Annotated in this window: 27 protein-coding genes (2 of these 27 cut by a window edge); 11 read left to right on the top strand and 16 right to left on the bottom strand. The window is 72.8% G+C overall.

What is annotated here, in order from left to right:
- On the bottom strand, positions 1–613 hold the 5' portion of the coding sequence (gene trpC / locus A4E84_RS32850; protein WP_079129208.1) for an indole-3-glycerol phosphate synthase TrpC. The gene continues 164 nt to the left of window position 1, outside the view; the window shows 613 of its 777 coding nt (coding positions 1–613); the start codon lies at positions 611–613; the stop codon falls past the left edge of the window.
- A gap of 389 nt (positions 614–1,002) precedes the next feature.
- Between trpC and A4E84_RS43095 the strand changes: the two genes are divergently transcribed.
- The 4 genes from A4E84_RS43095 (at position 1,003) to A4E84_RS32830 (ending at position 7,543) form a co-directional block, all read left to right on the top strand.
- On the top strand, positions 1,003–1,290 hold the full coding sequence (locus tag A4E84_RS43095; RefSeq protein ID WP_063827588.1) for an acyl carrier protein: 288 nt from the start codon (positions 1,003–1,005) through the stop codon (positions 1,288–1,290).
- A gap of 18 nt (positions 1,291–1,308) precedes the next feature.
- Positions 1,309–2,328 (top strand): MupA/Atu3671 family FMN-dependent luciferase-like monooxygenase, encoded by a 1,020-nt coding sequence (locus A4E84_RS32840; RefSeq protein ID WP_062930023.1) that lies wholly within the window; start codon positions 1,309–1,311, stop codon positions 2,326–2,328.
- 222 nt (positions 2,329–2,550) lie between these two features.
- Positions 2,551–4,983 carry an HAD-IC family P-type ATPase gene (locus A4E84_RS32835; RefSeq protein WP_062930022.1) on the top strand — a complete coding sequence of 811 codons (2,433 nt, stop codon included), beginning with the start codon at positions 2,551–2,553 and terminating at the stop codon, positions 4,981–4,983.
- Between the two features lie 670 nt (positions 4,984–5,653).
- Entirely contained in the window at positions 5,654–7,543 is a 1,890-nt protein-coding gene (locus tag A4E84_RS32830) for an AfsR/SARP family transcriptional regulator (protein WP_062930021.1), read from the top strand.
- 145 nt (positions 7,544–7,688) lie between these two features.
- On the opposite strand, the gene A4E84_RS44845 is transcribed toward A4E84_RS32830, so the two are convergent.
- The 6 genes from A4E84_RS44845 to A4E84_RS32810 all read right to left on the bottom strand — a co-directional run bounded on the left by A4E84_RS44845 (position 7,689) and on the right by A4E84_RS32810 (position 12,335).
- The gene (locus A4E84_RS44845) at positions 7,689–7,829 is read right to left on the bottom strand and encodes a hypothetical protein (protein WP_237305029.1); all 141 of its coding nucleotides are present in this window, start codon (positions 7,827–7,829) and stop codon (positions 7,689–7,691) included.
- A gap of 108 nt (positions 7,830–7,937) precedes the next feature.
- Complete coding sequence (locus A4E84_RS44840) at positions 7,938–8,438, bottom strand: aminotransferase class I/II-fold pyridoxal phosphate-dependent enzyme (RefSeq protein ID WP_237305157.1); 501 nt, start codon at positions 8,436–8,438, stop codon at positions 7,938–7,940.
- On the bottom strand, positions 8,393–9,190 hold the full coding sequence (locus A4E84_RS44835; protein ID WP_237305028.1) for an alpha-hydroxy acid oxidase: 798 nt from the start codon (positions 9,188–9,190) through the stop codon (positions 8,393–8,395). The genes A4E84_RS44840 and A4E84_RS44835 overlap by 46 nt, the downstream gene beginning before the upstream one ends.
- Positions 9,187–10,260, bottom strand: a complete 1,074-nt coding sequence (gene hppD, locus A4E84_RS32820) for a 4-hydroxyphenylpyruvate dioxygenase (RefSeq protein WP_062930020.1) — start codon at positions 10,258–10,260, stop codon at positions 9,187–9,189. The genes A4E84_RS44835 and hppD overlap by 4 nt, the downstream gene beginning before the upstream one ends.
- Positions 10,261–10,455: 195 nt before the next feature.
- Positions 10,456–11,103 (bottom strand): response regulator, encoded by a 648-nt coding sequence (locus tag A4E84_RS32815; RefSeq protein ID WP_062930019.1) that lies wholly within the window; start codon positions 11,101–11,103, stop codon positions 10,456–10,458.
- Positions 11,100–12,335 (bottom strand): sensor histidine kinase, encoded by a 1,236-nt coding sequence (locus A4E84_RS32810; RefSeq protein ID WP_213084215.1) that lies wholly within the window; start codon positions 12,333–12,335, stop codon positions 11,100–11,102. The genes A4E84_RS32815 and A4E84_RS32810 overlap by 4 nt, the downstream gene beginning before the upstream one ends.
- Positions 12,336–12,489: 154 nt before the next feature.
- On the opposite strand from A4E84_RS32810, the gene A4E84_RS32805 reads away from it, so the two are divergent.
- Positions 12,490–13,233 (top strand): ABC transporter ATP-binding protein, encoded by a 744-nt coding sequence (locus A4E84_RS32805; RefSeq protein WP_062930018.1) that lies wholly within the window; start codon positions 12,490–12,492, stop codon positions 13,231–13,233.
- Positions 13,233–15,746 (top strand): ABC transporter permease, encoded by a 2,514-nt coding sequence (locus tag A4E84_RS32800; protein WP_062930017.1) that lies wholly within the window; start codon positions 13,233–13,235, stop codon positions 15,744–15,746. The genes A4E84_RS32805 and A4E84_RS32800 overlap by 1 nt, the downstream gene beginning before the upstream one ends.
- A gap of 74 nt (positions 15,747–15,820) precedes the next feature.
- On the opposite strand, the gene A4E84_RS43090 is transcribed toward A4E84_RS32800, so the two are convergent.
- The 3 genes from A4E84_RS43090 to A4E84_RS32785 are packed head-to-tail and all read right to left on the bottom strand — an operon-like array spanning position 15,821 to position 19,596.
- Positions 15,821–17,824: a glycosyl hydrolase family 95 catalytic domain-containing protein gene (locus A4E84_RS43090; protein ID WP_062930016.1), complete on the bottom strand. Its 2,004-nt coding sequence runs from the start codon at positions 17,822–17,824 to the stop codon at positions 15,821–15,823.
- A gap of 24 nt (positions 17,825–17,848) precedes the next feature.
- Positions 17,849–18,739, bottom strand: a complete 891-nt coding sequence (locus tag A4E84_RS32790) for a hypothetical protein (protein ID WP_062930015.1) — start codon at positions 18,737–18,739, stop codon at positions 17,849–17,851.
- Complete coding sequence (locus A4E84_RS32785; RefSeq protein WP_062930014.1) at positions 18,736–19,596, bottom strand: aspartyl/asparaginyl beta-hydroxylase domain-containing protein; 861 nt, start codon at positions 19,594–19,596, stop codon at positions 18,736–18,738. The genes A4E84_RS32790 and A4E84_RS32785 overlap by 4 nt, the downstream gene beginning before the upstream one ends.
- A gap of 274 nt (positions 19,597–19,870) precedes the next feature.
- Between A4E84_RS32785 and A4E84_RS32780 the strand changes: the two genes are divergently transcribed.
- From A4E84_RS32780 to hisC, 5 genes are all read left to right on the top strand, one after another.
- Positions 19,871–20,815, top strand: a complete 945-nt coding sequence (locus A4E84_RS32780) for an ABC transporter ATP-binding protein (protein ID WP_062930013.1) — start codon at positions 19,871–19,873, stop codon at positions 20,813–20,815.
- A complete protein-coding gene (locus tag A4E84_RS32775; protein ID WP_062930012.1) occupies positions 20,812–21,621 on the top strand; it encodes an ABC transporter permease in 810 nt (269 codons plus the stop codon). The genes A4E84_RS32780 and A4E84_RS32775 overlap by 4 nt, the downstream gene beginning before the upstream one ends.
- 275 nt (positions 21,622–21,896) lie before the next feature.
- Positions 21,897–23,114 carry a cytochrome P450 gene (locus tag A4E84_RS32770; RefSeq protein WP_062930011.1) on the top strand — a complete coding sequence of 406 codons (1,218 nt, stop codon included), beginning with the start codon at positions 21,897–21,899 and terminating at the stop codon, positions 23,112–23,114.
- Between the two features lie 23 nt (positions 23,115–23,137).
- Complete coding sequence (locus tag A4E84_RS32765) at positions 23,138–25,888, top strand: ferritin-like domain-containing protein (protein WP_062930010.1); 2,751 nt, start codon at positions 23,138–23,140, stop codon at positions 25,886–25,888.
- Between the two features lie 68 nt (positions 25,889–25,956).
- Positions 25,957–28,074, top strand: a complete 2,118-nt coding sequence (hisC, locus tag A4E84_RS32760) for a histidinol-phosphate transaminase (protein WP_159029644.1) — start codon at positions 25,957–25,959, stop codon at positions 28,072–28,074.
- A gap of 69 nt (positions 28,075–28,143) precedes the next feature.
- On the opposite strand, the gene A4E84_RS32755 is transcribed toward hisC, so the two are convergent.
- The 6 genes from A4E84_RS32755 to A4E84_RS32730 form a co-directional block, all read right to left on the bottom strand.
- On the bottom strand, positions 28,144–28,950 hold the full coding sequence (locus tag A4E84_RS32755; protein ID WP_062930008.1) for an alpha/beta fold hydrolase: 807 nt from the start codon (positions 28,948–28,950) through the stop codon (positions 28,144–28,146).
- Between the two features lie 7 nt (positions 28,951–28,957).
- A complete protein-coding gene (locus A4E84_RS32750) occupies positions 28,958–31,432 on the bottom strand; it encodes a penicillin acylase family protein (RefSeq protein WP_062930007.1) in 2,475 nt (824 codons plus the stop codon).
- A 67-nt stretch (positions 31,433–31,499) separates the two neighbouring features.
- Complete coding sequence (locus A4E84_RS32745) at positions 31,500–31,724, bottom strand: MbtH family protein (RefSeq protein WP_062930006.1); 225 nt, start codon at positions 31,722–31,724, stop codon at positions 31,500–31,502.
- A gap of 28 nt (positions 31,725–31,752) precedes the next feature.
- Positions 31,753–33,000, bottom strand: a complete 1,248-nt coding sequence (locus tag A4E84_RS32740) for a cytochrome P450 (RefSeq protein WP_062930005.1) — start codon at positions 32,998–33,000, stop codon at positions 31,753–31,755.
- 187 nt (positions 33,001–33,187) lie between these two features.
- Entirely contained in the window at positions 33,188–40,399 is a 7,212-nt protein-coding gene (locus tag A4E84_RS32735; protein WP_062930004.1) for an amino acid adenylation domain-containing protein, read from the bottom strand.
- Positions 40,399–57,671: the 3' portion of a non-ribosomal peptide synthetase gene (locus A4E84_RS32730; protein ID WP_062930003.1), read on the bottom strand. It continues 184 nt past the right edge of the window; the window shows 17,273 of its 17,457 coding nt (coding positions 185–17,457); the start codon falls outside the window, past its right edge; it ends in the stop codon at positions 40,399–40,401. Before A4E84_RS32730 ends, A4E84_RS32735 begins: the two co-directional genes overlap by 1 nt.

Genomic DNA, 57,671 nt, shown 5'->3' with positions numbered 1-57,671 from the left:
GCAGCCGGGCGGAGAGAGTCCGGTCGATCGAGAAGTCCCGCAGGTCCCGGTGGTTGACGCCGATGACAACGGCACCCGCCGCCAGAGCGGTGTCCACCTCGCCCTCGTCGTGCACCTCGACCAGCGCCTCCATGCCGTACTCGCGCGTGTACGAGAGGAGTTCGGCCAGCCGCTCGGGGGTCAGTGCGGCGACGATGAGCAACAGGGCGTCCGCACCCAGCGCCCTGGCCTCCACGATCTGGTACTCGTCGACGATGAAGTCCTTGCGCAGGACGGGGACATCGGACGCGTCCCGGGCGACCACGAGGTGGTCGGGGCTGCCCGCGAAGCCGTCCTCGTGGGTGAGGACCGACAGGGCGCAGGCACCGCCGCCCTGATAGGCGCGGGCCAGCTCGGCGGGGCGGTAGTCGTCGGTGAGCGGCCCCTTGGAGGGACTGCGGGGCTTCATCTCGGCGATGACGCCGAGGCCCCGCTGCCGCAGGGCGGCGGCGAAGTCCCGCGGCGGGGGCGCGGCCGCGGCGCGCATGACCAGTTCCGTCTCGGGGTGGACGGCGCGCCGCCGTTCCGTCTGCCGTTCGGCGTCTGCGACGAGGGTCGCCAGAATGTCGCTCACGCGGGAACCTCCAGTTCCATCCGCTACCGGGAGGCGCGGTCGCCGCTGGTCAGGTCGCCGGGGCAGGACCGCGGCAGCCCCTGGCCGGCGGGCGAGTGGCGCGCTTCGACGGGATCGGTGGCCATATCGCCTTCCCCGTCCCGGATCATTCCCCGGCGCCGAGCGGCAGAGAAATCACACGCGGCCGTGAATCCACCGTTCCGCACTTTATGGCTCGACCTTATGACTTCGCTATTGCTGGCATATTCATTGCGCGGCCTCGGAATGCCTTGACGCTACGTCACGCGCGCTGTTACTTTCCGGTGGATCCATCGCATGTGCTCGTCCAGAGTTGCGGCCCGTGTCTCCACCATCTGCCACGCATCAGCAACCGAGGGGACACGGTGGACATGGCGCACGCCCAGCACTCGCCCGAGACCGTCCGGACCTGGCTCATCACCTGTTTCGCCGGTCATGTCGGGCTCCCGGCACAGGAAATCGACCCCGGGCGGCCGTTCTCGGACTACGGCCTGAACTCCGTCGGTTCCGTGGGTCTGGCCGCCGATATCGAGGACCACTGGGGCGTCGTCGTCACAGCCGAGGAAATGTGGGAACACCCGAGCATCGACGCACTCGGCCTCCTCATCGCACGGAAACCGGCGGACAGACCGGCCGACGCCCTGGGCAGCGCGAACTGAGAAGGCGGGCAATCGGCCATGGATTTCAGCCTGTTGTACTTTGCGAACAGGACAGCGGACGACGCTCCGGCAGAGTACGACCTGCTCTTCGACAGCGCGCGCTTCGCCGATCGGAACGGTTTCACCGCGGTGTGGCTGCCCGAGCGGCACTTCCACCCGTTCGGGGGCGCCTACCCCAATCCGGCGCTGGCCGCGGCCGCCCTCGCGGCACAGACCGAACGGGTCCGGCTGCGGGCGGGCAGTGTCGTCGCCCCGCTCCACGACCCGCTGACCGTGGTGGAGGACTGGGCGTTCGTCGACAACCTCTCCCGCGGACGTGTCGACCTGGCCCTGGCCACCGGCTGGAACGCGCACGACTTCGTGCTGGCCCCGGAGCGCTACGCGGCCCGCCGCGCCCACACGCTGGACAGCCTGGCCGAGGTGCGGGACCTGTGGGCGGGCAGGACCGTCGAGCGCACCGACGGCAAGGGACGGCAGGCGCGGGTCACGACCTATCCGCGTCCCGTTCAGCCGGACCTGGACCTGTGGTTGACCTGCTCGTCGCACCCCGCGGGATTCGAGCAGGCCGGCACGCTCGGACTCAATGTGCTGACCGCTCTGCTCTTCCAGCGCGTGGAGGACCTGGTGCCGCGGATCCGCGCCTACCGTGCCGCGCGCGAGCGGGCCGGCCACGACCCGGCCACCGGCCGTGTGACGCTGATGGTGCACACCTTCGTCGGTGAGTCCGACGACGCGGTACGTGAGGTGGTGCGCGCCCCGTTCCTGGAGTACCTGGCGTCGTCCGTGGATCTGTGGCGGGACCGCTGGCCTGAGCTGGCTGCCCACAGCGGCCCTCAGCTCCTCGATCACGCCTTCGAGCGCTACTTCCGTACCTCGGCACTGCTCGGCTCGGTCGAGAAGTGCGTCCGCTTCGTCGAACGGCTGCGGGAGGCCGGTATCCACGAGGTGGCCTCGCTCATCGACTTCGGCGCGCCGGCCCCGGCCACCCTGGAGGCCCTGCACCGACTGGGCCAGGTGCGGCACGCCTTCGTCAACTGATCGGGTGCTGACGGGCCGTTGACCGGCCGGTGTGCGGTGTCGGCGAGACCGAGGAGCTTCCGTTCCCGCGCTGCCGACGGCCGGGGCGCCCCCGTCGAAAGTAAGGGCGAAGAGACACCTTTCGTGCCTGGTGACGACGGGAAGCGGGCTCCTACTGTCAGTGGGCGGAGAGAGATCCGACCGAAGTGCAGCGCGCGGAGCCGAGTCCGGAGGACGTCAGGGATGAAGAAGCAGTTGGACGAGTCCGGCGGCTCCGCCGCCGTGGCCCGGGGCACCGGCGGCACCCCGCCGTCCGGGACGCTCGTCGACGGGCCCGCCGGGCTGACGTCGGCCCAGGTCGCCGAGCGCGTCGCCGCCCGCCGCGTCAATGACGTGCCGACCCGGTCGAGCCGCAGCATCGGCGAGATCGTCCGGAGCAACCTGTTCACTCGCATCAACGCCATCATCGGCGTGCTGTTCGTCATCATCATGATCGTCGGCCCGGTGCAGGACGGCCTGTTCGGCGGCGTCATCCTCGCCAACACACTGATCGGCATCATCCAGGAGGTGCGCGCGAAGCGAACCCTCGACCAGCTCGCGATCGTCGGCGAGAGCCGTCCGCGCGTCTGGCGCGACGGGCGGCGGGTCACGCTCAGGGCCTCCGAGATCGTCATGGACGACGTCATCGAGCTGGGCCAGGGCGACAAGATCGTGGTGGACGGCACGGTCACCACAGCCGAGAACCTGGAAGTCGACGAATCGCTGCTCACGGGCGAGGCGGATCCGGTCGTCAAGCGTCCCGGCGACGCGGTGATGTCCGGCAGCTTCGTGGTGGCCGGGTCCGGTGCCTTCACCGCCACCCGGGTGGGACGGGAGGCGTACGCGTCCCAGCTCGCCGAGGAGGCCCGGCGCTTCAGCCTCGTCAACTCCGAGCTGCGCAACGGCATCGACCGGATCCTGAAGTTCGTCACCTACGCGATCATCCCGGCGGGCATCTCGCTGATCATCACCCAGTTCATGGTGAACGACGACGATCTGCCCGAGGCGATCCGCCGCATGGTGGGCGGCCTCGTACCCATGGTCCCCGAGGGGCTCGTCCTGCTGACCTCGCTCGCCTTCGCAGTCGGCGTGGTCCGGCTCGGCAAGAAGCAGTGCCTGGTCCAGGAGCTTCCCGCCATCGAGGGCCTGGCCCGGGTGGACACCGTGTGCCTGGACAAGACGGGAACCCTCACCGAGGCGTCCATGGACATCGACGAAATCCTTCCGCTGCTGCCGACCGTGCCCGCGGCGGAGGTACTCGGTGCTCTCGGCGCGGCCGACGAACGCCCCAACTCCAGCCTGCAGGCGATCATCGAGGCCTACCCCGCCCCCGAGGGCTGGCAGCGAACCGCGACCGCACCGTTCTCCTCGGCCCGGCGATGGAGCGGCGCCGCGTTCACAGAGCCCTCCGGTGCGGAATCGACCTGGCTGCTCGGCGCGCCCGACACCATGCTGCCGGCCGGGCACTCCGTGCTCACCGCCGCGGACTCGTACGGCGCGCGGGGCCTGCGCGTCCTGCTCTTGGCGCGCAGCTCACGGCCGCTGGAGGAGCTCCTGGACGACCCGGTGACCGTGCCCGACGCGGTCACGCCCGCCGCGCTCGTCGTCATCAAGCAGCGCATCCGGCAGGAGGCGCCCGCCACCCTGCGGTACTTCGCCGACCAGGGCGTCTCGGCCAAGGTGATCTCGGGCGACAACGCGGTGTCCGTCGGAGCCGTCGCCTCGAGCCTGTCCCTGCCCGGCGCGGACAGCCCGGTGGACGCCCGGTTCCTCCCGGAGCACCCGGAGGAACTGGCCGACGCCGTCGAGCAGAACGCCATCTTCGGGCGGGTCGGGCCCCAGCAGAAGCGGGACATGGTGGGCGCCCTGCAGTCCCGGGGCCACACCGTGGCGATGACCGGCGACGGCGTCAACGACGTTCTCGCGCTCAAGGACGCCGACATCGGCGTGGGGATGGGCTCGGGCAGCCCGGCCACCCGGGCCGTGGCGCAGATCGTGCTGCTCAACAACAACTTCGCCGCGCTGCCTTCGGTGGTCGCGGAGGGCCGCAGGGTCATCGGCAACATCGAGCGCGTGGCCAACCTGTTCCTCACCAAGACGGTGTACTCGGTGCTGATGGCCATCGTCATCGTGATCGCCCAGGTGCCGTACCCCTTCCTGCCGCGCCACATCACCCTGGTCGGCTCCCTCACCATCGGTGTCCCCGCGTTCTTCCTGGCGCTGGCCCCCAACTCGGAGCGCGCCAGGTCGAACTTCGTGGGGCGCGTCCTGCGGTTCGCCATTCCCGCCGGCGCCCTCGCGGCGACGGCCACCTCGGTCGCCTATCTGTTCGCCCGGTCCGTGTACGACGACAACCTGGACGCCGAGACCTCGGCGGCGACCCTTGCGCTGTTCCTCACGGCCCTGTGGGCGCTGGCCATCATCGCCCGTCCTTACACCTGGTGGCGGATCCTGCTGGTGCTGACGATGGCGGTGTCGTTCGCCGTCGTGCTGGTGGTGCCGTATCTCCAGGAGTTCTTCCAGCTGAAGCTGGTCGGTGTCGCGGCGCCGTGGACGGCGGTCGCCTGTGCCGCGGTCGCCGGGCTGGTGCTGGAGTTCGTGTGGGCCCGTATGCGTCGGCGGTCGGCCGACGACTGAACCAGCGGAGGCGGTGACATCCCCCGGACCGCCCTCGCGACAGGAAGGGACGCCCGGCCCCGTGCCGGGCGTCCCTTTCGTCTGTGCGCTTCCCGGATGCACATTGCGATTCAGCCAATCCACCGACGTGTCCGATCCGCCCCCGTCGTCCCCTGACCGCCGCGGTTTGAGCGCCCCGCCGGCCCTCGGTCAGGGGGGAGGCCTCCGCCGCCACCAGGGAGGATCATGCTTCGACGGCCGATGAGACGGCACCGCACCGCAGAGCGAGACGGGTCCCCGGCCGGGCGTTCCGGGAATAGAAAGCGGCGAACTATCGAAAGTGGGGGGCGATGCCTGCCGAAAGTTGAGTGTTGCGCTCAACGAAGATCCGTATCATTTAATAGAGACAGGGAGGAGTCAGCCACGATCGCTAAATCTCATGCATCAAACAGCCCGCACTCGCCACGCCCGCTCCCGCACACAGGTGCGGAGCCGAGTATTCCATTTTTCTCAGGAGGCTCACAGGCGAGAGGGATCATGAGGACCGGGAACTGCTGACTCCCACCGCGCCCTCCGTGCACAGCACAGCTGCGGTGCAGGCCTGACCCGCACATCGGGTCGGCACGCTCAGCACATTCCAAGATCCTCATCACAGGGACATCACTGAAACTTGACGGGGGTTCAAGAAATCATGAGTGTTCACCCAATATTTCCCATAATTCAAGGAGCCGGCAAGCCGAAGAAGAAAGAAGACATCGAATCCGGCCTCGAATTTCGAATACTCGGGCCGCTCGAAGTTCAGATGAATGGCCAAGGGCTCACGGTCGGCGGACCTCGACAGCGGGCGGTCCTCTCCGCATTACTGCTCTCCGTGAATCAGGTCGTGTCCTGCGATTCACTGATAGAAAAGGTCTGGAACGGCCGCCCGCCGAGAACGGCCCGCACTCAGGTGGCGATCTGCATCGCCACCCTGCGCAAGGTCTTCCGCAGCGCGGGCTGGGGCGAGGAAACGATCACCACGGCCACCCCCGGCTACATGCTCAACCTCGCCGGGCACTCGCTCGACTCCCTGCGCTTCGAGCAAATGGTCGCCAGGGCGACGGAGTGGACGGCGGAGGATCGTCCGGCGGAGGCGGCGGCAGCCCTGCGGGAGGCGCTGGCACTGTGGCGCGGTCCGGCTCTCGGCGGCGTGTACGCACCCTTCGCCGAGACCGAGGCGGCCCGCCTCGACGAACAGCGGATGCTGGCCGTGGAGCAGCAGATGGCGCTGCGCCTCCAACTCGGCGAGCACCAGGCCCTGCTCGGCGAGCTCCAGGCGCTGGTCGGCGCCTGCCCGCTGCGCGAACGGCTGCGCTACTACCTGATGCTCGCCCAGTACCGTTCGGGCCGGCGCGCGGAGGCTCTCACGACATTCCGCGACGGAATGCGGCACTCCATTGAGGAGATCGGCCTCGAACTGGGCGCCGAACTGCAGTCGCTCCACGACTCGATCCTGCGGGACGAATTCCCTCAGCCCGCGGTCCCCGGCATCGCCGCGCCACTAAGGGACAGGCCTCAGCCGGTACCGTGTCAACTCCCGGAAAACGACGCGTACTTCATCGGTCGTAGTCGCGAGCAGTGGCTTATGGATGACGCGTTGCTCAGCGATTCTCCGCAGCTTCCCTCCCCCATCGCCTACATCACGGGAAGCCCGGGAATCGGAAAGACAAGCCTCGCTGTCAACTGGGCGCACCGGTCGGCCCACAGATTTCCGGATGGACAGCTGTTCGCGGACCTCCGGCAGGACCGGACCTTGGACGTGCTCCATCAGTTCCTTCGCTGGCTGGGCGCCGAGGGGCCGCTGCCCACGGACGTCCCGGAGGCCGCCGAGCGCTATCGAGCGATGTTGAAGGGCAAGCGCGTCCTGCTGGTCCTCGACCACGCGTCGTCGTATGCCGGGCTGCGTCATCTCCTGCCCGGGAGGGGCGAGTGCCGCGTCATCATCACCGGACAGGCCGACCTTGATGAACTCCTGCAGAAGTACAGCGCCCTTCGGCTGCGCATCGGCCCGCTGTCCGACGAGGAGTCGCGGGAGGTGCTGACCAGCGTGCTGCGGGACTCCAGGGCCGAGGAGTCCCCCCGGGCCACCCGACGGCTCGCCGCGCTGTGCGGCCACACGCCGCCGGCGCTGCGCGCCGCGGCGACCAAGTTGCTCACCAAGCAGCACTGGCGGGTGTCCGACCTGGTACGCCGCCTGGAACGCTCTGCCGACCGGCTGGCGGAACTCAGCATCGGTGAGGACTCGCTGCGCGCCCGACTCGACCGCAGCGTCAGGGAGTTGGATCCACTGTCGGCGGCCGCCTACCGGGAGTTGAGCCGTCTCGACGGCGCCGACTTCGAGGCGGCGGAGGCGGCGAAGGTGCTCGGCACGGATCTGCTGGATGCCGAAGACCTCATCGAGACCCTGGTGGACGCGCAGCTCCTGGAAGTGGTGAGCCGCGGCCTCTCCGGCGAGATGCGCTACCGATGGCAGGAGTTGGTGCGACTGCACGCGTTCCACTCCCTGTGCGCCGCCCCCGGCTTGGCCAACTGCGTCGGCTGAGCCGAACGACCCGGTACCGCGCCCTGTCCCGGACCGCGCGCTCGACGACAGCCCGTACGACCCAGAGTGGTCGTACCGGCCGTCGCGTTCCGTGATCGCGCTTCAGGCGTACGCCGCGGGGTCGGCATCGAACCCGCACCGAGGGTCACACACCGCGGACCCGCGCCTGGCCCTTGATGAAGCGGGCCAGCCGTGCCGCCCCTTCGGTGGCCTGGTCGGTGGTGAGGCAGCTGCGCGAGAGCCGGATCTGCCGGTCCCCCGCGTCGTCCGGGTGGAAGTGACGCATCAGCCTCCAGATGACACCGTATTTCCTTGCCGAGATGTCCAGCGCGGCCCCGTCCGCGGCGAACGGGACGTCGAGCGTCAGGAAGAACCCGCCGTCCGGGTCGTTCCATCACACCCCCGCCGACTCCGGTGTCCCCGGGGGAAGTTCGGCGGCGAGCGACTCCCGCAGACACCTTATGGTGGACTGGTAGTGACGTGCCGCGGCCTCGTTCGCCGCCCGCAGCCCGCCGCCGTTCTGCAGAAGCAGCCCGGCGACCGCTGCCTGGCTCAGGCTGGAGGTGTTGACGGTGACCATGCTCTTGACCTTGGCCAGCTCATCGGCGAGCAGCCCCGGTGTCCGGCCGTCGGCGCCCGCCACCAGTTGGTCGGCGACCACGAACCCGACGCGCGCGCCCGGGAAGGCGGTCTTCGCGAAGGAACCGAGGTAGATGACGCGCCGGTGGGTGTCGAGGGACTTGAGTGTCGGCCGCCGCACCGTGCTGAACACACCGTAGGGGTTGTCCTCCAGGAGCAGCAGTCCGAGTCGGCCCGCGGCGTCCAGCAGGGCCGTACGAGCCTGACGGCTCATGCTGACACCCGCGGGGTTGGAGCAGTCGGGCACCACGTACAGGCACCTGGCGCGCCGGCCGCTCGCCTCGATCTCCCGTACGGCGCGTTCGATTCCCTCCGGACTCGGCCCGTGCGGGGTACCGGGCACCGCGACGACGGGGATCCCGAGCAGACTGGCCCGCCGGTGACGCCGACGTAGCTGTGCGCTCCGGGGGTCGTGCTCCCCGCGGCGGCCCCGGCCAGGTTGGCCGGGGTCACGTGGGCGGGGACCGCGAAGCCGTTGCGCAGGTCGCGCAGACGACGGCCGGTGAAGGGGGTGTCGACGGTGAGCACCAGGGCCTGGTAGCCGCTGTCGCGTGCACGGAGGGCGAGACGGAGCGTGGTTTCGGCGTAGCGGAAGCAGTACAGCTGGAGCCACAGGGGGGCGTCCGCCGCGCCGGCCACGTCCTCGAGGGTCCGCCCCGCGAAGGTGCTGACGACGAGCGGGAGCCCGAGCCGGCCCGCGACGGCGGCCGTTCCCGTCTCGCCGTCCGGATGAGGGAGTGAATGGTAGGCCACGGGTGCGATCCCGACCGGCGCCGCCCAAGAGGAGCCGAAGACCTCGACGGAGGTGTCCGGCTCCTCGATGCCGGGCAGTGCCCTGGGGCGCAGCCGCACGGTGCCGAAGGCGGCCTCGTTGGCGGCCAGCGTCCGCTCCCGGCCCGCGCCGCCCGCGATGAAATCCCATACGTCGGGCGGTAGTGCGCGCCGTGCGTGCTCGGCGAAGTCGTCGAGCGTGAGCGGCTCCCCGGCCCTTGGGGCGGCGGACGTCATCGACCGGCCACTTCCCGCTCCCTCTCGACGGCCTCGTAAAGCGCCTTGATGTTGGAACTGCCGAAACCTCGTGCGCCGTTGCGCTGGATGTACTCGTAGAAGAGGGTGTCGCGCGGGTGGGGCGAGCGGGTGAAGATCTGCAGCAGATAGCCCCACTCGTCGCGGTCCGCCAGGACGTTGGTCTCGCGCAGGTCGGCGATGGCGTCGGCCATGCCGACGACGCGCTCGGCGAGAAGGTCGTAGTAGGCGCCGGGGGTGCGCAGAAAGGTCACACCGCGGTCGCCGAGCGCGCGGACCGAGCCGACGATGTCGTCCACGAGGAAGGCCAGGTGCTGGACTCCCGGACCGTTGTGCACGTTCAGGAACCGGTTGATCTTGCCCGGCACCCGCGTGTCGTCGGGTTCGATGAGGGTGAGGGTGATGCCGCCCCCGGCATCGCGCACCACGATGGAGTCCATCGCCTTGTCGCCCACCTCTATGTACTCGGAGGAGTAGAAGGGCAGGTCGAAGGCGGCCTCGTAGAACTCGGCGGTGCGGCGCAGGGTGCCGGCTTCGAGACAGACCGCCACGTGGTCGAGGACCGGCCGGGGTGCCGCGGGGCCCGTGGCGGCCGGCAGAAGTGCCCAGTCCCGGTCGGACGGCAGCTGCCCCGCCCGGTCGGCGGTCGCGGCGATCAGGGTGTGCCGGACGTCCCCGAACCCGGAGACCGCCGCGAACCAGGTGTCCTGGCCGCCCCGGAGCGAAGGGACCGGCCGCTGCAGTGCCGTGGCGCCGGCGAGGATGGCCCGGTCGAAGCAGGACTGGACGTCGTCACAGCTGAACGCGAGGTCGGCGATGGAGTCGCCGTGCTCCTCGACGTGCCGGGCGACGGCGGTTCCCGGCCGCAGCGCCCGGGTGACCACGAGGGTGACCTCTCCGCTGCGCAGCACGGTCGACCTGTGGTCGTGGTCACCGGTGGCGGGGCCCGCCACGGCCAGGGGCACGAAGCCGAGACTGTCGATGAGGAAGCCGGAGGCCTCCCGGTCGTCCGTGACGTACAGCTCGGCGTACGCGATGGCACTTGGCGGCATGGCGGCTCTCCAATGAAGAGAAAGGGAGAAACGCGGGAGAACCCTCCAGCAATGGCGGTCCCCGAATCCTCGATCAGGAAAGGGAAGTGCGCGTGCCCGCACTCTACGGATCGCCCGTATGCCCTCGCTATCGACTGGACATCGGGCTCTCCGCCTGCCGTGTGAACGGAAGCGGGCCCGCCGGCGCCCGTCAGGTCACGTTAGGCCGGCGTCCCGCACGAGCAGCGCCACCTGCACCCGGTTGGACAGCCCGAGCTTGGCGAGGGCACGGCTGACGTGCGCTTTCACCGTGCCCTCGCTCATGGCGAGTTCGCGGCCGATCTCGGCGTTCGACAGACCGCGGGCGACAGCTCGTACCACGTCGTCCTCCCGGTCCGTCAGCACCGACAGGCGTTCCCTGGCGAGGGCCACGTCGGCCGACTCCAGCCCGGCGAAGGTGTCGATGAGTCGCTTGGTGATGCGCGGCGTCAGCATCGCGCTGCCCTCGGCGACCGTACGGACCGCGGCGGCCAGGTCGCGCGGGGAGGTGTCCTTCAGGAGGAAGCCGGCGGCGCCGCTGCGCAGCGCCGTGTGCACGTAGTCGTCGAGGTCGAAGGTGGTCAGCATGATGACGCGCGGCGGGTTCGGCGCGCGGCGCAGCTCCTTCAGCGCGGTGAGGCCGTCCATGCCGGGCATGCGCACGTCCATGAGGACGACGTCCGGGCGGTGCCGGGCGACGGCGGTCACGGCCTCGCTGCCGTCACTGGCCTCGGCCACCACCTCGATGTCGTCGGCCGGTTCGAGGATCATGCGCAGCCCCGCCCGTACCAGTGCTTCGTCGTCGACGACCAGGACCCGGATCACTCGTCTTCCTCCGTGGCTTGCGTGGAAAGGGGCAGGCGGGCGCGGACGGAGAACCCGCCGCCGGCGCGGGGGCCCGTGGTGAACTCGCCGTCGAGCAGCTCGACCCGCTCCCGCAGACCGACCAGGCCCATGCCGCTGCCGGGCAGCGCCTCGACGGGACGGCTGGGGGCGTCGTTGTGGACGGCGATCACCAGACCGCCGTCGTCGTAGCGGACCAGGACCTCCGTGCGGGCGGCCCCGGCGTGCTTGTGCACATTGGTCAGGGCCTCCTGCACGACCCGGTAGGCGGCGTGTTCCAGCAGCGTGGGCAGCCGCTGCGGGGTGCCCTCGTCGCGGCGGCTGACGGTCATGCCCGCGGCACGCGACTGGTTGAGGAGCCGCTCCAGGTCGACGAGCGTCGGCTGGGGGCCCAGTGCCACGCCCTCCCCGTCGGCCTTGAGGACGCCGATGACGTCCCTCAGCTGGCCCAGTGCCTCGCGTCCGATGGTGCGGATCAGCTCCGCGGCGACGGCCGTCGACTCGTCCTTGGCGTTGATCTCCAGGGCGCCGGCGTGCAGCACCATCAGGGACACCCGGTGGGCGACCACGTCGTGCATGTCCCGGGCGATGCGGGCCCGTTCCTGCGAACGGGCCTGCTCGGCGCGGGCCGTCTGCTCGCGTTCCAGCTGCTCGGCCCGCTCGTGCAGGCCCTCGACGACGTCCCGGCGGGCCTTGTTCCACAGGCCGAGGGCGAACGGCAGCCACACGAAGAGGGCGACGCCGCCGAGCGACGACAGCATGTCCTGCCACACGACCCCGGCCGCCCCGATAGCCAGTCCCGTGGTCGTCGGCAGCACCGTCAGCGCGCTCGCCGCCGCCACATAGGTGAGCTGCCGCAGCGGGCGGCGCACGGAGAACGCCACGACGTAGGAGGCCACGCACAGCGCGGCCCAGGTCGAGGTGAAGACCCACGCCGCGCAGCCGGTCACCGCCATGGGCCAGCGCAGCCGGGGCAGGACCAGCGCCGAGGCGGCTGACGCGACGGCCACGACGACGGCCAGCGCGAGGGCGAGGCCGTCCATGGAGGTCAGTCCGAGCTCCGTCTGCATACGGGACACGAAGGTGCCGTCGATCGGGACGAACGCGCCGGCGGCGAGGAGGACGGCCAGGAGCCACGGTCCCCTGCGGCCGAGCCATCGCCGCAGGCGCGCCACCCGCCCCGCTCCGGTGGTCGTATGGGTACGTCGGGTCACACACCGAGCGTAGTTGCTCGTCGAGGGCTGTTTCGTCCGACCGGAGTCTGCCCCTCCCCCCACGAAGGTTGGGTACGGCCGCGACCTAAGTGGGGCGCGATCGTGGACTTTTCGGCGACGTGGAGACGGCGGCCGTCGCTCCAGACTCGGTTCCATGACTGAGACCACAGACGCTGTCCGCGCCTCGGGGCTGGGCAAGCACTACGGGACCGGGGACGCCCGGGTGACCGCCCTCGCGGGCGTCGACGTGCGGTTCCCGCGCCAGGAGTTCACCGCCATCATGGGCCCCTCCGGTTCCGGCAAGTCCACCTTGATGCACTGCGTGGCCGGCCTCGACAAGGCCGACGAGGGCAGGGTCTGGATCGGCGATACCGAGCTGACCGGGCTGAGCGACGACTCCCTGACCGATCTGCGCCGGGACCGGATCGGGTTCGTGTTCCAGGCGTTCAACCTGCTGCCGACGCTGACCGCCCTGGAGAACATCCTGCTGCCGTTCGACCTGGCCGGGCGCAAGCCCGACCAGGAGGTGCTGGACCGGATCGTCACCACCGTGAATCTTCGGGACCGGCTCCATCACCGGCCCAGCCAGCTCTCCGGCGGCCAGCAGCAGCGGGTGGCGGTGGCCCGTGCGCTGGTGACGGAGCCGGACGTCGTCTTCGCGGACGAGCCGACCGGCGCGCTCGACTCCACGGCGTCGGCGGAGCTGCTGCGGTTCCTGCGGCGCAGCGTCGACGACCTCGGCCGGACGGTGGTGATGGTGACCCATGAGCCCAGCGCCGCGGCGTTCGCCGACCGGGTGCTCTTCCTGAAGGACGGCACCATCGTCGACGAGGTGTTCGCGCCCACCGCGGACAGCGTCCTGGAGCGCATGAAGTCCTTCGAGAGGGCTGTGTCCTGATGTTCAAGACCATGCTGCGCGACCTGCTCGCGCACAAGGGCCGGGTGCTGATGACCTTGGTGGCGATCGCCCTGGGTGTCACGGCGACGGTCGGCAGCTGGGTGGTGAGCGACTCCATCGCGGCCACCCTGACGCTGCGTGAGACGCGGGACGACGTCAGTGTCGCCGTGCAGAGTCCCGGCAAGGAGCCGGTGCTGGGTGCCACGGAGCGGGACCGGCTGGCGGCGCTGCCGGGTGTGGCGGCCGCCGAGGGTGTCGTGGTCGGCCGGGCGGGGCTCGTGGGCCCGGACGGCAAGCTCGTGAAGAGCACCACGGTCCTGGACCGGGCGGGTACCAACTGGAGCAGCGACGAGCGGTTCTCCCTGGACGCCGGCCGCAAGCCGGGGGGCACCGGCGAGGTCGCCCTCAACAGCACCGACGCCGAGACGGCCGGGGTCGGCGTGGGCGACACCGTGCGTGTGCTGCTCGCCGCCGGGCGCTCCGAACGGGCCGAGGTGTCGGGCCTGTTCACCTACCACCGGCTCGGCCCGCAGGCGGAGGCCGACTCCGACGAGGCGTCGGACGCCGTCCCCGTCGTCGCCTACGACGACGCCGGCGCCGCCCGCTTCCTCGGCACCCGCTACCACCGTGTCGAGCTGACCGCCGATCCCGGAGTGGCGGCGGACGCACTTGCCAGGACCGCACGGGGCGCCGTGCCCGAGACGTACCCGGTGGAGACCGGCCGGGCCCTCGCCGACGCCGCGGCCACCCAGTCGGAGGACGAGGCGCAGGACCTGCGGCTGACCATGCTGCCGTTCGCGGCGGTCGCCCTGCTGGTCGGCATGTTCGTCATCGCCAACACCTTCACGATGCTGGTCAGCCAGCGCACGCGGCAGTACGCGCTGCTGCGGGCCGTCGGCGCCCGCAGGCGGCAGGTCAGGACAGGCATCATCGTGGAGGCCGCGGTGCTGGGCGTGGCCGGCGGCACCGTCGGCACGCTCGCCGGCGTCGGCCTGGGCCCGCTGCTGATCGGCGTGATGCGGCCTGACGACAACGTGGAGTTCACCGTACGGCCCACGGCGATCCTGCTCGGCTACGGCGTCGCGTTGATCGTGACGGTGCTGGCCGCCTACACCTCGGCCCGGCGTGCCGCCGCCGTCCCGCCGGTGGCCGCGCTGCGCACCGACGCGGTGATGCCGCGGGAGACCAAGCGGCGGCGCAACCTACTCGGTGTGGCGCTGCTCGTCGTGTCGGCCGCCATGGTGATCGCGACGGCCGACCCCAGCTCCTCCAACCTGCTGCGCATCATCGCGCTGGTGGGCGCGGTCCTCGGGGTGGTCGGCGCGATCCTGCTGGCGCCGTTCCTCGCGGAGCGGGTGCTGCTGCCGCTCACCCGGCTGGTCGGCATGCGCGGCGGTGCCTCGGTGCGGCTGGGTCTGCGCAATGCCGCGAGCGACCCTCGGCGCACGGCGGGCACGGCGACCGCCATCACCGTGGGGCTCGGTCTGGTGTGCGCGTTCGCGACGCTGAGCGCGTCCTTCTCCGACCTGATCGCCTCCACGACCCGCGCCAATGTGCCGTTGACGACGACCGTGCTCCAGTCGGCGGCGGGCGGCGAGTCGACGCTCACGCCCGCCGAGGTGGAGCGGGTGCGCTCCGTGCCGGGCGTCGACCGGGTCGCCGCGAGCCGCGACGTGCTCGCCGATCTGACGTACGAGGGCGGCAAGACCGTACGGCGCATCTCCGCGATCGAGCCCGAGGCCCTGCGCACCGTGCTCACGCCCAGGATCACGGCCGGCTCCCCGGATCTGACCCGCGGTGTGGTCATCTCCCGGAACCAGGCCGACATGCTGCGGCTGGGCATGGACGACGAGATCACCCTGAAGCTGGACGCCAAGACGTCCGTGACCCAGCGCGTGGTGGGCATCTACGACGCGACGGAGCTCCAGGCGAGCATCTACCTGGACGCGGCGAAGGCACCCGAGGCGCTGCGCCGGCAGATCACCCTGCTGTACGCCACGGGCTCCGACCCGGACAAGGCGCGGGCCGGTATCGAGGCGGCGTTCCGGGACCGGCCCGATGTGACCGTCACCGACCGGGAGGGCCTGGTCGAACAGGGCGTCGACCAGCAGCGGTTCGCGTTCACGCTGATGTACGCCATGTTCGGGGTGGCGATCGTCATCGCGGTGTTCGGCGTCGTCAACACGCTGGTGCTGTCGGTGATGGAGCGGACCCAGGAGATCGGTGTGATGCGGGCGGTGGGGGCCAAGCGGCTCCTGGTGCGACGGACCATCCGGGCGGAGAGCATCGTCATCTCGATGTTCGGGGCGTTGCTCGGCGTGGTGGTCGGCGTGCCGGTGGGTGCCGTGATGCAGCACGCGATGTTCGGGCAGCTGCTGTGGGACTTCACGATGCCGTTCACCGTGGTCGGGCTGGCACTGGTGGGCATCTCGGTGGCCGCGGTGCTGGCGGCGATGTGGCCCGCCCGGCGGGCGGCCGCCACGAACATGCTGGAGGCGATCTCCGGCAAGTGACGACCGCGACATGAGCGGGGCGGGGCAGGTGGGTGTCCACCTGCCCCGCCCCCGTGACGAGCGCGTGGGAGGCGTCAACGGGCCGCGGGGACCTGCCGTACCGTCAGGTCCGGGTCGTCGCCCGGGCGCAGGACGGTCAGGGTCGCCCCCTGAGCCGGGTGCACCAGCGCGGCGCCGGGCCCGGCCGGCCGGGCCACGACCCTGCGGTGGGGCGCGGTGTCTCCGGGGCGGCTGGTCCACACCTCCGCGTCGCCGTCGACGCCGTGCCGCAGGGTGAATGGGCGGCCGTCGGCCGCGCCAACCCGGACCCAGCGAGTGCGGCCCGCGTGGCGCTCGGCGTCCACCACGTGCCCGCCGGGGGCGAGCAGCCCGGCGACGAGGACGTCCGGCCAGGCGTCGGGCACCGCGGGGAACACGTCCACGGCGTCGCCGCCCGCGCCGACGAGGAGCTCCAGAAGCGCCTGTCCCGCCGGGAAGGGGGCGGCGGCGCGCGGCGAGACGGCGTGCCGGTACAGGGAGTTGGGCGCCAGGACGTCCGCCTCGTCGCCGGTGGCCCCGGTGAGGTGGCGCAGCAGTTCCAGGGCGAGGGGCGCGTCGCGCAGGGCCGCCGCCATGGCCGCGGCCGTGGCGTACGAACCCGCGTGCCAGGCGTCGCGCATACCGGCCCAGTGGCGGAGGCTGCGCTGGGCGAGCGCCGGGTCGGCGTCCGGGTGGGGGGCCTGCCGCAGGGGCAGCAGCCAGTTGAGGTGCGACGGCTCGGCGCAGGATCGCGCGACCCGGAGTCCGGCCCCGATCATGATGCCCGAGGTGTCGGTGTGACACCGCGTCAGCCTGGCGGCGAGGTCTTCCCAGTGGGCCAGGCGGGGGTCCTTCTCACGGAGCCTGCGCGTGGCCGTGACGAGCGTGGTGACCGCCCAGCGCAGGAGCGACAGGTCGTGCGTGCAGTCGCTGACGTCGGCCTGGCCGGGCGAGTGCGTGACGGGCAGGTGCAGGCGTCCGTCGACCCCCTCCATGAGGAAGCCCGAGAAGTAGCCGACCACTCCGGCGAGGGCGGGGCGCAGCAGGTCGCGCACGATGCGCGGGTCGCCCGTGTAACGGTGGGCCTCCCACAGGGCCAGCGCTCCGGAGGCCCGCACGGGGTCGTCGGTGCGCCCCGCCTTGGAGCCGACCCCGGGCAGCGCGCCGGCCAGGTGCTCGTGGGCGGGCGACGGGCCCTGTTCGAGTGCCGCGGAGACGGGCCCGATGTCGAGGTGGCGCGAGGGTCCGAGCAGCGCTGGCGCGTCGGCCAGCCGTTCGGGCCCGGGGTCGGTCACGGCGGCCAGGGTGTACATCTGGGCCCGGTGGAACCGCTGCAGGGTCCGCTCGGGCAGCGACACGTAGCCGCGCCGGTGGAAGGCGTGCCACCAGGCCCGGTGCCGGGTCACGGCGGCGTCGGTGCCGGCCGCGAGGAGTTCACGGAGGGCGGCCTCGCCGGCGCCCGTGGCGTTCGCCGGTGAGGCGGCGAGCAGCTGCCGGTCGCCGTGCTCGCGGCTCACCGAACGCGGTGGCAGCCCGGAGCCCTCGGGGGGCGGGGCGGTGAAGGAGAGGCGTTCGCCGCCCTCGGTGCGTGCGCGCAGCAGCAGCGTGGGGCTGTGGCGGTCGACCAGGGCCGAGAAGGCGACGGTGCCGCGGGTCGTCGTGACGCGTCCGGTGAGTTCGGCGTCCCACAGGTCGAGGACGCACCTGACGGCGGTGGGGGTGCCCAGGGGCAGCAGATCCAGCACCCCGGCGGGAGGCTCCGCCGACCGGGTGCCCGGCCCGCCGACGAGCAGCCGCACCCCGCGTCCGCCGGGCGCGGCGACGGCCCGGACGACGAGCCGGCCGTTGCCGAGGTGGGGGGCCAGGCGCGGGTCCCGCGGAAGAGCGGCCCACTCCATACGGGCGTCCCGTACCGCCTGTTCGTAGGGGTCGTCGGCCGCGGCCCCCTCTCCGGCCGCCCAGGCGGCCGGCGCCTCCGCGGCCCAGGAGACTCCGGAGGCGGCGGCCAGGCCTCCCGCCGACGTGCGGAGGAAGGTCCTTCTGGCGAATCCCGCGTTCACGTCGGGGCTCCCGGTGGGTCGGGGTCAGTCGAGGTGGAGGTAGCGGCGGTAGGAGTCGGTGGGGCCGGCGAGCCCGGCCACGACAGCCGGTGCGGCGCGGCCGGCGGTACGCAGGACCAGTTCGGCGGCCCGGGCCAGCGCCGCGTTGTCGACGGGCGGTCCCGCGGCCACCAGGGCGCGCAGCTCAGCGCGGCAGCGGCGGCCGATCGAGGTGAGCGCGAGTGTCGCGTCGAAGCCGGCCCAGCCGGCGGCGTACCGCTCCGCTCTGGGCACCGGTCCCGCACCGGCGATGAGCGAGGCGCGCAGCAGTTCGCGGAGCGCTGTGCACAGCAGGGTGAAACCTCCGTACGCCTCCAGGCTGCGGCCCGCGCGGGCGTCGGCGTGGACGATGTGCAGGCGCACGAGCGTCTCGGTGAGGAGTTCGGCGGGGTCCCGGTCACGGCGGTGCTCGGCCGCCAGGAGGGCGGGCAGCGGGTCGTCGCCGGGTGCGTCGGCCGGTGCTCCGCCCTCGTGCGAGCGGTCCAGGAGGGTCCGGGAGCCGGCGGGCGCCTCGGCGGCGGGGGTGCCCGCCGGTACGGCGCGGACCCGCAGGCGAACGAGGTGGTCGTCCTGGGGGACGAGATGGACCGACTCCAGCGCGTCGGGGGCGGACCGGTCGCGCCAGCCGGGCAGGACCGCGCCGACCTCGCTCTGCACCAGCGTGTCGAGGACGTTCCAGAGGTCTCCGAGCCGGTCGCCGCGCACGGCGGCCTGGAGCAGCGCCTCGCCGTCGTGGTGCGGTTCGGCCGACGGTGGGACGGCGTGCAGCGCGCGCACCTCGGGGCTCGTGCCCAGGGTGGCTGCGACACGCTCCAGGCAGGCGAGAGCCGTGGGACGGCCGGTGCCGGGCGGATCCGAGACGAGTGTTGCGGTCACGGTTGCTCCTCGGTGCGGGTGGAGGGTGGGTCGAGGCAGAGCATGACGTTCTTCTTGGCCGCCCAGGCCGCCGCCCGCTCCTCGTCGCCGAGGCGCTGGTAGGTGCTGACGATCAGGTCGTAGACCGTGCCGTCCGGCATGGCGTAGCGGTAGAAGAGCCGCAGCAGTGAGTGCTCGGCGGCCTCGTGGTAGCCCATCCCGGCGAGCATGACGGCCAGGTCGAGGTGCTCGGCGAGTTCCTCCTTCGGGGGCTCCGGCAGCACGTCGACGGGGACGCCGTCGAGGCCCATGCCGGAGGTCAGTTCCTCGAACGCCTCGTCGCCGTAGCAGTCCATGATGATGTGCAGCCGGTCGGGGCCCGTGAGGTTGCAGGCGCCGTGCGCGTGGGTCGGCATCAGCCACCACAGGTGGCCGTGCGCCATGTGGACCCGCGCCCCGCCGGTGACCAGCGCACAGGAGCGGTTGGTCACCAGCGGGATGTGCAGCCGGTGATGCTGCCGCTCGTCGGTCAGCTCGTGGTAGTCCCTGTGCTCCCACAGGAAGGAGTTGGGCTGGAGGCGGGCGATGCGTGCCCACATGTAGCGCAGCCCGAAGGACCGCAGCAGTGCGCGCGTGGCGGGCATGCGCTCCAGGAGCGTCGTCTCCTTGGCCTCGCAGTCCCGGATGGTGGCGTCCATGGGGTCACCGCTGTCGTTGTAGAGCGAGAGGGTTTTCCAGCCCCCGCTCTGATACTCACCGTATTCCGTCGCCAGATTCCTCGGAACCGTCAGCGCCTCGCGTCCCACGAGATCCAGGGTGTAAGGGTCCAGCGCGCGAATACGGCCGACCTGTTCCGACAACACGGACAAGGCCTTCATGGAACGTCTTCCTTCCGGTCGGCCGGTGATACCGCGTGCCATGCTGGTCGATAACCGCCGTGAAAGTCACCGCTCTTAAGTCCCGGGCGAAAAACGCTCCATCTCGCACCGCGCCGCGGGGCCCGGGCGAAGGTACGGCGGGCCCGCCGGCGCCTCGACCGGAAGCGCGGCCCGCCCCCGACGAAAGTGGTAGACATCCGATTCCCATCGTCGGATGCACCGCGCCCCACCGATTTCTACGGTGGTCACATCGGCACAGCGACAGGGAGCGAGCATGATTACCCTCAGCGGGCTCACCAAGAGGTACGGGACGGTGACCGCGGTGGACGGCCTCGACCTCGAGATCACGCCCGGCCGGGTGACCGGCTTCCTCGGCCCCAACGGTGCGGGGAAGTCCACGACGATGCGGATGATCCTCGGTCTGGACCGGCCGACGGCGGGCCGGGCCCTGGTCAACGGCAAGATGTACGAGGAACTGCGCTATCCCCTCCGCGAGGTGGGCGCGCTCCTCGACGCCAAGGCCGTGCACCCGGGGCGGACCGCCCGGAACCACCTGACGTCCATGGCGCGCAGCAACGGCATCGCGCGGCGCAGGGTCGACGAGGTGCTGGAGGCAGTAGGACTGACCTCGGTGGCGAGCCGCCGGGTCGGCCTGTTCTCCCTGGGGATGGGCCAGCGGCTCGGCATCGCCGGGGCGCTGCTCGGCGACCCCGGCGTGCTGATCTTCGACGAGCCGGTGAACGGACTCGACCCGGACGGGGTGCGCTGGGTGCGCTCCATCGCGCGCTCGCTGGCCGAGGAGGGCCGCACGGTCTTCCTCTCCAGCCATCTGATGAGCGAGATGCAGCAGACCGCGGACCAGGTCGTCGTCATCGGCAAGGGCAAGCTGATCGCGGACACTCCGGTGCTGGAGCTGATCGAGCGCAGTTCCCTGGGCACCGTGCGGGTGCGGGTTCCCGACCCGGCGGACCGCACGGACCTGGTCCGGCGGATCGGGACGGCGGGCTTCGGGGCCGAACTCACCGCGGACGACGCGGTGATCGTGCGGAGCGCCACGCCCGAGCAGATCGGCGACCTGGCGCACGAGGCCGGGATCCGGCTGCACGAACTGCGCCTGCAGGAACCCTCACTCGAGGAGGCGTACATGGAACTGACCTCCGACAGTGTCGAGTACGGCACCGCGCGGAGCGCGAATGTGACAGGCGGGTGGGACGCATGAACGACACGACGGCCGCTCCGGCGGCGCCCTCGCGGGGCCGCGGCGGGCTGGTGGGGGCCGCCGCGGCGGAGTGGACGAAGTTGTGGGGGGTGCGCTCCACCTGGGTGTGCCTGGCGTCCACGGCCGCGCTGGTGGTCGCCTACACGGTGATCGTGGGGGTCTCCGCGCGATCCTCGACGTCGCAGACCGCCGGGGGCGAGCTGCCGACGGACCCGCTGGCGAACCTGGGCACCGGAGTCGTCTTCATGGGGCAGTTCGCGGTGCTCGCGCTGGCCACGATGGTCATCGCCTCCGAGTATGCGACCGGCAGCATCCGCGGGACGTTGCAGTGGGTGCCCGTGCGGTACCGGATGCTGCTGTCGAAGAGCGTGGTCCTGGTTCCCGTGCTGTTCGTGACGGGCCTCGTCGTCGCTCCGTTGGGGCTGGGCTCGGCCGTCGCCGCTCTCGGCGACGTCGCCGATCCGGTGACGGCCGGAGCGAGCGTGCGGCAGGCGCTGGCCGTGGGCGGGTACCTCGGCGTGGTCGGCATGATCAGCATCGGGATCGGCGCGGCCGTGCGCAGTGTGGCGGGGACCATCACGGTGGGCTTCCTGATCCTGCTGGTGCTGCCCATGACGCTGCAATCGGTCTCGGTGGAGTTCGTGCAGAAGGCCGCTGACTTTCTGCCGGGACCGGCCGGCATGGCCCTGATGGGCGTCTCCGAGTCCGACACCTACGGCCCCGGAGCGGCCGCCGCGCTGCTGGTCTTCTGGGCCCTCGCCGCCAACGCGGTCGGCTACTGGGTGCTGCGCAACCGCGACGCCTGACGGCACCGCCCGCCCCGGCCACGGGGCGCCCCGGCGTCCCGGGTCCCTACATCCCCCGGGGGGCCCGGGACTCACCACCGCCGACCGGAATTTAAGCGGTGGCGAAAAGAAACAGGCAGACCCCGGAAATCACCGGGTAATGCAGCACCACTCCGCACAATTCGAGAATGACCACGACTGACAGGGCAACGAGGCTGCGCTAGTCTCAAGTTGCCCTGTCAGCCGTTGAATTCTCATTTCTCTGCTGGAGTGACATGCTGCCTGCTGGGCCAGAAATGGAAGACCACGAGGCCCGCCCCCTCGACAAGGAAGTGGCGGAGTTCTATGCCTGGCTGACGCACCTGCAGCAGGACGGCCCGGTGATGTTCGACGAATCTCTGCGGGCCTGGCAGATATTCGGGTACGACGAGGCGCTGCAGGTGCTGTCCGACCCCTCGTTCTCCGCGGACATGCGCGCCGCGAGCCGGGCCGCCGGGGTGGAGACGCCCATCCCGCCGGTCATCGAACGCCTCACCTCAGCCAGCTTCTTCACGATGGAACCGGCCCGGCACCGGGCGTTCCGGGGCCTGGTGAGCCAGGCGTTCTCGCGGCGGCTGGTGAACACGCTGGCCCCGCGCGTGGCCGAGACGGCGACCGCGATCCTGGACGGCCTGGACGGCGCCGGCACCTTCGATCTGCTGGAGCGCTTCGCCTACCCGCTGCCCATGATCGTGCTGTGCGATCTGCTGGGCATCCCGCACGACGACCGGCGCGCCTTCCAGAGCTGGGCGTCGGCCCTGACCGACCCGGCCGCCGCGCAGGCCGCGGGCGCCGATCGGCTGGGCGAGGAACTGGAACAGCTGGAGGAGTACCTGCACGAACTGGTGCAGCGACGCCGCCGGGAGCCGGGCGGTGACCTGCTCAGCCGGCTGGCCGCCGCCGAGGTCGACGGGGAGCCGCTGACGGAGGACGAGGTGGTGAGCCTCGCCGCGGTGATGCTGCTGGCCGGCCACAACACCACGACGATGCTGCTGGCGAACCTGGTGGTCTGCCTGGACGAGAACCCGGCCGCCTCCGCCGCGGTGCGGGCCGACCGGAAGCTGCTGCCCGCGGCCATCGAGGAGGTCTTCCGTTACCGGGGCCCGCTCCCCCGCGCGCTGCGGCTCGCGACCCGCGACACCGAGGTCGGCGGACACACCGTCCCCGCGGGCGCGCCCGTCGTCGTGTGGACGGCCGCCGCGAACTGGGACCCGGCGCAGTTCCCGCACCCGGGCCGGTTCGACCTGCACCGGACGTCCAACCGCCATCTCGGCTTCGGGCACGGCATGCACTTCTGCCTCGGCGCGCCCCTCGCCCGGGTGGTCGCCGAGATCGCCATGTCCCTGCTGATGGACCGCTGTTCACAGGTCGCCGTCGCACGTGACGAACCACTGGCGTACCCGGCGCCGAGGGTCAACCTCGCTCCGGCGCGGCTCCCGGTGAACGTGCGCTGGGCCGCCCCGGCGGCCCGCTAGCTCCCCGGAGGGACGAACACCCCTTGTCGTACCTTGGCTTTCCCCGGCTGAACTTCGCCGGGACGATACAGACCGACGTGGCCACGGCCAACAACGTGCCGCAGTACTTCGACAACGACCTGTTCGAGCCGCGCTACCAGTGGCGGATGGACCTGCCCGACGTCAACGGGCTGTGGAACCCCCGCGGCCCCGGCACGCTGAGGCTGGCGGACGTGGCGGTCACCAGCGTCTGCATGCCGGACGGCCGCCAGCTCACCGACAAGCGGGGAGATCCCGTCGTCGGCGGCCGCCTCGTCGACGACGACCTGCGCACCGACGGCAAGATGGTCGACCTGGACCCGCACAACCAGATGGTCCCGGAGATCTACGGCTGGCGGCCCCGGCTGGTCGACGCGGACGGGGACGAGCTGCTGCGCGGCGACTTCCTGCCGTCCGCGGTGGAGGACCTGTGGCCGCGTGCCGACCTGCCCTCGGGGCGGCCGGACATGGCCGGCACGTACCAGTCGGTGCTGACCGACGTGACCTGGGCCGAGCGCCTGGACTCCCCCTTCCTGCGGGCCCTGCGGCGGCTCACCCAGGACGGGATGCTCTCGGTCAAGATGACGATGGACGCCGTGGAGGACGGCGTCGAGCGCTGGCCGGACAACCTCACCTTCGGCCGGGTCGTCGGCTCCATCGGCCCCTATTTCAAGGGCGAGCCGCGCCGGTTCCTCGCCGGGCGCAGACTGCGCAAGGCCGACGACCGCAGTCCGCTGTTCCACGCGCCGTGCCGGGTGGACGAACCCTCCTCCACCGTCTTCGTCGACCTGGGAAACAGCATCCGCGCCGAGGGGCGCGGCGGGCCGCTCAAGGACGTCGGCCCGCTCGCCCTGGCCGTGCTGGACGACGACGCCCGCCCGCAGGTCCTCGCCCCGCTCGACGGAATCGACCGCGGCTTCTACGAGCGCAGCGCGGGCATCGCCACGGTCCGCCTCGACCGCGCACAGCTGGCCTTGGCCGGCCGTCGCCGCCTGGCGGTGGTGTCGGCCGGCGACACACCGGCCACGCTGCTCTCCGAGAACGCCGACGCCTCGTGGGTGCACGCCGACGGCTCCGTGTTCCGCCTCCACCCGGACACCCCGCAGGAGAGCGCCGGCACGACCCTGTACGCGACACGCCACGGCCGCCCGGCGGCGGGTGTGCGGCTGTTCCTGGACGCCGGCTCGGCCCCTCGGCCGGTATCGCTGCCGGAGGAGGTGGTCACGGACGCCCAGGGCCGCGCCTGGGTGACACTGACCGGCACCGACCCCGGGAATCCGCGCAGGGTGATCGACGGGGCGCTGGCCGAGGTGGCGTACGGGCCGCTGCACCGCAAGGGCGAACCCGACGGGAAGCTCGCGGTCCGTGTGTTCGACGCCTACCGCGCTCCCGAGCGGCCGACCTGGCTGCGGGACGTCCGGCCGGTCTTCCAGCAGTACGCGAACCTCTATCCGGTGATGCGGGACGTGCTGGACCTCGGCAACTACAACGACGTACTGCGCTACCGCACGTACATCAGGCGGACCCTGCTGGCGCCGCCGGACTCCCCCAACCACATGCCGGTCACCCGGGACCTCTCTCCAGGAAAGCGAGACATGATCGTGAGCTGGCTGGACAGCGGGCCCCGCCCCGAACTGCTCGACATCACCAGCGTCGAGGAGCTGAGGGACGTCCTCCAGCAAGCGATGCTGGTGGAGTTGGCGACCATCCCGCCGTACCTGGCCGCCCTGCTGTCGGTGAAGCCGGGGCACAACGTGGAGATCGTCGGCCTGATCCGGGCCGTGGTGCGCGAGGAGATGCAGCACATGGCCCAAGTGTGCAACCTCCTCAACGCCGTCGGCGGGAAGCCGCGGATCGGCCGTCCCGGGTTGGTGCCCACCTTCCCCGGCGCGCTGCCCGCCGGTGTCCTGCCCGATCTGCGGGTACGGCTGCGCAAGCTGTCACTGGAGCACGTCAGGGACGTGTTCATGACGATCGAACAGCCGCAGCACCCCATGGTGGACGGCAAGCCGTTCAAGGGGCACGTGATCTCCCCGCAGAGCGTCCGCGTCACCCGCGACGGTGAGCTGCGGCACATCGACGACGACGACGTGGAGCGCCTGCGGACCTGGTTCTCGAAGGCGGAGTACGAACCGCAGACCATCGCCTGGCTGTACAACCGCATCGCCCGGGCCATCATCCGCCTCGACCGCGACGGGAAGCTGTTCACCGGCGATCCGGAGCTCCAGGTCGGCTGGCCGGACGCGCCGGGCACGCTCTACAAGGTCACCGACAGCCGGTCGGCGCTGCTCGCCATCCACCAGATCGTGGAACAGGGCGAGGGCTCCCCGCACGACCTGGACGGCGACGGTCTGGGCGACCCCGGGGAGCTCGGGCACTACTACATGTTCGCCGAGATCGTGGAGGGCCGGCAGCTCGCCCGCGCCTCCGACGGCACCTGGGGCTACACCGGCCCGCGGATTCCCTTCGATCCCGAGGGTGTCCACCCGGTGATCGACGACCCCGACACCTACCGGCTGCCCGCCGACTCGGTCGGGCGCCGGGAATCCCTGCGCTGCGACGCCTCCTACACCCGTCTTCTCACCGCCCTGAACCGGGTGTTCAACGGCCATCCCAAGGAGCTGGACGACGCCGTTGGGCTGATGTTCCAGCTGCAGGTTGAGGCCAGGAAGCTGATGGCCGTGCCTTCCGCGGAGGGCGCCCGCACCGTTCTGGGGCCCGCCTTCCAGTCGCCCGGCGTCGAGCTCGGAGGGTGAGCGGCCGCCGGACCGGGCAGCCGTTCGCGCGCCCTCGCATGCAGGCCCTTCCAGTCAAAGGAGACACCGTGAGCCGCCCACCGACAGTGCACTCCCTCCACCGTGAGCACGAGCGGGCCGACGGGATGCTGCGCCTCCACTGCAACGAGAATCCCTACGGCCCGCCCCCGGGGGTGATCGCCTCGGCCACCAAGGAGCTCGAGGGCCGGTGCTCCACCTACCCGGACAGCGAGGTCACCGCCCTGCGCGAGGCCCTGGCCGAACACGTCGGCGTCTCCACGGAGATGGTCGCCGTCGGCAACGGCGCCGACGAGCTGGTCCTGCTCATCACCCTCGCCTCGGCCGGGCCCGGTGACACGGTCGTCGTCACGGAGTCCACGTTCCCCGGGTACGCCACCTCGGCGGCGGTGGCGGGTGCCACCGTGCGCAGTGTGCCGCTGCACCGGGACCGGGTGTCCGCCACCGCCCTGGTGGAGGCCGTGGACGACGGCGCGCGCCTGGTGTTCGTATGCAACCCGCACAACCCGACGGGCACGGTGCTGTCCCCGGCCGCGGTCGAGGAGATCCTGACGGCCTGCGAACGCACGGGTGTGGTCCCGGTGTTCGACGAGGCGTACATGGAGTTCGCCGGGCCGGGCTTCGACCACGCCCTGGACGCCGTCCGTGCGGGCCGGCGGTTGCTGGTGCTGCGGACGTTCTCCAAGGCATGGGGCCTGGCAGCCCTCCGAGCCGGCTACGCGGTGGGTCCGGCCGACCTCGTGGCGGGGATCGTGGACGCGCGCCGCGCGCTGCCGTTCAGCGTCAACCGGCTCGCCCAGCAGGCGGCGCTGGCCGCGCTGGGCAGCCCCGACCACATCGCCGAGGTGTACGAGCGCACCACGCGGGAGCGGGAGCGGCTGTGCCGCACCCTGACCGCCCTGGAGGTGTCGTACGTGCCCTCGGTCACCAACTTCGTGATGGTCAAGACCCCCGGGAACAGCACCCGTTTCGCGTCGCGTCTCGCTGACGAGCACGGCATCCTGGTCCGCGACCTCACGCCGTTCGGCTACCCGGGGCACGTGCGGGTGACCGTCGGGACCGCGGAGGACACCGACCAGTTCTGCCAGGCGCTGGGCACTCTGCTGGCCTCGCCCCGGTCGCACGCCTCCAGCGGCCACGGCCTGGGCGCGGCCCATGATGTGCTGCCCGTGCCGACGCTGGACCCGGTCGCCCCCGAGGACCTGTTCAACGGCTACGTCGGCGCGCACGCGGTGTTCGCGCTGACCCGGCTGGGGGTCTGGGACCGGCTGGCGGAGCGGCCCGAGCACACCGTCGACGAGCTGGCCACGAAGGCGGGCACCGACGCCACCGGGCTGATGCCGCTGCTGCGGGTCGTGGCACTGCTGGGCTACGTGGAGCTGGCCGACGGCCCGACCCCCACGGTGATACTCACCGGGGCCGGCCGGGAGCTGGTCCGGATGCGGGGCTTCTTCACCTGGGGCGTCGGCGGCTACCACGAGGTGCTGCGGGGCCTGTCCGGACTGGCCCGCGGGACCTCCGTGTTCGAGCAGGACGTCGACCGGGACGGCGGGATGGTCGCCGTCGGCTCGGGCGAGGTGGGCCGGGAGCTGATGCTGCCGCTCGAGCAGGAGGTGCTGGCCACCGTCGACTTCCGCACGGTCGCCGACCTGGGCTGCGGGGACGCCACTCGGCTGCTGCGGCTGTGCGACGGCCACCCGCACCGGCGCGGCACCGGCATAGAGATCAACCAGGGGGCGTGCGTCCAGGCGAACAAGCGGGTCGCCGACGCGGGGCTCGCGGACCGCATCGACATCGTGCACGGGGACGTACTGGCCTTCTCGGGCCGTACGTTCCCCGAGGTCGACCTGGTGACCAGCTTCCTGATGATGCACGACCTGTTCGACGCCACCGGCGACCCCGAGGGGGTCATGCGCACGCTGCGCAGGGTCTTCCCGGAGGCCCGGCGGTTCCTGATCGGTGACACGGTCGCCCAGGACTGGGAGGAGCGGCGGGAGACCCTGCCGATGTTCTCCGTCGGGTTCGAGCTGGTCCACGCGTTCATGGACACGCCCATCATGAACCGCAGGACGTACGAGGACGCCTTCGCCGGTGCGGGGCTGCGGGTGGAGCGGCGCGAGCCGCTGGGCGCGCCGTCGACGTGGCTCTGGCTGCTGACCACCGAGTGAGGAACCGTCGCAGCGAGAAGGGGCGGGGCGGTCGTGACGACCGCCCCGCCCCTGTGTTTCCGCCGGGGGTCAGCCCGCGTTGCCGAAGAACCCCAAGATGCTCTTGTTCACGGCCTCCGGGTTCTCCAGGTAGCCGTAGTGCCCGGCGTCCGGAACGACCTCGAAGCCGGCGCCCGGGATGATCCCGGCCAGTTCCTCCCCCGCGCGCGGCGGGGTCACCAGGTCGTCGGCGAACGAGATGACGTGGCAGGGGACACCGATCGCGGCGTACGCCCGGCGGCGGTCGGGCATCGGCTCCAGCCCGAGCTGGGCGCCCCGGCCGGCCTCGTTCTGCCCGGAGAGTTCCATGACGTCCAGCCAGTCGACGATGGACTGTTCGTCATCCAGGGTGCGGGGCGACAGGCTCTGCATGGCCTGGACGACGGCCTGGTAGCTGGCGGGGAGCCGCACTCCCGAGAGGTGCAGCTCGCGCTCGGCGCGTGCGAGCGCGGCGCGCAGGGCGTCGCTGCGGGCCCGGCTGGCCATGAGCACGGCCTGGCGCAGCAGGTCCGGTCGGGTCAGGGCGAGTTCCTGGGCGACGTAGGCGCCCATCGAGGTGCCGACCACGCGGAACGGGCCGAGCCGCAGCCGGGCGGCGAGCGCGACGACGTCGGCGACCATGTCGTCGACGCTGAAGCCGTCGGCGCACACGTCCGTGGGCGGTATGCCGCGGTTGTCGAAGGTGATGACCCGATAGCCGGCGGCGGTGAGCGCGGGCACCTGGTACATGTGCCAGGCGCGGCCCCCGCTGCCGGATCCCATGATCAGGACGACGGGTTCACCGGAGCCGCTGTCCTCGTAGTTGAGGCGGATGCCGTTGACGGTGGCGAGGGGCATGGTTCTCCTAGGGGGCGGTCAGGACGACGGTCCGCAGGTGCGGCGAGCGCAGGATCTCCGCCGGGGTGAAGCGTTCCGGCACCCATGTCCCGCGGGAGTAGAGCCGCGTCTGGTCGGCGTGGTGCGGGGAGGACGGGTCGGCGGACTGGGCGTAGGTCAGCAGGGTGGAGGCGCGCGGCGCACCCCGTTCGGGGAACTCCGTGACCTGGAGGAAGCTCGTACCGGTCGTGACCTCGGTGGCGCCGGCGGCGGGGTCCCAGCGGGGGGTGACGACGTTGAGGACACCGGCCTGGTGCGGACCGCCGTGGAGGGGGATGCGCTCGCCGTCGCGCACCACGTACTGGTGCGCCCCGAGGGGAGCGTCGAGGGCGATCCCGGCGGTGCGCAGTTCGGCGGCCGCCTCGCCGAACGCCCGTCGCACCTGTGGGTCGTCGACGGCCAGGGTGCGCGGGGTGTGCAGCGGGTCGGCGGGGTCGAACGGGGTGCGCCAGGGGCCGCCCGGCACCGTCTCGGCCTTGAGCACGAACCGTGCGAACAGCAGGGCGCCGCGGCTCTCCTGACGGAAGGTGCCGTCCCATGCCGCCAGCGCGGGGCAGGCCGCCGACACGTCCACGGGCCCCTGGGAGGAGGGCGCGAGGCCGCCCGGGAACGACCGGCACAGCCGGACCGCGTCGGCGCCGGCCAGTTCGGCGGCCCTGCTGTGGTCGCGGAAGAGGAGGCGCTGCGCCGCGCCGCGGGTGAGGCCGCGGCCGGGCAGTCCGTCCGTGCCGGCCAGCCGCCGTTCGGCGGTGAGGACGGCCTCCTGGGTGCGCAGGCTGCGCGGGGTGCCCTTGTCGCCGACGACCCGCGGGTAGTCGGTGAGCGGCGCCGCGGGGTTGGTCAGCCAGGGGCTGTTGTTGGCGTTGACGACGTAGTCGTCGCGGGCCAGGCCGGGGAGCCTCGCGGGTCCGAGCAGTCCGGGTTCGACGGCGTCGGGGTCGCTGCCCCAGGCGCAGTCGGAGCGTCCTCCGTCGAGGACGGGCACGCCGCTGACGGGGAACACACGCTCGCCGAGCGGCGTGGAGCAGCGCTCGGCCAGGTCGTCGGTGACGTGCGGCACGACCTGGAGGTCCGCGTACAGGGCCCGGCCCCGGCGGTCGGCGGCAACGGTGTTGACCCAGGGCAGGCCCTGGGTGCGGGCGAGGACCCGGCGCACGCCGTCGGTGTCGCGGGCCCGGCCGAGGCCGAGCCAGCTGTTGACGGCGCGCAGGTTGCCGGCGTTGGCGTCGCGCAGGACGTGGGCGCTGCGGGTTGTCCAGGGCAGCGGGGAGCCGCCGGGGCCCGTGCCGATGACGGGGCCGTAGCGGGTTTCCCAGAGTGTCCGTTCGACGGTGTCCTCGGTGCCGTCGGCGGCGCGGACGCGCACCGTGACGCGGTGGGCGCGCATCGGCTCGGGCACCCCGTCGACGAGGTAGCGGGTGGGGTCACCGGGGACGAGCGGCACCTCGTACAGCCCGTAGGTCGCGGCCGTGGACACGGTGTGGGTCCAGGCGAGGTCGCGGTTGTGGCCGATGAGGACCGTGGGAAAGCCGAGCAGGGAGGCGCCGGAGACGTCGAGGCGGCCGGGGACGGTCAGGTGGCTCTGCCAGAACCGGCGTGCTCCGTGCCAGGGAAAGTGCGGGTTGGCCAGCAGCACGGAGCGGGCCCCGCCTCCGGTGCCACGGCTGCCCGTGGCGAGGGCGTTGCTGCCCAGCTCGCCGTCTCCTCGGGCAGTGCGGACGGCGGCGCTCAGCCCGGACGCCGTGGCCTTCAGGGATGCGACGGACGGGCCGGACGTGGCGGCGGACGGTTTTCCGGGCGCGGGCGGACGGGCCGCGGTGATGCCGTCCATCATCGTCCCGGCGCCCGACATGGTGGCTACGGCGTGGAAGTGGCGGTACACGTCGAGCGAGGTGATGGGCCGCACCCACGCCTTCCCGCGGCAGGCAGGCCCGTCGGCGCCGGCCGCCCCGGTCTCGGCCACATACCGGTTGTAGCCGCGCACGTATCCGTCGACGAGCTGCCGGACCTCGGGTTCCGGACCGCGGGGAGGCGGCTGCGCGACCAGCCTCTCGACCGTGCGGGAGTCGTTGAGTCGCTGGAAGTACAGGTCACTGGTGAGGCTGTCGCCCGCGACGCCCAGGCCGGTGTCGGCGGGTGCGTCGGGGCCGAGGTGGCGGGAGCGTTCGGCGCGGACGGTGAGGTAGGCGTCCGCCAGGACGCACAGGTTGTCCGTGGCCGATGCGTAGCCGTAGCCGTAGCCGAGTCCCCGCCAGTCGCCTGCCGTGATGTGCGGGACTCCGTGCTCGGTGTACCGGATCACGACGGGCCGGCCGTGTCCGGCCGACCCGTCGGGTGGTGCCGGCACGGCCGGCGCGGCGGTGGCACCCACCAGCGTGATCCCGGCCAGTAGCGAGGCCAGTGCCCCGCGGGTCCGTGCGGGCAGCCGGGTCACGCGCGGCATGCGTGCGGCCCCCTTTCTGCTCGTTCGAATCGGGTGGGTCCCTCCGGGGGCGGCGGGGCGGCGTCCGTCAGGCGGCGCCGGCCTTCTCCATGGCCTCGATGAGGCTCTTGGGCCGCATGTCGGTCCAGTGCTCGTTGACGTAGTCGAGCGCCGACTGCCGGTCCGTCTCCTTGAGCGCGACCTGCCAGCCCGCCGGTACCTCGACGAACGCGGGCCACAGCGAGTGCTGGCCTTCGTCGTTGACGAGGACCAGGTAGGTGCCGTCGGGGTCCTCGAACGGGTTGGTGCTCATCTGGGTGTCCTCCTCGGGTGAAGCGCGGTCACACGGTTGCGCCACGCGTCTCGTGGTACTGGGCGAGTCCCGCCGGGTCCGGCTCGAAGCGCACGGGCAGCGAGCTGAAGCCGGTCAGGAAGTTGGAGTGGATGCGCCGGGCGGGCCCGGCGACCTCGAAGCCGCGGCTGAAGGTCCGCAGCGCGGAGAGCAGTTCGGACACCTCGACGCGGCCCAGGTAGGCGCCGAGGCAGAAGTGCGGGCCGTAGCCGAAGGTGATGTGCTTGTTGGGCGTGCGGCCCAGCGTGAAGGCGTACGGGTCGTCGAAGACGGACGCGTCGCGGTTGCCGGAGCTGTGCCACAGGGTGACGATGTCGCCCGCGGCGATGGGTACGCCGCCCACCTCGGTGTCGGTCAGGCAGGTGCGGCCGAAGTGCATGGCCGGCGTGGCCCAGCGCAGTATCTCCTCGGCGGCCGTGCCGAGGCCGACGTCGCCGTCGCGCAGCAGTTGCCACTGCGCGGGGTGGTCGGCGAGGGTGCGCACGGCGTCGATCATCGAGAGCCGGCTCGTCTCGTCGCCGCCGATGATGAGGCTGTAGCAGTTGAGGACCATCTCGTCCTCGGTGAGCGACTTGCCGTCGATCTCGCCGCCGGCGAGGACGCTGATCACGTCGTCGCCCGGGGACGCCCGGCGCTGTTCCACGAGCTCGCCGAAGTACAGCAGGATCTCGTTGCGGGCCATGAGGGCGTCGACCTCGCCCGCGTCCTCCGCGTCCGAGCTCAGCGCGGACTTGGTGAGCGAGAGCAGGAACTCCCGGTCCGACGCGGGGACTCCGAGCAGATCGGCGATGGTGCCCATCGGGATGTGGCTCGCGATGTCCTCGGCGAAGTCGCAGGTGCCGCGCTCGACCGCCTCGGCCACCAGTCTCCTGGTGTTCTCCCGCACCCGTTCCGCGATGCGTTCCAGGGCGCGCGGGGAGAACGCCGTGAGCATGATCTTCCGCAGTTCGCGGTGGCGGTGGCCGTCGGTGACGGCGAGCATCTGGCCGGCCGCGGAGTCCCCGCCGGCCAGCAGGGTCACCAGCAGGTTCCCCCGCTCCGACGTGAAGTTCACGTTGTCCCGGTAGACCGCCATGATGTCGGCGTGGCGGCTGACGGCCCAGAAGCCGGGGTTGTCCCCTCGGGGTGGGTGCCAGGCCACCGGGTTGTGCTCTCTGAGCCGTTTCCAGAAGTCCGTGAGATCGGAGTGGAACGTCTGCGGATCCGCCAGGTCCACGTCGTGGATCAGTTCCGTCATGCCGCGGATTACCCCGTTCGTCGTGGTCGCAACACCGGAGTCACCGGAGTTGCCGCAGTGGTGGGAGTCGACGGCCGATGCTTCGACGCTAGCACCGGCCGCCGAACAGGGGCATCGTCCTTAAGCGGCGGCTGAATGACGCACGGTCACCATCCGCCCGGAGCACTGACTCGGCCGTCGCGCCTGCTCACAGCGCGTCGGCCAGGGCCCGGCCGATGACGGCGACCGCCTCGGCGTCGGAGAGCATCCCGCCGTGCGTGGAGTCGACGTCGTGGTTGGCGATGGTGCCCTTGACGTACGGCCGCCAGGCCTCCGGCACGAGCCTGGCCCGGACCTCCTCGGGGTACTCCACGCCGGGCGTGGGGCGCGTGGCGGTGAAGAAGAGCAGGTCCCCGCCGAACACGCCGGCCTGGAAGGTGCCCATCAGCCGGTTGTTGTGGACGTAGGCGTTCATGCTCTTCACCAGGCCCTGTTCACCCAGCGCGGCGAGGCGGTTGTTCTCCTCCTCCAGGTACGCGGCGTACCGGGCGAGTACCGCGTCGCGGTCCACGGCCAGCTCCCGCATGTCGAAGGAGAAGCCGGACGCCAGCAGTGGGGCGATGATCTCGTGGTCGTCCCAACTGGGCGCCTCGGCCTCCAGATCGGGCGGGAAGGTGTCCATGATGCCCAGCGTCCGCACCTCCTCGCCCTGCTCCTCCAGCCGTACGGCGACGGCGTGTGCGACCAGGCCGCCGAAGGACCAGCCGAGCAGCGCGTACGGGCCCGCCGGCTGCACCGTGCGCATGCGGGCGATGTAGTCGTCCGCCATCTCCGCGATCGAGTCGGGCATCCGGTCCGGCTCGGTCAGCCCGCGGGCCTGGAGTCCGTACACGGGCTGCTCGGGGTCCAGATGTGCGAGCAGGCCGGAGAACGACCAGCTGGTGCCGGAGCCCGGGTGGATGCAGAACAGCGGCGGACGGTCGCCACGGGGGCGCAGCGGCAGCAGCGGGTCGAGCGGGTCGCGCGAGGTGTCCGAGCCCAGGGCGCGGGCCAGGCCCGCCACGGTCGGCGCCTCGAAGACGGTCCGCACGGAGATCTCCACGCCGAGGTCCGAGCGGATCCGTCGGACCAGCCGGGTGGCGAGGAAGGAGTGCCCGCCGAGCCGGAAGAAGTCGTCGTGGACGCCCACCGCCTCCAGCTCGAGCAACTCGGCGAAGAGGTCGGCGAGCACCTTCTCCTCGGGGGTGCGGGGGTGAGCGAGGGAGGCCGCCGCGGTGCGCGGCGCGGGCAGGGCGCGGCGGTCCAGCTTGCCGTTGCCGGTCAGGGGCAGGGCGTCCAGGGTGACGAACGCCGAGGGGACCATGTACTCGGGCAGGCCGGCCCGGACGTGCGCGGCCAGCGTCTCGTCGAGAGCCTCGGGGGCGGTGGGTGCAGCGCTCTCGTCCGGTACCACATAGGCGACCAGTCGCTTCTCGCCGGGCGAGTCCTCGCGGACGACCACGGCGGCCTTCGCGACGGCCGGGTGGCGGACGAGCGCCGCCTCCACTTCGCCGGGTTCGACGCGGAAGCCGCGGATCTTCACCTGGAAGTCGGCCCGGCCGATGTACCGGATCTGTCCCTCTCGGGTCCAGCGGACCAGGTCGCCTGTACGGTACATGCGTTCGCCGGGCGCCCCGAACGGGTCGGCGACGAACCGCTCGGCGGTCATGCCGGGCCGCCTGAGGTAGCCACGGCCGAGGCCGGCGCCGGCGATGTACAGCTCGCCGGTGCGGCCGGGCGCCACGGGTCGCAGCGCCGCGTCGAGGACCCGGAGGCGAGCGTTGTCCACGGGGCCGCCCATGGTGGGCGCGTTCTCCCACTCTGCCGGATCCGCGGGCAGCACCCAGCCCGTCATCACATGGGTCTCGGTCGGGCCGTACTGGTTGTGCAGGCGTCGGCCGGGCACCCGCCCGTGGAAGGCGCGCAGGGACTCGCCGACCACCAGTGCCTCGCCGGACTGGACGATGTCGCGCAGTTCCGGCAGGTCCAGGGCGCCTTCGCGGGCCGCGTCGGCCACCGCCTCCACGACGAGGTTGGGTGCGAACAGTTCCTGCACGCCGTGCCGGTCCAGCCACCGCACCAGGCGCTCGGAGTCGCGCCGCACGTCCTCGGGGCACTGCACCAGCGTCTTGCCGTACAGCAGCGCCGACAGGATCTCCTGCACCGACACGTCGAACCCGATGGGCGCGAACTGGGCGGTGATCCGGTTGCCCGCGAGGAGCCCGTCCTGCCAGGCGACCAGGTTGGCCGGGCCGCCCGCCTGCATGACCACGGGCTTGGGGCGGCCGGTGGAGCCGGAGGTGTAGATGACGTACAGCGGGTGCCGGGGCAGGGCCGGGGCGGTGCGTTCGGTGTCGGTGACGTCCGTACCGGGGAGCGCCTCCAGGGCGTCCCGGACGGCCGGGTCGTCGAGCAGGACGGTGCCCGGCCGCCCCGCGGGCAGGGTGGCGGCCACGTCGGCGGTGGTCAGGAGGACGGCCGGGTCGGCGTCGTCGAGCATGTAGGCGACGCGCTCGGCGGGGTGGGCCGGGTCGACGGGCACGTATGCGGCGCCGGTCTTGAGGATCGCGCAGACCGCGGTCACCTGGAGCGGCGAGCGGGGCAGGGCGATGGCGACGTACGACTCCGGGCCCACGCCGCGGCCGATGAGCAGCCGGGCGAGCCGGTTGGCCCGCGCGTTGAGCTCGCCGTACGTCAGCCGTTCGACGGGGCCGGACGCCGCGTCGTCCGTGACGGCTTCGTGCACCACGGCCGGGCTGTCCGGCCGCCGTGCGGCCCACTCCTCGAACAGCTCCGGCAGGGGCCGCCACGGGTGCTCCCGGGTGGTGGCGTTCCATTCGGTGAGGACCTGGTCGCGGTCCCGGTCCGCGAGGACGTCGAGGCGGCGCACCCGCGCGGCCGGATTGTCCACGACGAGAGCGAGGAGCCGCAGCAGCGCGTCCACGACGGAGCGGGCGGTGTCCTCGTCGAACAGGTCGCGCGCGTACTCCAGGGAGGCGATCATCCCGGCGGGTGTGCCGTCGGCGCCGCGCCGTTCCGCGAAGGAGAACAGCAGGTCGAACTTGGCGGTGTCGACGGTGACGGGCTCGTTGGCGACGGTGAGCCCGGGCAGCCGCCCCTGCACGTCGGCGGCGGCCTGCTGGTCGTTGTTGTCGAAGGCCAGCTGGACCTGGTACAGCGGGTGGCGGGCCAGGGATCGCTGGGGGTTGAGGATCTCGACGAGGCGCTCGAAGGGCACGTCCTGGTGGGCGTAGGCGGCCAGGTCGACGTCGCGCACCCGCGCCACCAGTTCGGTGAAGGTGGGATCACCAGACACGTCGGTGCGCAGCACGAGGGAGTTGACGAAGAAGCCGACCAGTTCGCCGACGGCGTCGTCGGTGCGGCCCGCTATGGGTGTCCCGATGGGGATGTCCGTGCCGGCGCCGAGACGGGACAGCAGCCCGGCGAGCCCCGCCTGGACGACCATGAACAGGGTGGACCGGGTGTCGCGGGCGAGCTTGGCGAGCCCGGCGTGCGTGCGCTCTGGCACGTCGAAGACGAGCATGCCGCCCTCGCCGCTGGACACCAGGGGCCGCTCGCGGTCGGCGGGCAGCTCCAGTTCCTCGGGCAGGCCCGCCAACTGCTCGGTCCAGTGGGCGAGCTGCCGGGACAGGACGGAATCGGGGTCGTCCTCGCTGCCCAGCATCGTCCGCTGCCACACGCTGTAGTCGGCGTAGTCGACCGCCAGCGGCTCCCACCTCGGGGCGTGCCCGGTGTGCCGTGCCGCGTACGCGACGGTCAGGTCGCGGCGCAGCAGCGGCATGGACCAGCCGTCCGCGGCGATGTGGTGCATGAGCAGCAGCAGGACGTGCTCGGTCTCGGAGATCTGGAACAGCCAGACCTTCAGCGGCGGTTGCTCCGACAGGTCGAAGCGGTGCCGTACGGCCTCGTCGAGCAGTCCGCGCAGCCGGCTCTCGCCGGTCGGGACGACCTCGACGGGGACGGGCGCGGGCGGCAGGGCCCGCTGGTACGGGCCGTTCGCGTCCTCCGCGAAGACGGTGCGCAGGGGCTCGTGCCGGGTGACGACGTCGGTGAGCGCGTCGCGCAGGGCCGCGTGGTCGAGGCGGCCGGTGAGGCGCAGCGGCACGGGCAGGTTGTAGCTGGGGTTGGGGCCCTCCACGCCGTGCAGGAACCACAGACGCTGCTGGGCGAAGGACAGAGGGACGCGCGGCGGCCGCGGGACCGCCGGGGTGATGCCGCCGCGGCCGTCACCGCTGCGGTCCAGGACGGCGGAGAGCGCGGCCACCGTCGGTGCCTCGAACAGCTCCCGGATGGCGAGTTCGGTGCGCAGCGTGGAGCGGATGCGGCTGACGAGGCGGGTGGCCAGCAGAGAGTTCCCGCCCCGCTCGAAGAGGTTGTCGTCGATACCGATCCGGGGCAGCCCCAGCACCTCGGCGAACAGTCCGCAGAGGATCTCCTCGCGGGGGCCGCGCGGGCCGCGGCCGAGGACGGCGGTGTCCCAGTCCGGGTCCGGCAGCGCCTTGGGGTTCACCTTGCCGTTCGGCAGCACCGGCAGCGCGTCGAGCACCACGAACGCCGTCGGCACCATGTAGCCGGGCAGCGTGTGCGCGGTGTGGGCGCGCAGCGCCTCGGGGTCCGGGACGCCGGTGCCGCCGCCGGCCGCGGGCACCACGTACGCCACGAGGCGCTTCTCCCCCGCCGGGTCCCGGCGGGCCACGACGACCGCCTGCCCGACGGAGGAGTGGCGGGCGACGGTGGCCTCCACCTCGGCGGGTTCGATCCGGAAGCCCCGGATCTTGACCTGGTGGTCGGCGCGTCCGACGAACTCCAGCACGCCGGCGGGGGTGCGCCGAACCTGGTCGCCCGTGCGGTACATGCGGGAGCCGGCCGGGCCGAACGGGTCGGGCACGAAGCGTTCCGCGGTGAGGGCGGAGCGGCCCGCGTAACCGCGCGCCACGCCGGCGCCGCCGACGTACAGCTCGCCGGTCACTCCCTCGGGCACGGCCAGGAGGCCGCCGTCCAAGATGTACAGGTGGGTGTTGTCCATGGCGCCGCCGATGGGGACCGTGGAGCCGAGCCCGTCAGCCGTGGTCACCGCGTGGTGGGTGGCGTTCATGGTGATCTCAGTCGGGCCGTAGAGGTTGGTGACCGTCAGGCCCGGGCAGTGCTCCAGGACCCGGCGGAACGCCTGCGCCGAGGCGGCGTCACCGCCCGTGGTGATCTCGCGCATCCCGGCGAAGACCTCGGGCCGCTCCTCGGCGAGCACGTTGAACAGCGCGGTCGTGAGCAGGGCACCGGTGACGCCGTGCCCGGTGATGGTGCGGGCCACGGCGTCCACATCGGTCTCGCCGGGCGGGACGACGACGATCCGGTTGCCCGCGAGCAGCGGTACCCACAACTCGTAGGTGGAGGCGTCGAAGGCGAGGGTGGCGTTCAGCAGGACGGACTCGTGGGCGCCGGTGTGCCAGCGGCCGTCGAAGGCGAGTTCGGCGACGCCCCGCTGGGTCACCACGACTCCCTTGGGCCGGCCGGTGGAGCCGGAGGTGAACATCACGTACGCCGCCTGGTCGGGGTGTACGGCCACTTCGGGGTCGTCGGCCGGCCACTCCCCCGCGTCCGGGTCGTCCACGACGATCACGGGGACGCCGAGCGCGTCGGCGAGTTCGTCGGCGCGCGGCGCGGTCGCCCGGTCCGTGACGACGGCCCGGGCACTGGCCTCCTCGGCGGCGTCGCGCATCCGGTCCATGGGGAAGCCGTGGTGGAGGGGCACGTAGTGGCCGCCCGCCTTGAGGACGCCGAGCACGGCGACCGGCACCTCCGGCGAGCGTTCCATCAGCAGCACCACCGCCGACTCGGGGCCGACGTCCGCGCCGGCGAGCCGATGCGCCAGCCGGTTGGCGCACGCGTCGAGTTCGGCGTACGTGAGGGTGCGGTCGTCGGTCACGACGGCGGGGGCGTCGGGCACCCGGCGGACCTGGGCCCGGAACAGCTCGGGCAGGGCGGCGTCGGGCACCTCGCGCGCGGTGCCGACCGAGCCCTCCGGCAGGGTCGGCGCCCCGCCCGGCTCGGCGGCGGCGGTGATCCGGGCGACGGGGCTGTCGGGTGCGGCGGCCACGGCCTCCAGGATCCGCACCACTCGGTCCATGATGTGCCGGGCCGCGGCCTCGTCGTACAGGTCGGGCCGGTGGTCCAGGCGCAGCCAGATCCGCTCGCCGGGCGCACCGATCAGGGACAGCGGGTAGTGGTTGGCGTCCTGGCTGTCGACTCGGGTCACCTTGAGGGCGGCGTCGGAGGCCCCGCCGCCGCCTCCGGAGGGGTAGTTCTCGAAGACGGTGAGGGTGTCGAAGAGTCCGCCGCGGCCGTCGGAGCCGATGGCCCTGCGGATGTCGGCGAGGCCGATGTGCTGGTGGGCCAGCAGCCGGGTCTGGGCGTCCTGGAGCTCCCGCAGGAACTCCGCCATGGGCTGCGCCGGCCGCAGCCGGGCGCGCATGGGCACGGTGTTGATGAACAGGCCGATCATGCTCTCGACGCCGTCAATCTCCGACGGCCGTCCGGAGACGGTGACGCCCGCGACCACGTCGTCACGGCCGGTGAGCCGGGACAGCACGATCGCCCAGACGCCCTGCAGGACCGTGCCCATGGTCAGGCCCTGCTCGCGCACCCATTCGGTGAGGGCGCGCGTGGTCCGCTCCGGCAGCCGGACGTCGATCTGCCCGGGGACCATGGACACCGTGCCGGCGTCGGGCGCGACCAGGGTGGGTCCGTCCAGGTCGCCCAGCGCCTCGCGCCAGGCGTTCTCGGCGGCGACCCGGTCCTGCCGCCGCAGCCAGGCGAGGTGGTCGCGGTACGGGCGCACCGCGGGCAGCCGCGACACGTCGCCCCGGCTGGAGTACAGCGCGAACAGCTCCCGCCACAGGACGGGCAGGGACCAGCCGTCGAGCAGGACGTGGTGGAACGTCAGGACGAGCCGGTGGCGGTACGCGCCGAGCGCGACCAGGGTGAACCGCATCAGCGGCGGTTTCGCCAGGTCCAGGCGGCGGGCCCGGTCCTCGGCGACGACCCGGTCGGCCTCGGCGGCCCGGTCCTCCTCGGCCAGGGCGGTGAGGTCGACGTCGTGCCAGGGCACCTCGACCGCGCGGTGGACGATCTGGAGCGGGCGGTTGACCCCCTCGTAGCGGAAGCTCGTCCGCAGGTTGGCGTGGCGGCGCAGCAGGCCGTCCGCCGCCGCGCGGAGGGCGTCGCGCTCCAGCGGGCCCTCCAGGTCCACCACGAGCTGCACCGCGTACAGGTCGGGTGCGGTCTCGTCGTAGACGCTGTGGAAGAAGATGCCTTCCTGCAGCGGTGACAGCGGAAGGATCTCCTCAAGTCCCGACTGACTCATTACGACGTCCTCCAGTCGTCTTCCAGCAGATCGATTTCGCTCTGGCTCAGCTCCACCAGAGGCATGTCCGAGGGGGTGTAGCCGCCGGTCTCCGGCCGGCGGGCGTGCTCCACCAGGGCTTCCAGCGCCCGGACCCAGGCGTCGGCGATACGGCCGACCTCCCGGGACGGGAGCAGGTCCGCGGCGTACAGCCAGTGGGCCGTGAGTTCGGGGCCGCGGGCGCTGTCCCGGGTGACGGCGGCGAGGTCGAGCGCGTGCGGCAGCCGCATCCCGGGCGCCTGGCCGCCGACGCCGCCGAGGTCGGCCAGCACCGACCAGTCGGTGACGGCCTCGGTGGTGTCCGACTCGGCGAACCTGCCCAGGTAGTTGAAGCCGATCTGGGCTCCGGTCCGGGCGGCGAGCCGGGGTGCCGTACGGGGGTTGAGGTAGCGCAGGGCGCCGTAGCCGAGCCCGTCGTCCGGTACGGCCCGCAGCTGCTCCTTGATCCGTTTGAGGACCTGTCCGGCGGCGTATCCACCGGCCATCGCCTCGGCCCGGTCGTAGCTGCCGGGATCGAGCCGCACCGGGTACATGACGGTGAACCAGCCCACGGTGCGGGAGAGTTCACTGCCCGGCAGCAGGTGTTCGGCGCGGCCGTGGCCCTCCAGGTCCACCAGGATGCCGGTGTCGCCCCCGCCCCGCAGTTCCGTCAGGGCCATGGCCAGCGCGGTCAGCAGCACCTCGTCGACCCCGGTGCGGAAGGCCTCGGGCACGGTGGTCAGGACGGCCTCGGTGAGGTCGGGAGACAGGGTCCGGGCGAGGGTCGCGCCCCGCTCGTTCACATCCAGGTCCGGGTCCAGGGGACGGCCGCCCAGCCGGGGCTCGCCTCGGCTCAGCACCTCTTCCCAGTGGGCCAGTTCGGCCTCTCGGGCGGGGTCCTGCGCCCAGTCGGCGAGCCGCCTCGCCCAGCCGCGCAGGGACGTGCCGACGGGCTGGAGCGCGGGCTGCCGGCCCCGGGCGACCGCCTGCCAGGCCTCTTCGAGGTCGGGCAGCAGGATCCGCCAGGAGACACCGTCGACGGCGATGTGGTGCACGCTCAGGAAGATCCGGCCGGGCTCGTCCGGGCCACGGTCGAACCAGACGGCCCGCACCAGCGAGCCGTCCCGGAGCGACAGCCGTCGGCGCGCGGCGTCCGCGTGCTCGGCCATCGCCTTGAGGAAGGCCTCGTCGCCCAGACCGGCGCAGTCCACCCGTTCCACAAACTGCCGTGCGCCGACCGTGCCGGGTGCGGTGACCTCCAGCCGCCAGCCGTCGCCCGCGCCCGGGCCCTCGCCCGGTGTTCCGGGCACGGTGGTGAGCCGCAGCCGCAGGGCGTCGTGGTGGTCGAGCAGTGCCTGCACGGTGGCGGTCAGCGTGTCCAGGTCGCAGTCGGCCGGGGCCTGTACGACCCGCCACTGGTGGAGCTCGTCGACGGGGCCGCCGAGTTCGGCGAACCAGTGGACGATGGGCGTGGCGGGAACGGGGCCGATGCCGGCGCCCTCCTCCTCGGCGGCGGCGCCGTCGGTCTCGGTGACGACGCGGGCCAGGGCGGCCGGGGTCTTGTGCTCGAAGACCTCCTTGGCGGTGAGGACCAGACCGCGCCTGCGCGCCCGGCTGGCGAGCTGGATCGACATGATGCTGTCGCCGCCGAGTGCGAAGAACTCGTCGTCGGCGCCGACCTGTTCCAGGCCGAGGACGTCGGCGAACAGTTCGCACAGCAACCGCTCGCGCGGGTCGCGGGCGGCGCGGCCCGGCTCGCCGCCGCCGAACTCGGGTGCGGGCAGCGCCCTGCGGTCGATCTTGCCGTTGGGGGTGAGCGGGAACTCATCCAGGTCCACCAGGGCGGCCGGGATCATGTAGTCGGGCAGGGCGCGGCTGAGGTGGGCGCGGATGTCCGCCGTGTCGATCTCGCCCCCGTCACCGACCAGATACGCGACCAGGCGCCGGTCGCCCGTCCTGTCCTCGCGGACCGTGACCATGCCCTGGGCCACCGAGGCGTGCCGGGCCAGGACGGCCTCGATCTCGCTCAGCTCGACCCGGAAACCGCGGATCTTGACCTGCTCGTCGGCGCGGCCGACGAAGACGACGCGGCCGTCGCCGGTGCGGCGCACCAGGTCGCCCGTGCGGTACATCCGGGTGCCCGGCGGGCCGAACGGGTCGGGCAGGAACCGCTCGGCGGTCAGGTCGGGCCGCCCGAGGTAGCCGCGGGCCACGCCCGCTCCGGCGAGGTATGCCTCGCCGGTCACTCCGGGCGGCACCGGGTTGAGTGCCGCGTCCAGCACGTGGAGGCGGTCGTTGGGGATCGGCCGGCCGGCGTCCGGGACGGTGTCGCCGCGCAGCGGGTCGCTCATGGTGGTCAGCACGGTCGACTCGGTCGCGCCGTAGACGTTGATGACCCGCACCCCGGCCCGCCACCAGCGCTGGGCCAGCTCGGCGGAGAACGACTCGCCGCCCATGAGCACGCCCTTCAGCGTGCGGGCGCCTTCGGGGTCGAGTGTGGCGAGCAGCGTCGGCGGCAGGGCCGTGTGCGTCACCCGCTCCCGGGTGATCAGCTCGGCCAGTTCGTCGCCGCCGACGAGGCCGGACACCGGGCCGAGGACCATGGTGGCGCCCGTGACCAGCGTCATCACGAAGTCGCCGATCGCGGCATCGAAGTTGGGCGACACCAGCTGCAGGACCCGGCTGCCGGGCTCGAGGCCGAGCTTGTCGACGTGGGCCTCGGCGAGCGACGCGAGTCCCGTGTGAGGGACGACGACGCCCTTGGGACGGCCGGTGGAGCCCGAGGTGTAGATGGCGTACGCCGCGCCGTCCAGCCGCAGCGGGGCGGTGCGATCGTCGTCGGCCGGGCGGTGGCCGGGGCTCGCGGCGACGGCGGCCCGGGTCCCCGGGCTGTCCAGCAGCAGCCGCGGAGTGTCGCCGGCGGGCAGCGTCCCGGCGGTGCCCGTGGTGGTCACCAGCAGCGCGGGCCGAGCCTGCTCCAGCATGTAGGCGATGCGGTCGGCCGGGTAGTTGGGGTCGATCGGCAGGTATCCCGCGCCGGCCTTGAGGAGAGCCACGAGGCCGACCACGAGGTCCTCGGTGCGGGGCAGGGCGACGGCCACGAACTGCTCGGGCCCCACGCCGAGACCGATGAGGTGGTGGGCGAGCCGGTTGGCCCTCACGTCGAGTTCCTCGTACGTCAGGGCTGTGCCGGCGTGCTCGACGGCGACGCCGTTCGGGGTGCGCCGCACCTGGTCCTCGAACAGCTCGGGCCAGGTGCGCTCGGGCAGGTCCAGCGCGGTGTCGTGCCACGCGCCGAGGATGAGGTCCCGCTCGGCGGGCGCGAGGACGTCGATGCGGTCCACCGAGGTCCGAGGGTCGGCCGCGACGGCCTGGAGGAGCCGCAGGTAGCGGTCGGCGACGGCCCGCACGGTCGCCTCGTCGAAGAGGTCGGTGCTGTACTCGACGGAGCAGTACAGGTCGCCGGGCGTGCCGTCGGCGGACGGCTCCTCGCCGAAGCCGAAGAGCAGGTCGAAGGTGGCGGTTCCGGTGCCGACCGGGTGCGCGGCCACGCGCAGTCCGTGCCGCCCGGCTGTGCCGCCGGGCACGGCGCGGGCCGTGTTGTTGAGCGACAGCACCACCTGGAACAGCGGGTGGCGGGCGAGGGTCCGCTCCGGGCTGAGGGCGTCCACGAGCCGCTCGAACGGCACGTCCTGGTGGGCGTAGGCGCTCAGGACGGAGTCCCGTACCCGGTCCAGGAGTTCGGCGAAGGACGGGTTGCCGGACACGTCGGTGCGCAGCACCAGCGTGTTGACGAAGAAGCCCACGAGGTCGTCCAGGGCTTCGTCGGTGCGGCCGGCGACGGGCGAGCCGACGGGGATGTCACTGCCGCCGCCCATCCGGTACAGCAGGGTGGCCAGGGCCGCCTGCAGCACCATGAAGACGCTCGCGTGGTGTTCCTGGGCCAGGGTGTGCAACCGGTCGTGCAGCCCGGCCGGCACCGGGATCTCGAAGCGGTCGCCCCGGTAGGACGGGGACGCGGGGCGCGGCCGGTCGGTGGGCAGCGGCAGTTCCTCGGGGAGCCCGCGCAGGGTGCGCGTCCAGTAGTCCAGTTGTGCGGCCGTCTCGCTGTCGCTGTCGTCCTCGCCGCCGAGCAGTTCGCGCTGCCACCGCGTGTAGTCGGTGTATGTCACCGGCAGCGCGGGCCAGTCCGGTTCGCTGCCGTCCAGCCGTGCGGTGTAGGCGCGGGTCAGGTCGCGTGCCAGCAGCGGGATCGACCAGCCGTCGGCGGCGATGTGGTGCATGAGCAGCAGCAGCACATGGTCGTCCTCGGCCAGGGCGAACAGCCGGGCCCGCAGGGGCGGTTCCGCTCCCAGGTCGAACGGGTGCCGGGCCTCCCGCGCCAGCCGCTCGTCGAGTTCGTCCTCCGTGACGGGGACGACGAGCAGTTCCACGTCCGCGTCGGCGGCGTCGGCCACCCGCTGGTACGACCCTTCCTCGTCCTCGCCGAAGGTGGTGCGCAGCGTCTCGTGCCGGGCCACGAGGTCACGGACGGCCGCGCCCAGGGCCGTACGGTCGAGCGGTCCGGCGAGCCGCAGCGACAGCGGCATGTTGTAGCCGGAGCCGGGTCCCTCGAAGCGGTTGAGGAACCACAGCCTGCGCTGCCCGTACGACAGGGGCGTCCGCTCGGGCCGGGGCCCGGCCGTGACGGGGACCCGGGTGCCGGTCGCGCCCGGCAGGGCGGCCGCCAGTCCGGCGACGGTCGGCGCGTCGAACAGGGCGCGGATGGCGACCTCGGTGTCCAGGACGGCACGGATCCGGCTGACGAGCCGGGTGGCGAGCAGCGAGTGTCCGCCGAGGTCGAAGAAGGAGTCGTCGATGGAGACCCGCTCCACTCCGAGTACTTCGGCGAACAGCGCGCAGAGGATCTCCTCGCGGGTCGTGCGGGGGGTGCGGCCGGTTCCGGCGGTGGGTGCGGGAGCCGGCAGGGCGCCGCGGTCGAGCTTGCCGTTCGCGGTCAGCGGCAGCGCGTCCAGCACCACGAACGCCGACGGCACGAGGTGGTCGGGCAGGGTCCGGGCGACCTGCTCGCGCAGCTCGCCGGGGGCCGGCGCGGCGCCGTCCACCGGGACGACGTAGGCGACGAGCCGCCGGTCGCCCGGCCGGTCCTCGCGCACCAGCACCTCCGCCGTGCGCACCTGTGCCAGGGCGGTGACGGCCGCCCGGATCTCACCGGGTTCGACGCGTACGCCGCGTACCTTGACCTGGTCGTCCGCGCGGCCGAGGAACTCCAGGTGGCCGTCGGGACTCCAGCGGGCCAGGTCGCCCGTGCGGTACATGCGCGCTCCGGGCTCGCCGAACGGGCAGGGCACGAAGCGTTCCGCGGTCAGGGCGGGGCGCCTCACATAGCCTCGGGCCACGCCGGCGCCGGCTATGTGGAGCTCACCGCCCACGCCCGGCGGCACCGGGCGCAGTCCCCGGTCGAGGACGTACACGCGGGTTCCGGGCAGGGGCCGGCCGATGTGCGGGACCTCGCCCTCGGCGAGCGGCTCGCTCATGGTGGCGGTGACCGTGGCCTCCGTCGGCCCGTATGCGTCGATGACACGGCGGCCGCCGCGGATCCAGCGGGCGGAGAGTTCCACCCCGAGCGACTCGCCGCCCGTCATCACGGTCCGCACGGTCGCGGCGCGGTCCTCGGGCACGGTGGCCAGGACCGGTGGCGGCAGCAGTACGTGGGTGGCCGCCTTCTCGGTCAGCAGGGCGGCGATCTCCTCGCCGGAGAGCCGGTTGTCGGCGGGGCCGAGGACCAGGGTGGCACCGGAGACCAGCGCCTGGACGACGTCGGCGACGGCGGCGTCGAAGCTGAGCGACACCAGCTGCAGGACCCGGCTGGAGGTGTCCATGGCCAGGTTCCGGATGTGGCCGGTGAGCATCGAGCTGAGCCCGTGGTGGGGGACGGCCACGCCCTTGGGGCGGCCGGTGGAGCCGGAGGTGTGGATGACGTACGCGGTGTGCGCCGGGTGCACGGGGGCGGCGCGGTCGTTGTCCGTGAGGTCGGTGCCGGGCAGGTCGGCCAGGCGGGCCCGGACGCCGTCCGCGTCGAGGTCGACGACCCGGGCGGCGGCATCCGCGCCCGGGCGGGTCTGCGCCGCCTCCCTGGCGTGGGAGTCGGTGACCACGAGGACCGGTGCCGCGTCGTCGAGCATGTAGGCGATGCGGTCGGCCGGGTGCGCGGGGTCCACCGGCAGCCAGGCGGCGCCGGCCTTGGCGACGGCGACCATCGCCACGACCCACGCGGTGCTGCGCGGCATGAGCAGGGCCACGAGCCGGTCGGGGCCCGCGCCCTCGGCGGCGAGCAGCCGGGCGAGCCGGTTGGCGCGGGTGTTCAGCTCCCGGTAGGTGAGCGGCCCGGTATCGCCCTCCACGGCGACGTGGTCCGGGGTGCGGGCCACCTGGTCCTCGATCAGGGCGTGCAGGGTCCGCGGCGGCAGGGCGGGGCCGCCGCCTGCCCACTCGTCGCGTACGCGGCGCAGTTCGGCGGCGTCCAGCAGCTCCGCGGCCCCGATGCGCCGGTCGGGGTCCGCGGACAGCGCGTCGAGCAGGCGGACCCAGCGGGCTGCGAGCGCGTCCGCCGTCGGCCGGTCGAACAGGTCGGTGCTGTACTCCAGGACACCGTGCAGCCCGTCCCTGGCGGCCTCCGCCCGCTCCTGCAGGGCGAACGTGAGGTCGACCTTGGCGGTGGAGGTGCCCACCTCGTACGGCGCGGTGGAGGCGCCCGGCAGCCGCAAGGTGTGCGACACCCCGGACTCCGCCGTGTTGTTGAGCGCCAGCGCGACCTGGAAGAGCGGGTGCCGGGCGAGAGACCGTTCGGGGGCCAGCTCCTCCACCAGCCGCTCGAACGGCACGTCCTGGTGGGCGTACGCGGCCAGGCCGGTCTCCCGGACGCGGGCGATCAGCTCGGCGAAGGTCGGGTCGCCGGAGGTGTCGGTGCGCAGCACGAGCGTGTTGACGAACAGTCCGACCACGTCGGTGACAGCGTCGTCGGTGCGGCCCGCGACGGGCGCGCCCACCGGGATGTCGGTGCCCGCGCCGAGCCGGGTGAGGAGGGCGGCCAGGCCGGCCTGGAGCACCATGAACAGGCTGGACCGGGTCTCGTCGGCCAGCTGCCGCAGCCGGGCGTACAGGCCGGCGGGGATCTCCAGGGGTGCCTGGCCGCCGTGGTGGGCGGTGGCGGCGGGGCGGGGCCGGTCGGTGGGCAGGTCCAGCTCCTGCGGCGCGCCGTCGAGCGTGTCGCGCCAGTACCGCAGCTGGCGGGCCAGCGGGCTGTCGGGGTCAGCGTCGTCGCCGAGGACCCGGCGCTGCCAGAGCGCGTAGTCGGCGTACTGCACGGGCAGCGGCCGCCGGTCGGGCTGCCGGCCTTCGCTGCGGGCCGCGTAGGCGGTGGCCAGGTCGCGGCCGACGAGGGGCATCGACCAGCCGTCGCCGGCGATGTGGTGCATGAGCAGGACGAGCACGTGCTCCTGCGCGGCACCGTCCGGTGTGTCCGTCACGGTGAACAGATGGGCCCGAACCGGGGGTTGGGTGCGGATGTCGAAGGGCCTGCGGACGGCTTCGGCGACCCGCTCGTCCAGTTCTCCGCGTGAGGCGGTCTCCACGTTGAGTTCCGGCGCGGTGCCGGCGTCGAGGACGACCTGGTGCGGCCCCTCGGCGTCCTCGGCGTACACGGTCCGCAGGGCCTCGTGCCGGGCCACGGTGTCGGCGAGGGCCTGCCGCAGCGCGGCGGTGTCGAGGTTTCCGGTGACGCGGAGCGCGGCGGGGATCGTGTACGTGGCGGAGGGCCCCTGGAGGCGTTCGAGGAACCACAGCCGCGCCTGGGCGAACGACAGCGGCAGCCGCGCGGGCCGCGGGACGACGGCGGTGACCGGGCTGCGGCCGCGGCCGGCGCCGTCGAGGACCGCGGCGAGCCCGGCCACGGTGGGGGCCTCGAAGACCTGACGGACCGTGACCTCCGCCGCCAGGGCGGCGCGGATCCGGTTCACCAGCCGGGTGACGAGCAGCGAGTGGCCGCCGAGGGCGAAGAAGTCGTCGTCGACGGTGACCGCGGGCAGGCCCAGTACCTCGGCGAACAGACCGCACAGCAGTTCCTCGTGCGGGGTGCGCGGGGCCCGGCCCGAGCCGGCGCCTGCCGTGTCGGCGGGGGCGGGCGCGGGCAGCGCCCGGCGGTCCAGCTTTCCGTTGAGGGTCAGCGGCAGGGCGTCGAGGGACACGAAGGCCGACGGCACCATGTAGTCGGGGAGCGCCGCCGCCAGGTGGCGGTGCAAGCCCGCCGGGTCCGGGGCCGTGCCGTCCGCCGGTACGACGTAGCCGACGAGCCGGCGGTCGCCCGGGGTGTCCTCGCGCACGACGACGGCGGCGCGGGCGACGCCGGGGTGGCCGGCCAGGCGGGCGGTGACCTCGCCCAGCTCGATGCGGAAGCCGCGGATCTTCACCTGGTCGTCGGCCCGGCCGAGGTACTCCAGGCTGCCGTCCTGGTTCCAGCGGGCCAGGTCGCCGGTGCGGTACATGCGCTCGCCGGGCTCCCCGAACGGGCAGGCCGTGAACCGCTCGGCGGTCAGGGACGGCCGGTCCCAGTAGCCGCGGGCAAGTCCGGCGCCGGCGATGTACAGCTCGCCGGTGGAGCCGGGGGGCACGGGGCGCAGGCGGGCGTCGAGCACATAGGCGCGGGTGTTGGCGACGGGGCGGCCGATGGGCGCGGTGTCGGTCCAGGCCGCGATGTCGCCGGGCATCGTGTGGGCCGTGACGACGTGGGTCTCGGTGGGCCCGGAGTGGTTGTACAGCAGGCGGCCGGGCCGGCGGACGTGATACCCGCGTATCGCGCCGCGCGGGGTCAGGGCTTCGCCGGCCTGCGCGATGTGGCGCAGGCCGGGCAGGTCGAGGCCTTGCTCGTCGGCGGCCCGGCAGACCGCGTCCACGACCAGGTTCGGGGCGTAGAGCTCGTTGACACGGACGCGGTCCAGCCAGGCGGCCAGGGCGTCGGGGTCGCGGCGTACGTCCTCCGGGCACAGGGCGAGCGTCTTGCCGTACAGGAGGGTCGACAGGATCTCCTGCGCCGACACGTCGAAGCCGATCGCCGTGAACTGCGCGGTGATGGTGCCGGTGGCGCCGCCGATGGTGGCGTGGTGCCACTCCAGGAGGTTCACCATGGCCCCGGTCGGCATCACGACGGCCTTCGGGCGGCCGGTGGAGCCGGAGGTGTAGATGGTGTAGGCGGGGTGGCCGGGCAGCAGCGGCGCGGTCCGCTCGGCGTCGGTGACGTCGCCGTCGGCCGGGCGGGCGCCGGGGCCGTAGTCGTCGGACAGCTCCGGTTCGTCGCCGGACAGCACGAGCGCGGGCCGGCTGTCGGCGAGCATGAACGCGGTGCGTTCGGCGGGCTGGTCGGGGGCGACGGGCAGCCAGGCGGCACCTGCCTTGAGGACCGCGAGGAGCGCCACCACCCACCGCTCGGAACGCGGCATGGCGAGGGCGACGCGCGACTCGGGCCCGACGCCCCGGCCGATGAGGTACCGGGCGAGCCGGTTGGCGCGGGTGTCGAGTTCCCGGTACGTGAGCGTGGTGTCCCCGTCGAGGACGGCGGGCGCGTCCGGGGTGCGGGCGGCCTGCCGGGCGAACAGGGCGGGCAGGGTGGTCCCGGGCACGTCCCGGCCGGTGGCGTTCCACTCCTCGAGCACCCTGCGGCGTTCGCCGGGGGCGAGCAGGTCGATCGTGTGCACCGGCCGGTCGCCGTCGGCGGTGACGGCCTCGACGAGTCGCAGCAGCCGCTCGGTGATCCGTTCGGCGGTGGCGCGGTCGAAGAGGTCGCCGCTGTACTCGAGTGCAGCGTCGATCCCGGCGGGGCCGCCGTCGTCGGCGCGCCGCTCGGCGAAGGACAGCAGCAGGTCGAAGCGGGCCACGCCGGCGTCGACGGGCACGGTGGTGGCGGTGAGGCCGGGCAGCGCGCGCATCCCGGCGTCCCGCACGTGGTTGTCGAGGACGAGCAGGACCTGGAAGAGCGGGTGCCGGGCGGGTGAACGCTCCGGGTTGAGCTCCTCGACGAGCCGTTCGAAGGGCACGTCCTGGTGTGCGTAGGCGGCGAGGTCCGTCTCCCGGACGCGGGCCAGCAGTTCGGCGAACGTGGGGTCGCCGGACAGGTCCGTGCGCAGCACCAGCGTGTTGACGAAGACGCCGACAAGGTCCTCCAAGGCTTCGTCGCCGCGGCCCGCGACGGGGCTGCCGAGCGGGATGTCGGTGCCCGCGCCGAGCCGGGACAGCAGCGCGGCGACGGCCGCCTGCAGGACCATGAACATGCTGCAGTTGTGGTCGCGGGCCAGCCGGTCCAGCCCGGCGTGCAGCCGGGCGGGCACGGCGAACTCCGCGCGGTCGCCACGGTGGGTGGGCGTGGCGGGCCGGGGCCGGTCCGTGGGGAGGGCGATCTCCTCGGGAAGCCCGGCCAGGGCGGTGCGCCAGTGGTCAAGCTGCCGGGCGACGGGCGTGTCGGTGGCGCCGGCAGGGCCGTCGGCGTCACCGAGGACGCGGCGCTGCCACAGCGCGTGGTCGGCGTAGCCGACCGGCAACGGCGCCCAGTCGGGACGGCGGCCCGCGCACCGGGCGCTGTAGGCGCGGTGCAGGTCGCGCGCTAGGACGGGCAGCGACCAGCCATCGGCGGCGATGTGGTGCACGAGGAGCAGCAGCACATGCTCGGGCGCGGCCGCGCCGTCGGGGTCGGGCAGCCGGAACAGCCAGGCCCGCACGGGGCGTTCGGCGGACAGGTCGAACCCGTACCGGGCGGCCCGGGCGAGGTCGGCGTCCAGTTCGTCCGGTGTCACGTCGACCGTCTCGGGGTCGAGGGGCTCGGTGTCGCGGACGATCTGGTGCGGCCCTTCGGTGTCCTCGGCGAAGACGGTGCGCAGCGGCTCGTGCCGGTCGACGACGTCGGTGAGCGCGGCGGCCAGGGCCCGCTCGTCGAGGGTGCCGGTGAGCCGCAGTGCCAGCGGCATGTTGTACGTCGCGGAGGGGCCCTCGTAGCGGTTGAGGAACCACAGTCGTGTCTGCGCGTACGACAGGGGCAGCCGCTCGGGGCGGTGGCCGGCCGTGACGGCCTCGCGGGCGCGGCCGGCGGTGTCCAGGCGGGGCGCGAGCCGGGCGACGGTGGGCGCCTCGAACAGCGTCCGCAGGGGCAGTTCGGTGCCGAGGGTGGTGCGGATGCGGCCGACGAGCCGGGTGGCCAGGAGCGAGTGCCCGCCGAGGGCGAAGAAGTCGTCGTCGACGGTGAGCCGCGGCACGCCGAGGACGTCGGCGAACAGGGCGCACAGGATCTCCTCGCGCGGTGTGCGCGGCGCCCGCCCGCCGCCGTCGGCGTCATACGCGGGTGCGGGCAGGGATCTGCGGTCGAGCTTCCCGTTCGGGGTGAGCGGCAGCGCGTCCAGGGTGACGAAGAAGGACGGCACCATGTAGTCGGGCAGGGCACCGGCCGCATGCTCGCGCAGTGCCGTGGCCTGCGGGTCCCGGCCGTCGGCGGGCACCACGTAGGCGACCAGGCGCCGGTCGCCGGGCCGGTCCTCGCGCACCGTGGCGGCGGCCAGCCGGACGTCCGGGTGCGTGGCCAGGGCCGCCTCGACCTCGCCGAGCTCGATCCGGAAGCCGCGCAGTTTCACCTGGTCGTCGGCGCGGGAGACGAACCTCAGACGCCCGTCCGCGGTACGGCGTGCGAGGTCGCCCGTGCGGTACATACGGGCGCCCGGGGCGCCGTGCGGGTCGGCGACGAACCGCTCGGACGTGAGGTCGCGGCGGTCGAGGTAGCCGCGGACGACGCCGGTTCCGGCGATGTACAGCTCGCCCACGACGCCCGGCGGGACCGGGCGCAGGGCGCGGTCGAGGACGTAGGTGCGCGTGTTGGCGATCGGGATGCCGATGTCGGGGGCCTGCTCGGCCCGCGCGTCGACGACGGAGGCGGTCGACCACACGGTGGTCTCGGTGGGCCCGTACACGTTGAGGACGGAGGCGGCGTTCCGGCGCAGGGTGCGGGCTAGGGCCGCGGGCAGTGCCTCGCCGCCGGTCAGCACGCGGACCCCGTTCAGGGCGGCGGGCTCGCCGTCGGCGGTGAGCGCCTGCCAGAGGCTGGGGGTGGCCTGCATGGCGGTGATGCCGTCGCCGGTGAGGAGCCCGCGCAGGGCGGCGGGGTCGCGCGCCTCGTCCCCGCCGGCGAGGACGACTTCGGCGCCGTTGAGAAGGGGGCCGAAGATCTCCAGGGCGGCGATGTCGAAGCCGACGGTGGTCACGGCGAGCAGCCGGTCGCCGGGGGCGAGACCGGCCCTGCGGCCCATGTCGTGCAGGAAGTTGACGAGCGCGCCGGACGGGACGACGACGCCCTTGGGGCGGCCGGTCGAGCCGGAGGTGTAGATCACGTAGGCCGGGTGGCCGGGGTGCGCCGGTGCCGTGCGGTCCGCGTCGGCCGGATCGTGGTCGGGCCTCGCGGCCAGTTCCGCTCGCGTGCCGGGTGCGTCGAGGGCGACGACACGGCCGGCCCCGTCGGCGGGCATGGCGTCGCCGAGCTCCTGGGTGGTCAGCAGGACTCCGGGCCGGGCCTCGGCCAGCATCAGGGCGATCCGGTCGGGCGGGAAGTCCGGGTCGACGGGGAGGTAGGCGGCGCCCGTCTTGAGCACCGCGAGCAGGGCGACGACCAGCTGCTCGGTGCGGGGCAGGGCGAGCGCCACGTACCGCTCGGGGCCGCAGCCGAGCGCGATGAGGTGGTGGGCCAGCCGGTTGGCTGCCTCGTTCAGCTCCCGGTAGGTGAGCGTGCGGCCCCGGGTTGTCAGGGCCGCGGCGTCGGGGGCCCGGGCGGTCTGCTCCGCGAACAGCTCGGCCGGGGTCGCCGCGGGGACGCCGGCCGTGGTGTCGTGGCCGCCGGTCAGCGCCTGTGCGCGTTCGGCCGGGTCCAGCAGGTCGAGGTCCGCGACGGCGGTGCCGGGCGCCCGGGTCGCGGCGTCCATGAGGCGTACGAGCCGGTCCGCGAGCAGGCGGGCGGTGTCCGCATCGAACAGGTCGGTGGCGAACTCCAGTGAGCAGCCGATACCCAGGGCGCCGTCGCCCCCGCGCCGCTCACGGAACGTGAGGTACAGGTCGAACTGCGCGGTGTGTGTGCCGACGGTGAGGGGCCGCGCGGTCACGCCGGGCAGCCCTGCCGTGGCCTCGCCGGTGCCGTCGGCGGAGGCCAGCATGACCTGGAAGAGGGGGTGGCGGGCGAGGGAGCGTTCGGGTTTGAGCTCCTCCACGAGTCGTTCGAAGGGCAGGTCCTGGTGGGCGTAGGCGGCCAGGTCGGCCTCGCGGACGCGGTCCAGGAGCTCGGCGAAGGTGGGATCACCTGAGGTGTCGGTGCGCAGCACGAGCGTGTTGACGAAGCAGCCCACGAGGCGCTCCACCGCCTCGTCGCCCCGTCCGGCCACCGGGGTGCCGATCGGCACGTCCGTGCCCGCGCCCAGCCGGGACAGCAGCGCGGCCAGCGCCGCCTGCATCACCATGAACACACTGACCCGGTGCTCGCGGGCCACCTCGGCCACGCGTGTGTGCAGTGCGGCCGGCACCTCGAACTCCAGGCGGTCGCCCCGGTTCGAGGCGACCGCCGGACGCGGCCGGTCCGCCGGCAGCGCCAGTTCCTCCGGCAGTCCCGCCAGCCGGTGCCGCCAGAACTCCAGCTGACCGCCCAGCAGCGACCGAGGATCGTCGCCCGAGCCCAGCACCTCACGTTGCCACACCGCGAAATCGGCGTAGTCGAGCGGGAGTTCCGGCCATGGGGGCGCCGTGCCCGTGCGGCGGGCGGAGTAGGCGGTGGCCAGGTCCTCGGCGAGGACGCGCACGGACCAGCCGTCGGCCGCTATGTGGTGCACGAGGAAGAGCAGGACGTGGTCGTCGTCCGCCACCCGGAACAGCCAGGCGCGGGCGGGGATGTCGCCGGTGAGGTCGAAGGGGTGCCGGGCGGCGCCGGCCAGTTCGCCCTCGAGCCGTTCGGTGTCCGTGGTGACGAGGGTCAGGTCGAGGGCGGCGTCGTCCCGGACCACCTGGTAGGGCCCGTCGGCGTCCTCGGCGAACGTGGTGCGCAGCGGCTCGTGGCGGGCCACGACGTCGTCCAGGGCGGCACGCAGCGCGTCCCGGTCCAAGTGGCCGGACAGGCGCAGCGCCATGGGCAGGTTGTAGGTGGCGCCGGGTCCCTCGAAACGGTGCAGGAACCAGAGGCGTTCCTGCGCCAGGGACAGCGGCACCCGGGCGGGCCGGGGCCGGGCCGGTGTGACGGAGGTGCGGGCCGTGGCGGCGGTGTCGAGCAGCGCGGCCAGCTCCGCGACGGTGGTGGTCTCGAAGACCTGCTTGATGGAGAGTTCGGCGCCGAGGACGGTGCGGATGCGGGAGACCAGCCGGGTCACCAGCAGCGAATGACCACCCAGATCGAAGAAGGAGTCATCGACTCCGACATCGGCAACCCCCAGAACCTCGGCGAACAGACCGCACAGGATCTCCTCACGCGGACCCCGCGGCAACCGGCCCGAACCCACCCGGTACTCCGGCGCAGGCAGAGCACGACGATCCAGCTTCCCGTTCACCGACACCGGCAACGCGTCCAGCACCACCACCGCCGAAGGCACCATCCCCTCCGGCAACCGCTCACCCACCCACGAACGCACCACACCCGCGTCCACCACACCACCGGCCGACGGCACGACATACGCCACCAGACGCACATCACCCGCACCCTCGTCCCGCACCACCACCGCACACTGACCCACACCCGGCGCAGAAGACACCACACCCTGCACCTCACCCAGCTCCACCCGCTGACCGCGCACCTTCACCTGATCATCGACACGGCCCACGAACACCAGCTCACCGCCGGCCGTCCACCGCACCAGGTCACCCGTGCGATACATCCGCGACCCCGACGCCCCCAACGGACACGCCACGAACCGCTCCGCCGACAACCCCGCACGACCCCAATAACCGTGCGCCAACTGCACACCCGCCAGATACAACTCCCCCACCACACCCACCGCCACCGGCCGCAGACCACCGTCCAGAACGAACACCGACGTGTTCCACACCGGACGGCCCATGGGCACGGGGACGGGGCCTCGCTCGTCGCCGCACTGGTAGTGGGTGACCTCGATGGAGGCTTCCGTCGGCCCGTAGAGGTTGTGCAGGCGAATGCCGAGGGTGTCGGCGAACCGGTCGCGCAGCTCGCCGGGCAGGGCCTCGCCGCTGCAGAAGACCCGGGTGAGGGTCGTGCACTCGCAAGCGGCGGGCTCGGACAGGAAGACACCCAGCATCGACGGCACGAAGTGCACGCTGGTGATCCGCTCCTGCCGGATCACGTCGGCGAGGTACGCGGGGTCGCGGTGGCCGTCGGGGCGGGCCATGACGAGCGTGGCGCCGGTGATCAGCGGCCAGAAGAACTCGGGTACGGAGACGTCGAAGCCGATGGGCGTCTTCTGGAGCAGTCGGTCGTCGGGAGTCAGGGGGTCCACGGACTGGAGCCACAGGAGGCGGTTGACGATGCCCTGGTGCGGGACGACCACACCCTTCGGACGGCCCGTCGAACCCGACGTGTACATCACATAAGCAGGCCCCTCGGGCACAGCACGCGCCACGAACTCCCCATCACCAGGCAGCGGTTCGTCCACACACAACACCGGCACCCCCACCGGCACCCGCGACACACCCTCCGCCACCGTCAGCACCACCGACGGAACCGCATCCTCCAACACATACCGGACCCGCTCGGGCGGATAACCCACATCCACCGGCACATACGCAGCACCGGCCTTGTGCACCGCCAGCAACGCCACCACCAACTCCACCGACCGGGGCACCATCACACCCACCCGGTCACCCACACCCACACCACGCCCCGCCAGCAACCCCGCCAACGCACACGCGCGCGCATCCAGCTCCGCATACGACAACGACACACCCTCGAACACCACCGCCGTCGCCCCCGGCGACCGCCGCACCTGCTCCACGAACAAATCCGCCAACGACACCGACGGCACCACCCGCCCCGTCGCGTTCCACTCCTCCACCACCCGCCCACGCTCACCCGCCGACAGCAGCTCCACGGAGGCCACCGGCTGGTCGGGGTCGCGGACCAGGGCATCGAGGACGCGGCGCAGCCGGTCGAGAACGGCTCGGGCCGTGTCGTGCGCGAGGGTGTCGGAGCGGTAGTCGAGCCGGAAGCCGAGCCGGTCTCCGGGAGCGGTGATCAGGGCGAGCGGGTAGTGGGTGGCGTCCCGGCTGGCGATCCGGGTGACGGGCAGTGAGCGGGTGTCGGCGGCGCCGCGGCGGGCCGCCCCGCTGGAGGGGTAGTTCTGAAAGACGCAGAGCGTGTCGAAGAGTTCGCCGGTGACGCCGGACCGGCGCTGGATCTCGGAGAGCCCGAGGTGCTGGTGGGGCAGCAGCAGGGTCTGCTCGTCCTGGAGGCGCCGCAGCATCGCCGTAAGGGTCTCGCCGCGGCGGACACGGTGCCGCAGAGGCACGGTGTTGATGAACAGGCCGACCATCGACTCGACACCGGCGACCTCGGGCGGCCGGCCGTTGACGGTGAGGCCGGTCACGACGTCGTCCCGGCCGGTGACGGAGGCGAGGACGAGAGCCCACGCGCCCTGCACGACGGTGCTGAGGGTGAGGCCGTTGTCCCGCGCCCAGCGGAGCAGGGCGGCGGTGTCCTCCTCGTCGAGCTCCGTCAGCAGCTCGTCGGGGACGACGGGTGACCGGTCGGCGCCGGGCGCGACGAGGGTCGCCTCGTCGATGTCGGCGAGGGCGCCGTCCCAGGCGCGCAGGGCCGCTTCGCGGTCCTGCGCGGCGAGCCAGGTCAGGTAGTCGCGGTACGGGCGCACGGGCGCCAGCGCGTCGGTGTCGCCGCCGTTCTCGTACAGCGCGAACAGGTCACGGGCGAGCAGCGGCTGCGACCAGCCGTCGTACAGCAGGTGGTGGCTGGTGAGCAGGAAGCGGTAAACACCGCCGCCGAGCCGCAGCAGCGTGCAGCGCATCAGCGGCGGCCGGGACAGGTCGAAGCGGCGGGTGCGGTCCTCGGTGACGATGCGGTCCGCCTCGGCCGCGCGCTCGGCCTCGGGCAGGCCACTGAGGTCGATCTCCCGCCAGTCGGGCTCGACGTGGCGCAGCACGAGCTGCGCCCATTCGCCGCTCTTGCGCTCGCGGAAGCAGGCGCGCAACGCGGCGTGCCGGCTCAGCAGCCCGG

This window comes from Streptomyces qaidamensis (genome assembly GCF_001611795.1).
Taxonomy (GTDB): domain Bacteria; phylum Actinomycetota; class Actinomycetes; order Streptomycetales; family Streptomycetaceae; genus Streptomyces; species Streptomyces qaidamensis.
This window is presented reverse-complemented; position numbering and strand designations above follow the sequence as displayed.

Excerpts from the sequence above, each read along its gene's own strand:
- A4E84_RS32780 (WP_062930013.1), top strand. The coding sequence starts at position 19,871 with ATGATTACCCTCAGCGGGCTCACCAAGAGGTACGGGACGGTGACCGCG.
- A4E84_RS43095 (WP_063827588.1), top strand. The coding sequence starts at position 1,003 with ATGGCGCACGCCCAGCACTCGCCCGAGACCGTCCGGACCTGGCTCATC.
- A4E84_RS32775 (WP_062930012.1), top strand. The coding sequence starts at position 20,812 with ATGAACGACACGACGGCCGCTCCGGCGGCGCCCTCGCGGGGCCGCGGC.
- hppD (WP_062930020.1), bottom strand. The coding sequence starts at position 10,260 with ATGCCGCCAAGTGCCATCGCGTACGCCGAGCTGTACGTCACGGACGAC.
- A4E84_RS32755 (WP_062930008.1), bottom strand. The coding sequence starts at position 28,950 with ATGCCCCTCGCCACCGTCAACGGCATCCGCCTCAACTACGAGGACAGC.
- A4E84_RS44835 (WP_237305028.1), bottom strand. The coding sequence starts at position 9,190 with ATGACGTCCGCCGCCCCAAGGGCCGGGGAGCCGCTCACGCTCGACGAC.
- A4E84_RS32805 (WP_062930018.1), top strand. The coding sequence starts at position 12,490 with ATGACTGAGACCACAGACGCTGTCCGCGCCTCGGGGCTGGGCAAGCAC.
- A4E84_RS32835 (WP_062930022.1), top strand. The coding sequence starts at position 2,551 with ATGAAGAAGCAGTTGGACGAGTCCGGCGGCTCCGCCGCCGTGGCCCGG.
- A4E84_RS32785 (WP_062930014.1), bottom strand. The coding sequence starts at position 19,596 with ATGAAGGCCTTGTCCGTGTTGTCGGAACAGGTCGGCCGTATTCGCGCG.
- A4E84_RS32840 (WP_062930023.1), top strand. The coding sequence starts at position 1,309 with ATGGATTTCAGCCTGTTGTACTTTGCGAACAGGACAGCGGACGACGCT.
- A4E84_RS32750 (WP_062930007.1), bottom strand. The coding sequence starts at position 31,432 with ATGCCGCGCGTGACCCGGCTGCCCGCACGGACCCGCGGGGCACTGGCC.
- A4E84_RS32800 (WP_062930017.1), top strand. The coding sequence starts at position 13,233 with ATGTTCAAGACCATGCTGCGCGACCTGCTCGCGCACAAGGGCCGGGTG.
- A4E84_RS44845 (WP_237305029.1), bottom strand. The coding sequence starts at position 7,829 with ATGCGTCACTTCCACCCGGACGACGCGGGGGACCGGCAGATCCGGCTC.
- A4E84_RS32830 (WP_062930021.1), top strand. The coding sequence starts at position 5,654 with ATGAGTGTTCACCCAATATTTCCCATAATTCAAGGAGCCGGCAAGCCG.
- A4E84_RS32770 (WP_062930011.1), top strand. The coding sequence starts at position 21,897 with ATGGAAGACCACGAGGCCCGCCCCCTCGACAAGGAAGTGGCGGAGTTC.
- A4E84_RS32745 (WP_062930006.1), bottom strand. The coding sequence starts at position 31,724 with ATGAGCACCAACCCGTTCGAGGACCCCGACGGCACCTACCTGGTCCTC.
- A4E84_RS32740 (WP_062930005.1), bottom strand. The coding sequence starts at position 33,000 with ATGACGGAACTGATCCACGACGTGGACCTGGCGGATCCGCAGACGTTC.
- A4E84_RS32735 (WP_062930004.1), bottom strand. The coding sequence starts at position 40,399 with ATGAGTCAGTCGGGACTTGAGGAGATCCTTCCGCTGTCACCGCTGCAG.